Annotated in this window: 41 protein-coding genes (1 of these 41 running past the window's edge); 28 read left to right on the top strand and 13 right to left on the bottom strand. The window is 70.7% G+C overall.

Annotation, left to right across the window (positions count from 1 at the left end; all coding sequences use genetic code 11):
* On the bottom strand, positions 1 to 944 hold the 5' portion of the coding sequence (locus tag HMPREF1529_RS03665) for a TetR/AcrR family transcriptional regulator (RefSeq protein WP_016463735.1). 346 nt of this gene lie to the left of the window's left edge; only the first 944 of its 1,290 coding nucleotides appear in the window; its start codon is at positions 942 to 944; its stop codon lies beyond the left edge, outside the window.
* A 129-nt stretch (positions 945 to 1,073) separates the two neighbouring features.
* Between HMPREF1529_RS03665 and HMPREF1529_RS03660 the strand changes: the two genes are divergently transcribed.
* A complete protein-coding gene (locus HMPREF1529_RS03660; protein ID WP_016463734.1) occupies positions 1,074 to 2,879 on the top strand; it encodes a glycoside hydrolase family 3 protein in 1,806 nt (601 codons plus the stop codon).
* A gap of 301 nt (positions 2,880 to 3,180) precedes the next feature.
* Complete coding sequence (locus HMPREF1529_RS03655) at positions 3,181 to 5,286, top strand: acyl-CoA dehydrogenase family protein (protein WP_016463733.1); 2,106 nt, start codon at positions 3,181 to 3,183, stop codon at positions 5,284 to 5,286.
* A gap of 42 nt (positions 5,287 to 5,328) precedes the next feature.
* Here the strand turns inward: HMPREF1529_RS03655 and HMPREF1529_RS16040 are convergent, their stop codons facing one another.
* On the bottom strand, positions 5,329 to 5,727 hold the full coding sequence (locus HMPREF1529_RS16040; protein WP_036282688.1) for a hypothetical protein: 399 nt from the start codon (positions 5,725 to 5,727) through the stop codon (positions 5,329 to 5,331).
* A 41-nt stretch (positions 5,728 to 5,768) separates the two neighbouring features.
* Here HMPREF1529_RS16040 and HMPREF1529_RS03645 point away from each other — a divergent pair, with 41 nt between their 5' ends.
* From HMPREF1529_RS03645 to HMPREF1529_RS03565, 17 genes are all read left to right on the top strand, one after another.
* A complete protein-coding gene (locus tag HMPREF1529_RS03645; RefSeq protein ID WP_016463732.1) occupies positions 5,769 to 6,809 on the top strand; it encodes an epimerase in 1,041 nt (346 codons plus the stop codon).
* Between the two features lie 9 nt (positions 6,810 to 6,818).
* Positions 6,819 to 7,397 (top strand): DNA-3-methyladenine glycosylase I, encoded by a 579-nt coding sequence (locus tag HMPREF1529_RS03640; protein WP_016463731.1) that lies wholly within the window; start codon positions 6,819 to 6,821, stop codon positions 7,395 to 7,397.
* Positions 7,398 to 7,615: 218 nt separating this feature from the next.
* Positions 7,616 to 13,717 carry an Ig-like domain-containing protein gene (locus HMPREF1529_RS03635; protein WP_016463730.1) on the top strand — a complete coding sequence of 2,034 codons (6,102 nt, stop codon included), beginning with the start codon at positions 7,616 to 7,618 and terminating at the stop codon, positions 13,715 to 13,717.
* Positions 13,718 to 13,754: 37 nt separating this feature from the next.
* Positions 13,755 to 14,726, top strand: a complete 972-nt coding sequence (locus HMPREF1529_RS03630) for an AAA family ATPase (protein ID WP_016463729.1) — start codon at positions 13,755 to 13,757, stop codon at positions 14,724 to 14,726.
* Positions 14,726 to 16,120 carry a DUF58 domain-containing protein gene (locus HMPREF1529_RS03625; protein ID WP_016463728.1) on the top strand — a complete coding sequence of 465 codons (1,395 nt, stop codon included), beginning with the start codon at positions 14,726 to 14,728 and terminating at the stop codon, positions 16,118 to 16,120. Before HMPREF1529_RS03630 ends, HMPREF1529_RS03625 begins: the two co-directional genes overlap by 1 nt.
* The gene (locus HMPREF1529_RS03620) at positions 16,117 to 18,543 is read left to right on the top strand and encodes a transglutaminase family protein (protein ID WP_016463727.1); all 2,427 of its coding nucleotides are present in this window, start codon (positions 16,117 to 16,119) and stop codon (positions 18,541 to 18,543) included. Before HMPREF1529_RS03625 ends, HMPREF1529_RS03620 begins: the two co-directional genes overlap by 4 nt.
* A complete protein-coding gene (locus tag HMPREF1529_RS03615; protein WP_016463726.1) occupies positions 18,536 to 19,711 on the top strand; it encodes an RDD family protein in 1,176 nt (391 codons plus the stop codon). Before HMPREF1529_RS03620 ends, HMPREF1529_RS03615 begins: the two co-directional genes overlap by 8 nt.
* Positions 19,708 to 20,550 carry a PP2C family protein-serine/threonine phosphatase gene (locus HMPREF1529_RS03610; RefSeq protein ID WP_005054481.1) on the top strand — a complete coding sequence of 281 codons (843 nt, stop codon included), beginning with the start codon at positions 19,708 to 19,710 and terminating at the stop codon, positions 20,548 to 20,550. The genes HMPREF1529_RS03615 and HMPREF1529_RS03610 overlap by 4 nt, the downstream gene beginning before the upstream one ends.
* An 11-nt stretch (positions 20,551 to 20,561) precedes the next feature.
* Complete coding sequence (locus HMPREF1529_RS03605; protein WP_232212045.1) at positions 20,562 to 21,983, top strand: FHA domain-containing protein; 1,422 nt, start codon at positions 20,562 to 20,564, stop codon at positions 21,981 to 21,983.
* Positions 21,980 to 23,638 carry a serine/threonine-protein kinase gene (locus HMPREF1529_RS03600; RefSeq protein WP_016463724.1) on the top strand — a complete coding sequence of 553 codons (1,659 nt, stop codon included), beginning with the start codon at positions 21,980 to 21,982 and terminating at the stop codon, positions 23,636 to 23,638. The genes HMPREF1529_RS03605 and HMPREF1529_RS03600 overlap by 4 nt, the downstream gene beginning before the upstream one ends.
* Positions 23,635 to 24,432, top strand: coding sequence for a hypothetical protein (locus HMPREF1529_RS03595; RefSeq protein WP_016463723.1), 798 nt, complete (start codon positions 23,635 to 23,637; stop codon positions 24,430 to 24,432). The genes HMPREF1529_RS03600 and HMPREF1529_RS03595 overlap by 4 nt, the downstream gene beginning before the upstream one ends.
* On the top strand, positions 24,429 to 28,937 hold the full coding sequence (locus HMPREF1529_RS03590) for an FtsK/SpoIIIE domain-containing protein (RefSeq protein ID WP_016463722.1): 4,509 nt from the start codon (positions 24,429 to 24,431) through the stop codon (positions 28,935 to 28,937). The genes HMPREF1529_RS03595 and HMPREF1529_RS03590 overlap by 4 nt, the downstream gene beginning before the upstream one ends.
* Before the next feature lie 127 nt (positions 28,938 to 29,064).
* The gene (locus tag HMPREF1529_RS03585; protein WP_005054492.1) at positions 29,065 to 29,361 is read left to right on the top strand and encodes a WXG100 family type VII secretion target; all 297 of its coding nucleotides are present in this window, start codon (positions 29,065 to 29,067) and stop codon (positions 29,359 to 29,361) included.
* Between the two features lie 110 nt (positions 29,362 to 29,471).
* Positions 29,472 to 29,792: a hypothetical protein gene (locus HMPREF1529_RS03580; protein WP_036282976.1), complete on the top strand. Its 321-nt coding sequence runs from the start codon at positions 29,472 to 29,474 to the stop codon at positions 29,790 to 29,792.
* A complete protein-coding gene (locus HMPREF1529_RS03575) occupies positions 29,792 to 31,417 on the top strand; it encodes a hypothetical protein (protein ID WP_016463720.1) in 1,626 nt (541 codons plus the stop codon). Before HMPREF1529_RS03580 ends, HMPREF1529_RS03575 begins: the two co-directional genes overlap by 1 nt.
* Positions 31,410 to 31,871 carry a hypothetical protein gene (locus HMPREF1529_RS03570; RefSeq protein WP_232212044.1) on the top strand — a complete coding sequence of 154 codons (462 nt, stop codon included), beginning with the start codon at positions 31,410 to 31,412 and terminating at the stop codon, positions 31,869 to 31,871. Before HMPREF1529_RS03575 ends, HMPREF1529_RS03570 begins: the two co-directional genes overlap by 8 nt.
* Positions 31,868 to 32,494, top strand: a complete 627-nt coding sequence (locus HMPREF1529_RS03565; protein WP_016463719.1) for a hypothetical protein — start codon at positions 31,868 to 31,870, stop codon at positions 32,492 to 32,494. The genes HMPREF1529_RS03570 and HMPREF1529_RS03565 overlap by 4 nt, the downstream gene beginning before the upstream one ends.
* 3 nt (positions 32,495 to 32,497) lie before the next feature.
* Here HMPREF1529_RS03565 and HMPREF1529_RS03560 read toward each other — a convergent pair whose 3' ends face one another.
* From HMPREF1529_RS03560 to HMPREF1529_RS03550, 3 genes are read right to left on the bottom strand one after another with little or no spacing between them, the layout of a single operon-like run.
* On the bottom strand, positions 32,498 to 32,935 hold the full coding sequence (locus HMPREF1529_RS03560) for a hypothetical protein (RefSeq protein ID WP_005054504.1): 438 nt from the start codon (positions 32,933 to 32,935) through the stop codon (positions 32,498 to 32,500).
* A gap of 36 nt (positions 32,936 to 32,971) precedes the next feature.
* Complete coding sequence (locus tag HMPREF1529_RS03555; RefSeq protein WP_016463718.1) at positions 32,972 to 34,798, bottom strand: cation:proton antiporter; 1,827 nt, start codon at positions 34,796 to 34,798, stop codon at positions 32,972 to 32,974.
* A gap of 7 nt (positions 34,799 to 34,805) precedes the next feature.
* Entirely contained in the window at positions 34,806 to 35,810 is a 1,005-nt protein-coding gene (locus HMPREF1529_RS03550) for a malate dehydrogenase (protein ID WP_016463717.1), read from the bottom strand.
* Positions 35,811 to 35,854: 44 nt separating this feature from the next.
* Here HMPREF1529_RS03550 and ypfJ point away from each other — a divergent pair, with 44 nt between their 5' ends.
* From ypfJ to HMPREF1529_RS03535, 3 genes are all read left to right on the top strand, one after another.
* Positions 35,855 to 36,724 (top strand): KPN_02809 family neutral zinc metallopeptidase, encoded by an 870-nt coding sequence (gene ypfJ, locus HMPREF1529_RS03545; RefSeq protein WP_005054508.1) that lies wholly within the window; start codon positions 35,855 to 35,857, stop codon positions 36,722 to 36,724.
* Entirely contained in the window at positions 36,721 to 37,698 is a 978-nt protein-coding gene (gene pip, locus HMPREF1529_RS03540) for a prolyl aminopeptidase (protein WP_016463716.1), read from the top strand. Before ypfJ ends, pip begins: the two co-directional genes overlap by 4 nt.
* 214 nt (positions 37,699 to 37,912) lie before the next feature.
* A complete protein-coding gene (locus HMPREF1529_RS03535; protein ID WP_005054512.1) occupies positions 37,913 to 39,505 on the top strand; it encodes a DEAD/DEAH box helicase in 1,593 nt (530 codons plus the stop codon).
* Here HMPREF1529_RS03535 and HMPREF1529_RS03530 read toward each other — a convergent pair whose 3' ends face one another.
* The 8 genes from HMPREF1529_RS03530 to HMPREF1529_RS15325 all read right to left on the bottom strand — a co-directional run bounded on the left by HMPREF1529_RS03530 (position 39,506) and on the right by HMPREF1529_RS15325 (position 48,989).
* Positions 39,506 to 41,203 (bottom strand): GMC family oxidoreductase, encoded by a 1,698-nt coding sequence (locus HMPREF1529_RS03530; RefSeq protein WP_016463715.1) that lies wholly within the window; start codon positions 41,201 to 41,203, stop codon positions 39,506 to 39,508. It lies immediately after the preceding gene.
* Positions 41,200 to 42,981 (bottom strand): aldehyde dehydrogenase family protein, encoded by a 1,782-nt coding sequence (locus tag HMPREF1529_RS03525; RefSeq protein WP_005054515.1) that lies wholly within the window; start codon positions 42,979 to 42,981, stop codon positions 41,200 to 41,202. The genes HMPREF1529_RS03530 and HMPREF1529_RS03525 overlap by 4 nt, the downstream gene beginning before the upstream one ends.
* Positions 42,982 to 43,097: 116 nt before the next feature.
* Positions 43,098 to 43,358, bottom strand: coding sequence for a glutaredoxin family protein (locus HMPREF1529_RS03520; RefSeq protein ID WP_005054517.1), 261 nt, complete (start codon positions 43,356 to 43,358; stop codon positions 43,098 to 43,100).
* Positions 43,355 to 44,488, bottom strand: coding sequence for a glycosyltransferase (locus HMPREF1529_RS03515; RefSeq protein ID WP_005054519.1), 1,134 nt, complete (start codon positions 44,486 to 44,488; stop codon positions 43,355 to 43,357). Before HMPREF1529_RS03515 ends, HMPREF1529_RS03520 begins: the two co-directional genes overlap by 4 nt.
* Before the next feature lie 133 nt (positions 44,489 to 44,621).
* On the bottom strand, positions 44,622 to 45,761 hold the full coding sequence (locus HMPREF1529_RS03510; RefSeq protein WP_005054521.1) for a polysaccharide deacetylase family protein: 1,140 nt from the start codon (positions 45,759 to 45,761) through the stop codon (positions 44,622 to 44,624).
* Positions 45,762 to 45,918: 157 nt separating this feature from the next.
* Positions 45,919 to 46,269 (bottom strand): hypothetical protein, encoded by a 351-nt coding sequence (locus HMPREF1529_RS03505; protein ID WP_005054523.1) that lies wholly within the window; start codon positions 46,267 to 46,269, stop codon positions 45,919 to 45,921.
* Positions 46,270 to 46,291: 22 nt separating this feature from the next.
* A complete protein-coding gene (locus tag HMPREF1529_RS03500) occupies positions 46,292 to 46,753 on the bottom strand; it encodes an adenylyltransferase/cytidyltransferase family protein (RefSeq protein ID WP_005054525.1) in 462 nt (153 codons plus the stop codon).
* Between the two features lie 97 nt (positions 46,754 to 46,850).
* On the bottom strand, positions 46,851 to 48,989 hold the full coding sequence (locus HMPREF1529_RS15325; RefSeq protein ID WP_016463714.1) for a glycosyltransferase: 2,139 nt from the start codon (positions 48,987 to 48,989) through the stop codon (positions 46,851 to 46,853).
* Positions 48,990 to 49,251: 262 nt separating this feature from the next.
* On the opposite strand from HMPREF1529_RS15325, the gene HMPREF1529_RS03485 reads away from it, so the two are divergent.
* The 6 genes from HMPREF1529_RS03485 to HMPREF1529_RS16035 all read left to right on the top strand — a co-directional run.
* Positions 49,252 to 50,241: a glycosyltransferase family 2 protein gene (locus HMPREF1529_RS03485; RefSeq protein ID WP_005054532.1), complete on the top strand. Its 990-nt coding sequence runs from the start codon at positions 49,252 to 49,254 to the stop codon at positions 50,239 to 50,241.
* Positions 50,238 to 50,969 carry a CDP-alcohol phosphatidyltransferase family protein gene (locus tag HMPREF1529_RS03480; RefSeq protein ID WP_005054533.1) on the top strand — a complete coding sequence of 244 codons (732 nt, stop codon included), beginning with the start codon at positions 50,238 to 50,240 and terminating at the stop codon, positions 50,967 to 50,969. The genes HMPREF1529_RS03485 and HMPREF1529_RS03480 overlap by 4 nt, the downstream gene beginning before the upstream one ends.
* A gap of 1 nt (position 50,970) precedes the next feature.
* Positions 50,971 to 51,882, top strand: a complete 912-nt coding sequence (locus tag HMPREF1529_RS03475) for a glycosyltransferase family 2 protein (protein WP_016463713.1) — start codon at positions 50,971 to 50,973, stop codon at positions 51,880 to 51,882.
* Between the two features lie 66 nt (positions 51,883 to 51,948).
* On the top strand, positions 51,949 to 52,602 hold the full coding sequence (locus HMPREF1529_RS03470) for a DUF4352 domain-containing protein (protein ID WP_232212042.1): 654 nt from the start codon (positions 51,949 to 51,951) through the stop codon (positions 52,600 to 52,602).
* A gap of 252 nt (positions 52,603 to 52,854) precedes the next feature.
* Positions 52,855 to 57,372: a PKD domain-containing protein gene (locus tag HMPREF1529_RS03465; protein WP_016463711.1), complete on the top strand. Its 4,518-nt coding sequence runs from the start codon at positions 52,855 to 52,857 to the stop codon at positions 57,370 to 57,372.
* Positions 57,278 to 57,671: PKD domain-containing protein (locus tag HMPREF1529_RS16035; protein ID WP_036282684.1), on the top strand; the 394-nt coding region annotated here is incomplete at its 3' end. The genes HMPREF1529_RS03465 and HMPREF1529_RS16035, both read left to right, overlap by 95 nt.

The following is a 57,671-nucleotide window of genomic DNA, read 5'->3' as shown; positions in this document are numbered from 1 at the left end:
GCGGCGCGCTCGACGTGGGCCGGCGGCGACACCGAGACGGCACGGTCGCGCTCGGCCAGGACGGCGCGCAGCAGAGCATCCTTCGACGGGTAGTGGTGCAGCAGGGTCGACTTGGACACCCCCACGCGCTCGGCGATCCCTCGCAGGCTCGTCTCGGCGTATCCATCCCGGGCGAACAGCGCCGTCGCATCACGGACGATCCGCGAGCGGCGCTCGCGCCCGACACGGTAGCCCTCGGTCGTCTGGGTCGCCTCGGGCTCCTCGCCCACGAGATCGAGCGCCGGCCAGGGTGCGGGAGAGGCGGATGCCGCGACGCCCTCGCCCGCATCGGGTCCTGCCGGATCCGTCGAGCCCGGTGCCGCGACCAGCATCTCCTGCATCTCGGTGAGCAGCGCGACCAGATCCACGCGCCGGGGCAGGTAGAGCTGGAGCAGTTGCAGGCCGTCCCAGACGGCCGCGATACGGATGGCCTCACCGTGCACATCGCGGCGGGGATGCACGGCGCCGACGGTGCGGGCCTCGGACAGCTGCGCGACGAACACCTCGCGCAGCCGGCTGTAGCGCTCGCGCATGGCGGCGTGCGCGGGGTGTCCCCGGGTGGAGCCTTCGCCGACGAGCGCCGCGTACAGGGCGAGATAGCCCTCGATCGTCTCGTTCCTCGCCGCGACGGACGAGAAGAGCAGGGCGCCGGCATCCCTCGCGGCATCGCGGTCGGCGAGGACCGTCTCGGCCGACCGGTCGAAGCCGGCGATGACCGCGGTGAGCAGCATGTCCTTCGTCGCGAAGTGCTTGAGAAGGCCCGGATGGCTGATGTCCGCCGCTGCCGCGACATCGCGCAGCGACGCCGCGCGGTAGCCGCGCGAGATGAAGACCTCGCGTGCGGCCTCGACGATGCGGTCGCGCGTCGCCGCGACGTTGCGCGTCCGCGTCGGTGCCGTCGTCATCGTGCCTCCCCGCTCACCCTAACCCGGTCCTCAGGGCGCATCCGAGAGTAGTTACCAAGCGGTCGGGTTTCGTGTACCGTCGGCACAGAAACGCCTCGGCCTTGCGTGCCGCCGTGAAAGGACCCTTCCATGACAGAGCCGTCATCCGCCCCGGCCAACTCCGAAGCCGACTCCGACTCCGACGCCGACGTCCGCCCCTGGCTCGACGCGACGCGTGCCGTCGACGAGCGGGTCGAGCTGCTGCTGGGCGAGATGACGGTCGAGGAGAAAGCCGGGCTGTTCTTCCAGACGATGATCACGATCGGTCCCGACGGAGCGCTCTCCGCGGGCGACCCCGCGTTCGGGCTCCCCTCCACCGATGAGTACGTGCGAGAGCGTCATATGACGCATTTCAACCTGCTCGGCGCCGCGCCCTCGGCCGGCGACATCGCGCGCTGGCACAACCGGCTGCAGGAGCTCGCGGCCTCCACGCGCCTCGGCATCCCGGTGTCGCTGTCCACCGACCCCCGCCATTCGTTCACCGACAATCCGGGGGCGGCGATGCACGCCGGTCCGTTCACGCAGTGGCCCGACGCGCTGGGTCTCGCCGCGACCCGCGACGAGGATCTCGTGCGCCGCTTCGGCGACATCGCCCGGCAGGAGTACACCGCCGTCGGCATCCGTGTCGCCCTGCATCCGCAGGTCGACCTCGCGACCGAGCCCCGGTGGGCGCGCCAGCTGCAGACGTTCGGAGAGGATGCCGAGCTGTCGGCGCGCCTCGGCGCCGCCTACATCCGCGGGTTCCAGGGCGAGGCGTTCGGGCCCGGCTCGGTGTCGACCATGGTGAAGCACTTCCCCGGAGGCGGGCCGCAGAAGGACGGCGAAGACCCCCATTTCGCCTACGGCCGCGAACAGATCTACCCGGGCGGCGCGTTCGAGCTGCATCTGACGCCGTTCGCCGCGGCCTTCGACGCCGGCGTGCGCCAGGTCATGCCCTACTACGGCATGCCGATCGGCACCGCCCATGAGGAGGTCGGCTTCGGCTTCAACAAGAGCGTGCTCACGGGGCTGCTTCGGGAGCGCTTCGGGTTCGACGGCGTCGTCTGCACCGACTGGGGTCTCATCACCGACAGCGACATCATGGGGACCCCGTTCCCGGCGCGTGCGTGGGGTGTCGAGCACCTCACGCCCGCCGAACGCATGGCCAAGATCCTGGATGCCGGGGCCGACCAGTTCGGCGGCGAGCGGTGCACCGAGATCCTGTTGCAGCTCGTGGCCGACGGCATCGTCTCGGAGGATCGGATCGACGTCTCCGCCCGGCGTCTGCTGCGCGAGAAGTTCGTCCTGGGACTTTTCGACGACCCGTTCGTGGATGCCGAGGCGGCGGACGCGATCGTCGGATCCGCGGCCTTCCGCGCCGCGGGTGAGGCCGCGCAGCGCGCATCGATCGCGGTGCTGTCCGCGACGGCATCCGTGCCCTTCCCCGCCGGAGTCAAGCTCTACGTCGAGGGCGTGGACGAGAGCATCGCGGGCGCGTACGGCGAGGTGGTCGCTACGCCGGCGGAGGCGGACCTCGCGGTCGTGCGGCTGCAGGCACCCTATGAACAGCGCGGATCGGCGTTCGAGAACTTCTTCCACGCCGGCTCGCTCGACTTCCCGGCCGAGGTCGTCGCGCACATCGCCGAGGTCGCGGCGGCGGTGCCGACCGTCGTCGACGTCTTCCTCGATCGTCCCGCAATCCTCACGCCCGTCGCCGCGCTCGGCGTGAGCCTCACCGCGAACTGGGGCGCCGGCAGTGCGGCGCTGTTGGATGTGCTGTCGGGGCGGGCGCCGGCGCGCGGAAAGCTCCCGTTCGATCTGCCTCGGTCGATGGCAGCGGTGGAGGCCTCGCGTCCCGACGTCCCGTTCGACACCGCCGACCCGCTCTTCCGCTTCGGCCACGGTCTCGAGCTCTGACACCGGATGCGGGGCTGAGCAACAGAAGCGGATGCCGGCGCGCGCGGCATCCGCTTCTGCGTGCGCGCTCCGCATCCGGTGCGACGGCACCGGGCGCTCGTGCCCGTGCGGAGGCGCCGCGGCTTTCGCAATCAGCCATGGTGGAACTCAGTCTCACCAAACGTGGGTGTGGGTCTCATACAGGGGAGGATGCCGCGGAGGCGCGCCGCTTTGTGGGCAGCGCGCAAGCGTTTTGCGAGCCGCCGTGCGCGCTCCTACCGTCGAGCATGAGCTTTCCTGCCCGCTGTTGAAAGGTACGCCGATGACCGACGCCGCCGTCCGTCCGAAGAAGCCCGCCACGAGCACGCGAACGCCCGCCGGCGGAGCCCCGACGGCTGCGCACACCGCCGCGGAGGCCCACGAGTCGCGCATCCATGTCGACACCGTCACGGATCTGCTCCTGGGCACCTGGGCGCAGACCCGGCGCGAAGCCCGCGAGATGATCAAGGACCCGGCGCTCTGGAAGATCGAGGGCCTCTCGGTCGCCGACCACCGGGAGCGCGTATTCAGCCAGCTGCAGATCCTCGTCGACAACAACGGGTCGCGGCGCGCGTTCCCGAAGAAGTACGGCGGACTGGAGGACAACGGGGCCAACCTCGCCGGGTTCATGGAGCTCGTGCTCGCCGACCCGTCGCTGCAGATCAAGTCCGGCGTGCAGTGGGGTCTGTTCGGCTCCGCGATCTACCAGCTCGGCACCGAGAAGCACCACGAGGCGTGGCTGCGCGACGTGATCGAGCTGACGCTGCCGGGTGCGTTCGCGATGACCGAGATCGGACACGGCTCCGACGTCGCCGCGATCGGCACGACCGCCACCTACGACCCCGAGACCGAGGAGTTCGTCATCAACACGCCGTTCCGCGGCGCGTGGAAGGACTACCTCGGCAACGCCGCCGTCCACGGCCGGGCGGCGACCGTGTTCGCCCAGCTCATCACCGGCGGCGTCAACTACGGCGTGCACTGCTTCTTCGTCCCCATCCGTGACGACGACGGCACCATGCTTCCCGGCGTGCAGAGTGAGGACGATGGGGTCAAGGGCGGGCTCAACGGCATCGACAACGGTCGGCTCGCGTTCGATCACGTGCGCGTTCCCCGCTTCAACCTTCTCAACCGCTACGGCGACGTCGCCGCCGACGGCACCTACAGCTCCGACATCCCCAGCCCCGGTCGCCGCTTCTTCACCATGCTCGGCGCGCTCGTGCAGGGTCGCGTCTCGCTCGACGGCGCCGCGACCACCGCGACCGCGCTCGCGCTGCACATCGCGATCACCTACGCCGGTCAGCGTCGCCAGTTCGACTCGGGCTCGGGCAGCGACGAGGTCGTGCTGCTCGACTACGGCAAGCACCAGCGGCGCCTGCTGCCGCGTCTGGCGCAGGTGTATGCGCAGTTCTTCGCGAACGACGAGCTGCTGCGCACTTTCGACGGCGTCTTCAGCGGCCGCACCGACACGCCCGACGAGCGCGAGAATCTCGAGACCCTGGCCGCCGCGCTGAAGCCCCTGTCGACGTGGAACGCTCTCGACACCATCCAGGAATGCCGCGAGGCGTGCGGCGGGTCGGGCTTCATGGCCGACAACCGTCTCGTCGGATTGCACCACGATCTCGACGTCTATGCCACCTTCGAGGGAGACAACAACGTCCTGCTCCAGCTGGTCGGCAAGCGCTTGCTGAGCGACTTCGCGAAGCAGTTCAAAGGCGCGGATGCCGCGAAACTCGCCTCTTTCGCCGCGAAGCAGACCGCCGGCAAGGTCTTCCACGGTGCGGGGCTGCGTCAGCTCGGCCAGGCCGTGACCGACTTCGGTTCCACGGCCCGCTCGGTCGAGCTGGGACTGCGGGCCGAGCAGCAGCACGAGCTGCTGGCCGGTCGCGTGCGCCAGATGATCGAAGACATCGCGGGCCGGCTCCGCCCGGCATCCAAGGCGTCGCCCGCCGAGGCGGCGGCGATCTTCAACGCCAACCAGGCCGAACTGATCGAGGCGGCGCGCGCCCACGGCGAGCTGCTGCAGTGGGAGGCGTTCAGCGACGGCATCGCGGCAATCGCGGATGCCGGTACGGCGCAGGTGCTGGGGTGGCTGCGTGACCTGTTCGGTTTGCACCTCATCGAGAAGCACCTCGCCTGGTACCTGATCAACGGTCGGCTGTCGGCGCAGCGCGCGGCATCCGTCTCGAAGTACATCGACCGGCTGCTGCTGCGGCTGCGCCCCCACGCCCAGGACCTCGTCGACGCGTTCGCGTTCGAGCCGGAGCACGTGCGCGCGCCCATCGCTTCCGGTGCCGAGCAGGAGCGCCAGGCGGAGGCGCGGGCGTACTACGCCGATCTCGCCGCCTCCGGCGAGGCTCCCGTCTCGGAGAAGTCGCTCAAGAAGAAGTAGCCGCGCGGCGGAGGCTGCCTGCCCCGCCGACTCCGCAGAATGTCACGAACTCCGCACGATTGCGCCCGCATCGTGCGGAGTTCGCACGTTTCTGCGGAGTTCGTAGGTGAAGCTGCCGCGGCAGCGGAACACCGTCCCGATCCCGCGCAGGCGCACGACGGCATCCACCCGCTGCCGGTAAGGCGCACCTCCAGCCCTCCGCGCCGCCCGAGTCGGTCGACGATCGCCCCCTCGACCGCGTGCTTGCGGTCGAGCATGACGCGCCCGCGACTCCGGAACCGGCAGCGCGCGCGTCGCCCCGGCGACCTCGAAGGTGCCCTCGCCGGTGCCGACCGTCCCCGCGGGGATCGGGCCGAAGTATGCGCGAAGCCGGGGGTCGAGCTCGGTGAAGCGCGCGCCGAGCACCGCTTGATACACGGAGGGGCCACTGGACGAGCTCATGCCGTCGAGGGTATCCTCTTTTGAACACGTTCAGAAAGGGGATGCCGGTGCACGAGCAGACACCGCGGCGCGTTGTCGTCGCCGGCGCGTCCGGCTTCATCGGGAGGTCCGTCGTCGCGTCATTGCGCGCTCGCGGTGACGACGTCACGATCGTCGGCCGCTCCGCCGCGGTGACCTGGCGCGACGACGCCGCACTCGCGAGAGCCGTCGACGGGGCCGACGTCGTCGTGAACCTCGCGGGGAAGTCGGTGAACTGCCGCTACACCGACCGCAACCGCGACGAGATCCTGCGCTCCCGCGTCGAGACGACACGCGCTCTGCGCGAGGCGGTAGCCGCGGCGTCCATGCCGCCGGCCGTCTGGCTGAATGCGTCGACGGCGACGATCTATCGCCACCGCACCGACGCGCCGCACACCGAGGACGCCGGCGAGCTCGGCACAGGCTTCTCGGTGGATGTCGCGCGCGCGTGGGAGGAGGAGTTCTTCGCGGGAGAGTTGCCGCGCACGCGTCGGGTGGCGCTGCGGATGGCGATCGTGCTGGGCGATGGCCCCGCCACCCGCATGCTGGCGACGCTCGCCCGCGTCGGCCTGGGCGGATCGCAGCGCGACGGCTGGTGGCCGCAGCACCGCCGCTATCGCGGCATCGGGGCACATCCGAGCGGTGACGGTCGCGCGCCTCACCATCGCACGCGGGGACGCCAGCGTTTCAGCTGGGTGCACATCGACGACGTCGTCGCAGCGATCCACTTCCTCATCGCCCGCGACGACCTGGCCGGCATCGTCAACGTCGTCGCGCCGCAGGCCTCCGGCAACCGCACACTCATGCGCACCCTGCGGCGCATCGTCGGCGCGCCCTTCGGAGTGCCCGCCTTCCGCTGGATGCTGGAGCCGGCGATGTGGGTGCTGCGCACCGAGCCGGAGCTGGTGCTGAAGAGCCGCTGGGTGGTCCCCGAACGATTGAGCGCGGCGGGGTTCGTCTTCGCGCACCGTGACCTGGAGGAGGCGCTGCGCGCGAGCCTCGCATCCGCTGCCGGCCGGGGCGCCCGCACCGGTGTCACCGACCGTGTCGGCGCCCACGGCTAGCCTGACCGGGTGGATGATCTGCGCGAGGGCCCGGATGGCGTGCTGCGGTGTGGCTGGGTGGGCGACGACGCGGAGTACCGGCGCTACCACGACGAGGAGTGGGGTCGTCCGCTGCACGGCGACCGCGCTCTCTTCGAGAAGATGAGCCTCGAGGGCTTCCAGGCGGGGCTGTCGTGGATCACGATCCTGCGCAAGCGTCCCCGGTTCCGCGAGGTGTTCGCGAACTTCGAGCCCGCCGTGGTCGCGGAGTTCGACGAGGGCGACGTCGATCGGCTGATGGCGGATGCCGGGATCATCCGCAACCGCGCGAAGATCCTCGCGACCATCGGCAACGCGCGCCTGGTTCGGCAGATGGAGCCGGGCGCGCTCGACGAGCTCATGTGGTCTTTCGCGCCGCTTCCGCGGACGGCGGACGAGCGGCCGCTCGCCTTCGCCGAGGTGCCGGCCGTGACCGCGGCATCCGATGCGCTCTCCACGGCGCTGCGCAGCGCGGGCTTTCGTTTCGTGGGATCGACGACCATGTACGCACTCATGCAGTCGGTCGGCATGGTGGACGATCACCTCGCGGGGTGTCATCGCGCCGCGTGAGCGCGCGCCCGGATGCTCGCGGGAACACGGCCGCATCCGACCACCTACGTCGGAGCAGGACGATCCAATAGTGGGTAGTTCTCCCCATGCGCAAGGCCACGCAGCCGTTGATTTCGTGACGTAGGCTATCCGGGTCTGCACGACGTGTGCGCCTGCTTCAGCAACAGGTCCCGACGCCACGCAAATGAATACGAGCCCGGAGGGGAGCCGAGCCCACAATGAAGTCCTTTGCGTGGCTTCGCGCGCGCCCGCGTACGCTGATTTCTGCCGCCGCGGTCACCGCGGCCGCCCTCGTGGTCGGCTTCTTCGCGGTGTCGTACGAGGGTAAGCCGACGACCGAGGTCGACCTCAACGACGGCGGCGTGTGGGTCACGAAGCAGTCCAGCCTGCTGATCGGCCACTTCAACCACTCCTCGCGCGTGCTCGATGGCGGACTGCGCGCCGGCACCTCCGACTACGACATCCTGCAGAGCGGCACCCGTGTGCTCGTCGTCGACTCGACTGCATCGTCGATCGCGGCCGTCGATCCCGCTCGCGTGATCATGTCCGACTCGGCCGAACTCAAGCCCGGGTCCGCCGTCGCGATGGGCGCCGACACCGTCGCGGTCATCGAGCCCACCGGTTCACTCTGGACGAGCCCGTTCACGGCGATCAGCGGCATCGGGGCCCAGGGCGCCGAGCCCGTCGCCGACGAGGGCAAGAACGCGAAGATCGCCGTCGGCGTCGATGGCACGGTCTACGCCGCCTCCGCGTCGGAGGCGACCGTCCGTTCGTACGGCCAGGGCGACGACGGCACCACCGTGCAGAAGTCGTCGCGCGATCTTCCCGGAGTGACGGCCGACCACACCCTGTCGATCACCGTCGTCGGCACCACGCCGTACGTGCTCGACCACGACACCAACACGCTCTACGGCGGCGACGGGCTGCGCGTGCAGGTGCCGGGCGACGCCGTGCTGCAGCAGCCCTCGGGCACGGCCGACGCCGTGACCCTCGCGACGCCGACGTCGCTGGTGCGTATTCCCACGGGTGGCGGCGATCCCCAGACGATCGAGGCCGGCGGCGCGAAAGGCACCCCTGCCGAGCCGGTGTACGTCGCCGGCTGCGCCTACGGCGCCTGGTCGGGCAGCGGGCGCTTCGTGCGCGACTGCCCCGGCGACGCCGACGACGCCGCACGAGACGTTCCCGGCGTCGAGTCGACGAGCGTGCTGCACTTCCGGGTCAACCGCGACGTCGTCGTCCTCAACGATGTCTTCGGCGGTGCCGCGTGGATGGCCTCGGACTCGATGCAGCGCGTCGACAACTGGCAGGACATCACGCCGCCCGAGGGCGACGGCGACGACGAGGAGAAGACGACCGAGGAGACGGTGCAGACCACGCTCCCCGAGCGCACCGACCAGAACACGCCACCGATCGCGCAGGACGACCAGTACGGCGTGCGACCCGGCCGCACGACGGTGCTGCCGGTGCTCGATAACGACACGGATGCCGACGGCGACGTGCTCGTCGCCGCACCCGCCTCGACGCCCGCGTTCGGCAGCGTCGAGCCCATCAACAACGGGGCCGCTCTGCAGTTCACCGCTCCCGACGGGGCGACCGGCTCGACGAGCTTCCGCTACACCGTGGAAGACGGCCGTGGCGGCGAAGCCACCGCGACCGTCACGGTGACGGTGCACCCGTTCGATGTGAATGCGGCTCCCGTTCAGAAGCGCACCACGCCCATCACCGTGGAGTCCGGCGGCACGGCCTCGTACAACGTGCTGTCGGACTGGATCGACCCCGACGGCGATGACATCTTCCTCAAGGATGTCGCCGCGGACGGAGGCGACGAGGCGGACTTCACGCCCGATGGGCAGATCACGTACCGGGCGATCGGCGGCGTCCAGGGCCGCAAGGACGTACCGATCGTCGTGTCGGACGGCACGGCCGACGGCCCCGGCATCGCGCGCTACGACATCCGTCCGCTCGGCACGACGGTTCCGGTCACCAACTCCGACCACGTCGTCACGCAGGTCGGGCGCACCGTGACGGTCTCCCCGCTCACGAACGACACGAGTTCGGGCAGCGAACCGCTACGACTGACCCGCGTCGACGAGGTTCCGGGCGCGACGATCGTTCCGGACTTCGCGAACAAGACCTTCACGTTCACGGCGTCGAGCCCCGGAACGTACTACCCGCAGTACCTGGTGTCTGCCGGCCCCAACTCGGTGCCGGGTCTCGTCCGCATCGATGTGCTCCCGGCATCCAACGAGGACCTGCCGCCCGTCGCCGTGCGCGACGTCGCTCTGCTGCCTGTCGGTGGCGACGTGCTCGTCAACGTGCTCTCCAACGACACCGACCCCGCCGGCGGCATTCTCGTGGTGCAGTCGGTCAGCTCCGTCCCGGGCTCCGGTGTCGCAGCCGCGGTGCTGGGCCACGAGACCGTGCGCATCAGCGACGTCGGGTCGTTGAGCACGCAGGTGCGCGTCGGCTACACGATCTCCAACGGTGCGCGCACAGCCGAGGGCGAGATCGTCGTCATCCCGGTGCCGCCGCCCGCGAAGCTGCGTCCTCCGGTCGCCAACGACGACCAGGCCGTCGTGCGCGTCGGTGACACGGTCACCATTCCGGTGCTTGCGAACGACTATCACCCCAACGGCGACACGATGCACGTCGCCCCCGACCTCGTGCCTCCTCTGGTCGACCCCGCCGACGGCGAGGCGTTCGTCTCCGAGGACAAGGTCCGCTTCCGCGCCGGCAGCACCCCCAAGACCGTCTACGTCACGTACGAGGCTGTCGACTCGACCGGTCAGCGCGACGCAGGGTACGTCACCATCCAGATCCTGCCGCGCAACGACGAGGCCAACTCCGCGCCGAAGCCGCGCGACCTCACCGCGCGGACGCTGAGCGGTTCGACCGTCACGATCCCCGTGCCCCTGGACGGCATCGACCAGGACGGCGACTCCGTCGAGCTGGTCGGCATCGCCGACGCGCCCAAGAAGGGTCGCATCGTCGAGACCGGGGCGAACTCGTTCACCTATGAGGCTTTCGGCGACTCCAGCGGCGTCGATCGCTTCTCCTATCGCGTGCGCGACAGCCTCGGCAAGGACGCCACGGCCACCGTGCAGGTCGGCATCGCCCCGGCGGCATCGGTCAACCAGGCACCCTACGCGGTGCGCGACACCGTGACGATCCGTCCCGGGCGCGAGGTCGCGGTGCCGGTGCTGGCCAACGACTCCGACCCCGACGGCGACGAGTTCGGCTTCGCCGAGGACGACCCGATCACGATTCCCGACAACGTTCCCGGCCTGAAGGCGCGCATCAGCGGGAAGTACCTGCTGATCACCGCTCCGAACGAGCAGATGAACACGTCGCTCCAGTACGCCATCACCGATTCGCGGGGTGCGCGCGCCTCGACGAGCGTGCAGATCACGGTCGATCCGAACGTGCCGCTGGAGCGTCCCATCGCCCGCGATGACCGTGTGCGCGCCGAGGACGTCAAGGACGGCACCACGGCCGATGTGGCCGTGCTCGAGAACGACGACGATCCCGACGGCACCAAGAGCGACCTCACGGTGACCCTCGGCGCGGGCGGCGAGAATGCCCGCGTGGGCGCGGACGGCACGGTTCGCGTGCAGGTCACCGACCAGCGCCAGCTCATCACGTACACCGTCACCGACCCCGACGGCCTCACCGACTCCGCGTTCATCCGCGTGCCGGCGCTGTCGGAACTGCCGCCGAGCCTCATCTCGACCAAGCCGGTCGAGGTCAAGAGCGGCGAGACGATCTCCCTTCCGCTCTCGCAGTACGTGCGCGCGGCCGGAGGCAAGTCCGTCGTGATCACCGAGGCCGCCAGGGTATCGGCGATTCACGCCAACGGCGCGAACCTCATCAAGGACCAGCAGACGCTCGTCTACACCTCGGCCGACCGCTACTTCGGCTCCGACGCGCTGACCTTCGAGGTCACCGACGGCGACGGGCCCGACGATCCGACGGGTCGGAAGGCCACGCTCACGATCCCGATCACGGTGCTGCCGCCCGACAACCAATCGCCGACGATGCTGGGTGCCTCCATGAACGTCGCGCCCGGTGAGGACGCGGCCGTTCTCGACCTCGCGGCGCTGGCGACCGATCCCGATCCCGGCGACCAGGGCAAGCTGAAGTTCGCCGTCAAGGGCTCCACGCCCGACGGACTCACCGCCGCGGTCGACGGCACCCAGCTGAAGGTGTCGGCCGCGGCATCCACCAAGAAGGGCACGCGCGCCGACCTCACGGTCACCGCCGACGACGGCACGACGACGCCGGCGGAAGCGACGATCTCGATCACCGTCACCGCGTCGACGCGGCCGCTGGCCAGCGCCAACGACGACGTCATCGCCGAGTCGAGCCAGGGCTCGACCGAGTCGGTGCCCGTGCTCGCCAACGACGTCAACCCGTTCCCCGACACCCCCCTCAAGATCGAGAACGCGGTGCTGGAGACCGGGCAGGCCCAGGTGGCCGTCAAGGGCGACCGGGTGGAGGTCACCAGCGACAAGGCGTTCGTCGGCACCGTCATCGCGCGCTACCGCGTGATGGACGCCACCGGAGATCCCGACCGCGCGGTCGAGGGACGCATCCGCATCACGGTGCAGGGAAAGCCGGATGCCCCGGGTCGCCCGGTCGTCTCGAGCATCCAGAGCCGCACCGTCGTGCTGTCGTGGACACCGCCCACCGACAACGGGTCACCGATCACCGGGTACACCGTCACGTCGACGGCGAACAACTACATGAAGCAGTGCGCGTCGACCACGTGCACCCTGGACGGGCTCACCAACAACGTCGAGTACAACTTCGTGGTCACGGCCAGCAACAAGGTCGGCACGTCCGACCCGTCGCTGCCGTCGGAGACTGCACGCCCCGATGTGCGCCCCGACACCCCGGCGCCGCCGACGCTCGTCTTCGGCGACCGCAGCCTCACCGTGTCGTGGGTGCCGCCCCGCTCGGAGGGCTCGCCGGTCACGTCGTACACGCTGGAGATCTCGCCGGCACCGCCGTCGGGCATCGTGCAGAAGACGGGTGTCACCGGAACGTCGATCGTCTGGGACGGCCTCGAGAACGGGGCGTCGTACCAGGTGCGCGTGCGCGCCCACAACAAGGCGCCGGATCCGAGCGAGTTCAGCCCCTGGTCGGCATCGATGGTCCCGGCAGGAAAGCCGGACGCTCCCGCGGCGCCGACGACCACGCTCCTGTCGCCCGTGGGGTCCCAGGCGCAGATCCAGGTCGACTGGAAGGCGCCCGCCAACAACGGCGACGCGATCTCCGGCTACGAGCTGCGCGTCCTGCGCGGCGGCTCCGTGGTGAACACGATTCCCGTCTCGGGCAGCCAGACGAGCCAGGCCGTCAAGGTCGACACGTCGACGACGGACTACACGTTCGACGTCCGCGCCCAGAACAAGGCCGGCTGGGGTGAGCGCAGTGCGCAGTCCGCACCGCGTCGCGGCGTCACCGCTCCGGCCGCCCCGACAGGCGTCGCCGCCACCGAGGGCAACAACACGGTCGGTGTGACGTGGCAGGCGGGGTCCGGCAACGGCGCGAGCGCGAACGAGATCCAGTACCAGTACTCCGTGAACGGCGGCGGCTGGCGCGGCGACTGGATCGGCGGTGGTACCAACGGCGCCGGCACGATCGGCAACGGCCAGGTCAACAACAACGGCACGTACACCATCCGCGTGCGCGCGGTCTCGACCGTCGACGGCAGCACCTACGCCAGCGGTGCCTCCAACGACTCGAACGCGGTCGCGCCCTACGGCCAGATCGGCAACCCGTCGGCGCGCGCCGACGCCTCCGGGACGAACATCACGTACTCGTGGTCGTCCCCGAACCGCAACGGTCGGGACATCTCGACCGAGGTCCTCATCGACGGCAGCCTCGTCAGTCGCGATGCGAACGGCTCGCTCACCCGCGGTTACGGCTACAGCGAGACGCACAGCATCGAGGTGCGCACGAGCGCGGCGGGTCAGACCACCACGGCGTCCGACTCCACGCGCACCGTCGATGCGCCGCCGCCCCCGCAGCCGCGGGTGTGGGTCACCCGCGGCAACTTCGAAGCCGCCGGCTGTGTCAACGGCTGCTACCACTTCGTCGTCAACACGCGGAACTTCGATGCCGGCAACTACCGCATCGAGTGCTGGAACGACTCCGGTGGCGCGCACAAGTTCGGCACCACCTACGCGTTCGACCTTCCCCGCGACGGTGCGGTCGAGCTCTACTGCTACAGCGGCGCCGACGGCTACAACGTGTGGGTCGACATCCTCGGCTGGGGAGGCTCCGTCGACACGGAGAAGCAGTGGTGGCCCCGAAATTGACCTCGACAACGACAGTCCGACAGCAAGGAACGAACGAATGAGCATGACCCCCGAACAGGCGGCGTGGTTCCGCGATACCTTCGCGCGTCTCGTCGACAACGTCGATCAGGCGCTGCTGGGAAAGCGCGAGGTGGTGGGCCTCGTGCTCTCCGCGATGCTCGCCGAGGGACACGTGCTTCTCGAGGACGCCCCGGGCACCGGCAAGACGAGCCTCGCCAAGGCCATCGCCGCCTCCGTCCAGGGCACGAGCACCCGCATCCAGTTCACGCCCGACCTGCTGCCCTCCGACGTCACGGGTGTCACGATCTACGACCAGCAGAACCACCGGTTCGAGTTCCACCGGGGACCGGTGTTCTCCTCGATCGTGCTCGCCGACGAGATCAACCGCGCCTCGCCGAAGACGCAGTCGGCGCTGCTGGAGGTCATGGAGGAATCGCGCGTCACGGTGGACGGCGTCGCCCACGAGGTGGGCCGTCCGTTCCTCGTGATCGCGACGCAGAACCCCATCGAGCAATCGGGCACGTACAAGCTGCCCGAGGCGCAGCTCGACCGCTTCATGCTGAAGACCTCGATCGGCTACCCCACTCTCGCCGTCACCGAGCGGATCCTCGCGGGCGTGGTCGACCGCAACCCCTCGGCATCCCTCAGCGCCATCATCACCACGAGCGCGGTCGCCGACATGGCCGATCTTGCCGCCACCGTGCACGTCGACCCCGTGGTCGCGCGGTACGCAGCGCAGCTCGTCGAGCACACCCGCGCGTCCGACGCGACCCGGCTGGGTGTATCGGTGCGCGGAGCGATCTCGATGATGCGCGTCGCCAAGGTCTACGCGGCCTCGCAGGGTCGCCACTTCGTGGTGCCCGACGACGTGAAGACCCTCGCCGTGCCGGTATGGGCGCACCGCCTCGTGCTCGACCCCGAGGCGGAGTTCTCGGGCACGACCGCCGAGAGCATCGTCCAGCGGGCGGTCTCCGCCGTGGAGGCACCCCTCGCGCGGGCCGCCGGCTGATGTCGCCGGCACCGGACACTCTCACCCCGTCGCGCCGCGCGCGTCGACGGGGCGACGTCTCCGGCGCGCCCGCGGATGCCACCACGCCCGCCGCCCAGACCCCGCCGACGCCGGATGCCGGGGGTGATCCTGACGGCGGCGACGCGCCTCTCGTCGCCCCGCGTGAGGCGACCGCGGCCGAGCGTCGCCGGGAGCGCATCGAGGCGGTGCGCCGCCGCGTCGTCCGCGTGCTGCGGGCGATCGGCGACGTGGTGCAGCCGCTCGGGTGGGTGCTGATCGCGACCGCCGTGCTCGTGTGGTGGCTGGCCTTCGCCTACGGCTGGCGCGAGTTCCTCGTCATCGCCGCCGTGATCACGGTGACGCTGATCATCAGCCTCGGCTTCCTCTTCGGCCGCACGACGTACGAGATCGGGCTCGACCTCACGCGCACCCGCGTCGTCGTGGGCGAGCGCGCCGTCGGCGGGCTCATGCTCGCCAACCGCACGCCGCGGACGCTCCTTCCCTCGGAGGTCATCCTGCCCGTCGGCGCCGGTCGCGGGGTCTTCCAGGTGCCGCGCCTCGCTCCCGACGAGGAGCACGAAGAGGTCTTCGCGATTCCGACGACGACACGCGGCGTGCTCTCGGTCGGACCCGTCAGCGTCCGCCGCGGCGACCCGCTGGGCCTGTTCGAGCGCGCGCACGACCGCCGCCAGGCCGTCGACCTGTACGTCCACCCGCAGACCACGGTGCTGGACGGCCTGTCACTCGGGCACCTCCGCGACCTGGAAGGTCTGCCGGTGCAGCACCTCGCGCGCGACGACGTGTCCTTCCACGCGCTGCGGGAGTACCAGCCCGGCGACGACCTGCGCCACGTGCACTGGAAGTCGACGGCCCGGGTCGGTGAGGTGATGGTGCGCCAGTACGAGGAGACGCGCCGCTCGCACTTCGTGGTGGGCCTGTCCACGCTTCCCGACGAGTATCGCGAGGCGGCGGAGTTCGAGCTCGCCATCTCGGTCGCCGGCTCCATCGGTCTGCGCGCCCTGCGGGACTCGCGCGTTCTCGACGCCCGCACCCAGCAGGGGCCGCTGCGCTCGCTCAGCTCCCGTCGCTTCCTCGACGAGCTCTCGATGATCGGGCACGCGCGCGCCCGGCTCGGCGGTATCGTCGCGCTCGCCGGCGGCATCGCCGCCCATGCACCGGATGCCGCGGTCGTCGTGCTCGTCACCGGATCGCGCACCGACGCGGCCGAGCTCCGCCTCGCGTGCTCGCGATTGCCGCTCGGCGTGCGCGCGCTCGCGGTCGTCGCCGACACCCGGACGGATGCGCCGGCGCTTCAGCGCATCGGCGAGGCCGATGTCGTCACCGTCGGCGCGCTCGACCAGCTGCCCCGCGCCGTGCGGAAGGTGCTCTCGTGAGCGCGCGTCTGCGGCTGCCGCGTCGGCTCCCGCGCCCCGCCGCACGCGCGGAGACGACGCGCGAGCCGCGCGTTCTCGTTCTCGATCTGACCGCCGCCGCGCTGCTGCTCGCCGTGTCGATCATCGGGTTCGCCCCCACCTTCGACTCGCCGCAGTACCTCGTCGCCGCCATCGGCGGTCTCGCTCTCGGGCTGGCGCTCGCGTGGGCGGGGGCGCGGTGGCGCCTCGGCGTGCTGAGCCTGGCCGGCGCGACGATCGGCGCCTACGTCGTCTTCGGCGGTGCGCTCGCGCTGCCGCACACGACGCTGCTCGGCGTCATCCCGACGCTCGAGACCTTGCAGCAGCTCGCCCTCGGAACGATCACGTCGTGGAAGCAGCTGCTGACCACGGTGCCGCCGGTCGCGGCATCCGATGGTCATCTCGTGGTCCCCTTCATCCTGACCCTCGTCGGCGGAGTCCTCACCGGGTCGCTCGCGCTCCGGGCGCGCCACGGCGCCTGGGCTCTGCTGCCCGCGCTCGCGGTGCTGATCGCGACGATCCTGCTGGGTGTCGCGCAGCCTGCGGCCCCGCTCGTCCAGGGCATCGTCTTCGCCGTCGCCGGCACCGTCTGGCTCGCGCTGCGCCGCGCGTGGGACCATGACCGTGCCGCCGTGCGCGTCGAGTCGGCAGGTGCCTCGGATGCCGCGGCCGTGCACAGTTCGCGCACGCGCCGACTCGTGGCGGGGGGCATCGTGCTGGCGGTCGCCTCGGCGGCGGGAATCGCCACCGCCGCGGTCGCCACGCCGCCGCGGTACATCCTTCGCGACTTCATCGTTCCGCCGTTCGACATCACCGACTACCCGAGCCCGCTGCAGTCGTTCCGCGGCTACATGCGCGACGACGCCGACAAGACCCTGTTCACCGTGACGGGACTGCCCAAGGACGGCCGCGTGCGGCTGGCGACGATGGACACGTACGACGGCATCGTCTACAACGTGTCCGACGACGGAGCGGGCTCTTCCAGCGCGTTCACGCCGATCCGCTCGAACATGTCGCCCGGTGCGACCGGCACCGCGGCGACGCTGCGCATCGAGATCGGCGACCTGAGCGGAGTGTGGGTGCCCGATGTGGGCGCCGTCCGCGACTTCACGTTCGACGGCCCGAGGGCATCGGAGCTTGCCCGCACGACGCACTTCAACGACGCCACCGGCACCGCCGTCGCCCCCGCGGGGCTTGCGACGGGCGATGCGTACACGATCGACACCCTCATCCCCGATCTGCCGAGCGACACGGCGCTGGCCGACGTGCCGTTCGCGGTGCTGAAGATGCCGAAGCAGACGGGCATCCCGGAGAAGATCGCCGACATCGCCTCCAAGGCGACAGCCAGCGCGGACACCCCGATCGAGCGGGCGCGAGCCCTGGAGAGCTACCTGCACACGCAGGGGTTCTTCAGCCACGGCCTGGGCGACGGCATCGTCTCCCTGTCGGGCCACGGCGCCAACCGCATCACGTCGCTCTTCGGCGGCGACCAGATGGTCGGCGACGATGAGCAGTACGCCGTCGCGATGGCCCTCATGGCGACGCAGCTGGGCATGCCGGCGCGCGTCGTGATGGGGTGGCACGCCGACGAGAAGCACCCGCAGGACGGGCCGACGCTCACCGCCACCGGCGGCAATCTGCACGCGTGGGTGGAGATCGCCTTCCAGGGCTATGGCTGGGTTCCGTTCGATCCCACCCCCGATGAGGACAACAAGCCCAACGACCAGTCGACCAAGCCGAAGGCCAACCCGAAGCCGCAGGTGCTCCAGCCGCCGCCGCCCGCCCAGCAGCCGGCTGACCTGCCGCCCGCCATCGCGGAGAACCGCGACCAGGACGAGGAACAGGCCGCAGACCTCAGCTGGCTCGGACCGGTGCTCCTGTACGGCGGCCTCACGCTCGGCATCCTCCTGCTGCTGGCGGCGCCGTTCATCGTGATGGGCGTGATCAAGGGTGTGCGACGTGCGCGCCGGCGCAACGCGGAGCGCACCGCCGACCGCATCTCGGGCGGCTGGGACGAACTGGTCGATTCGGCCGTCGATCTGCGGGCCCCCGTGGCGATCGGGGCGACCCGTGCCGAGAGCGCCCTCGTCGTCGGCTCGACCTTCGACGAGCCGCGGGTCACGCAGCTCGCGACGCGCGCCGATGTGGATGTCTTCGGTCCGGGCGACCCCGCACCCGAGGATGTCGACGCCTTCTGGCGCGAGGTCGATGAGATCGTCGGCCAGATGCGTGGATCGACGACCGTGTGGCAGCGGCTGCGCGCGCGGCTGAGTGTGCGGTCACTGCGCCGCAGCGGCTGGTCGTGGCAAGCCGCCGGCCACGCGGTCGCGGGCACCGGCCGCGTCGTCGTCGCTCGTGTGCGCCGCGGCATCCGCCCTCGTGGAACGGAGTCCTCCGATGACTGATCTGGATCTCGTGCGGCGCCCGGCGCAGCTGGGCCGACGAGTCGGTGCCTATCTGATCGATGCGGCGATCGGGATGGTCGTCCTGCTGATCGCCGTGGGCGTCTTCGCCGGCATCTCCTTCGGCACCGGAGGGGCGCTGCCCCTGCCGCTGGCCGTGGGCCTGGCGTACCTGATCGGTCTCGGCTGGTTCGTCGTCTACACGCTGATGCAGGCCGGCGCGGGTTCGCTCGGCATGCGCGCGCTCGGTCTGCGGCTCGTGTGGGAGGGCGGGGCGGCCGATGCGTCCGCGCCGGCCGCGCGCCTCGGCTTCGGCCGCGCGCTCGGTCGCAACCTCGTGTGGGCGTTGGGCGGTGCGATCGTCGTCGGCTACTTCTCCCCTCTCTTCGACTCCTCGCCCTGGCACCGGGGATGGCACGACCGCGCCGCGGGGGCCGTCATGACCGACATCGCCGGCCGCTCGCCCGTGCCGTCGCCCGCCGCCGATTCGGGCGCGGATGCCGCGCCCACCTCGCCCGCGTCGGCTCTGGCGCCGACGGTGCTGCCGGCCGCCCCGATCCTGCCGGTGGGGCAGGCGCCCGAGATCGGCGGCTGGTCGCCGCCCGCGCCCGCGCCCGCCCGGACCACTCCGCTGGCCAGCGGCGTGATCTCCTTCGTTCCCGGAGTGAGCGACGCCGACCGACTGGATGAGCCCGCCCCCGCTCCCGCTCCGGGCGTGCCGACCGTGGAGGTGTCCGACGCGCCGCCGCCGGCATCCGTCGCACCGCACGCCGCCGCGGATCCCGTCCCGGGCCGCAGCGGGGTGATCGAGAGCGTCGATGAGACACGGATCTCCACCGGCGAACGTCCCTTCGCGCGCCTCGTGTGGGACGACGGAACGCGGCAGGCGCTCTACGGGCGCACGCTGTTCGGCCGCAATCCCGCCCCCGAGACGGGGGCGATGATCTCGCCCGTCCGCGACGAGACCCTGTCGCTGTCGAAGACGCACTTCGAACTGATCCCCGACGGTGATCGCGCCGTGTGGGTGGTCGACCGGCACTCCACCAACGGTGTCGCGGTGCGCCGCGGCGACGACCTGCTCCCGCTAGAGCCGGGGGAGCGCACCCGGGTCCGGGCGGGTGACGTGCTCGTGTTCGGCGACCGGCAGGTGAGCGTCGAGGTGACCTCGTGATCGACGCCACGCCGGCTGAGCCCCCGATCATCGTCCGCGTCGGCGCGGCGTCGCACACGGGTCTTCGCCGCCGCGTCAACGAAGACGCGTACCTCGCTCAAGCGCCCCTCTTCCTCGTCGCCGACGGGATGGGCGGGCATGACGCGGGAGACCGCGCCAGCGCTGCGGTCGTGGCCGAGTTCGCCCACCTGGTCGGCGGTCCGAGCCTCGCCATCGACCAGATGCGCGCGGCGCTTCGTCGTGCGCGCTCGCGCGTCGAGGCGATCGCCAGCGATGGACGTGCGGCGGGCACGACACTGGCAGGCGTCGTCGTCGCCGACGTCGGCGGGGTCGGATACTGGCTGACCGTCAACGTCGGCGATTCCCGCACGTACCGCTTCGCGCAGGGCGTGCTCGAGCAGATCAGCGTCGACCACTCGGTCGTGCAGGAGCTCCTCGATGCCGGCGTGCTGTCGGGGGCCGATGCCGCCACCGACAGTCGCCGCAACGAGATCACGCGGGCGATCGGGGCGGGAAGCGAAGGCCAGGCCGACTACTGGATGGTGCCGGCCGAGCCGGGCGATCGCATCCTGGTCTGCTCCGACGGCCTGTCCGGCGAGGTGCCGGCCGATCGGCTGCGCGACATCCTCGCCGAGGAGAGCGACCCCGACGCGGCGGCGACGCGACTGATCCATGAGGCGCTGCTGCACGGCGGGCGCGACAACGTCACCGCGGTGGTCGTGGATGCCGTCCACGTCGCCGGCTACGACGACGTGTACGACACGGCCCCCGCGGGGGCGCGCCAGGCGGAGGCGGACGGCGATACCCGACCGCGCGCGGGCACGAGAGGTGATGTGTGATGACGGATGCGATGACGAAGACGCGGATCGACTACCGGCCGGCGGCGACGGACGACGCGTGGTGGCTCGCGGTCGACGGCGATGCCGTCGTGCTGCTGTCTCCGGCGGTGTCGGCGGCCACGGCTGCCGGCGTGTGGCGCGGGCTGGGCACGGGGGGCATCGGCGCCGTCCTCGAGGCGCTCACGAGCGCGTTCGGCACGTCGCTCACAGCGATCCCGCCGTTCGCCCTCGCGATCGCCGAGGCCGGCGGCGTGCGTGTGGCCGTGCGCGGTGACGTCGAGGTCGTCGTCGAGGGCGAGCGCCCCGAGGCGGTGTCGGGCGCGGGCGTGGCGACGTGGACCGAACGCTTCGTGCCGGGGGCCGTGCGCGTGAGCGTCGCCCCTCACTCGTGCTCGCCGGCGCCGGCCGCGGACCTGCCGCTGCGGTCCGGGGTGGTGCGCACCGATCTCGTCGAGATCGACCTCGCCGCCGTGTCCGCGGCGTCCGCTTCTCCTGTTCCTCCTGCAGCTTCCGCCCCGGCCGTGGCCGTGGTCCCGGCCACAGGGCCGTCGGATACCGAGGATGCGTCGGATGCCGAGGAACAACCGGGCGTCGCCACCTCCTCGGCATCCGCCATCTCCTCGGCATCCGTCATCTCCTCGGCATCCGTCATAGATTCGGTGCCGCCGGGGCTGCTCGGCGGCGCTCCCGAACCGGAGCCCGTGCGGGAAGCCGGACCGGAGCCCGAGCCGGAAGGCGAACCGCAGCCCGCGCCGGCCGCGCCGGCTGCCGACACCTCGGCCGACACGCTGATCCCCGAGGCGACCGCCGCCGAGGAGGTCGCGACCCCCGTCGACGAGTACGACCTGCTCTGGGGCGAGACGGTCGCACGCCCGGTCTCGGCCGCTGCGATCGCCGCCGTCGACCCCGAGGCGGAGTCAGCGACCGAAGCGTCCCCCGCGGCGCCCGCCGCGAACAACGCGACCTCCGCCGCTGACCATGACGATCTCGGCGACCACGACGGGGCGACGATCGCCGTCGCCGAGATGCGGGCCCTTCGCGCCGAGCGACCCGCGTTCGACTCGACCGACAACGTGCCTGCGCGTCGGCCCGCTCGCGGACGCATCCGGTTGTCGACCGGCCGCGTCGTCGAGCTCGAGCGCCCCGTGATCATCGGTCGTCGTCCGAAGTCGATCCGCACCACGGGAGCGGACCTGCCGACGTTGGTCGCGGTCGACAGCCCCGATCAGGACATCTCCCGCAGTCACGTCGAGATCCGCGCCGAGGGGGAGCACGTGCTCGTCACCGACCTCGACACGACCAACGGCACCGTCCTGCTGCGCGGCGGGAACGAACCGGTGCGGCTGCACCCGAACGAGCCGACGATGGTCGTCACGGGTGACGTCCTCGATCTCGGCGACGGCGTGACCGTGACCTTCGAGGACCTCCCGTGAGCGCCGCCAAGCGTCCGCCGGCGCCGCCGCCCGCCCTGCCGGGGTTCACCTACGTCGACGTCCTCGGCTCGGGTGGGTTCGCCGACGTCTATCTGTACGAGCAGCAGCTTCCCCGCCGCCGCGTCGCGGTGAAGGTCATGCTGCCCGACCGCTTGGCGTCGGGGTCGGCCGAGCAGTTCACGGCCGAGGCGAACGTCATGGCGCTGCTGTCGACGCACCCGGCGATCGTGACGATCTATCAGGCCGGCGTCTCGGACGACGGTCGGCCCTACCTGGTCATGGAGTACTGCTCGCGGCCCAACCTGCAGGTGCGCTCCCGCACGGCGGCGTTCTCCGTCGCCGAGGCGCTGCGGGTCGGCGTGCAGGTCGCGGCCGCCGTCGAGACCGCGCATCGCGCCGGCATCCTGCATCGCGACATCAAACCGGCCAACATCCTCGTCACCGAGTACAACCGTCCCGCGCTCACCGATTTCGGCATCGCGACGACGGCGGAGTCGGAGGAGTCGTCGGGGGGCATGTCGATTCCGTGGTCACCGCCGGAGGCGTTCAGCGACGCCTCGGCATCCGGCGTCGCCACCGACGTCTACGCGCTCGGCGCGACGGTCTACACGCTGCTGGCGGGGCGCTCGCCGTTCGAGCAACCCGGCGGCCGCAACGGCGGCGCGGATCTGATCCAGCGCATCGAGTCGCAGCCGGTGCCTCCGCTCACGCGGGCCGATGCGCCGGCCTCGCTGCAACTGGTGCTCGAGCGCGCGATGGCCAAGCGTCCGGGCGACCGGTACGAATCCGCTCTCGCGTTCGCCCGTGCCCTGCAGCGCGTGCAGATCGAGCTCGCCCACTCGGTGACCCCGATCGACATCCTCGACGATGCCCCGCACGAGGATGCCGAGGACGACGCCGACGGCGAGCTCACGAGGGTGCGCGGCATCGTGAGCATCGAGCCGAACACGAACCCCGCCGCCGGCCCCACGCGCCGCCGTGACAGGGACAACCCGTGGGCGCCGGAGACGACGGGCACGCTGCCGGCGGCATCCACCTCCGCCCCTGCCGACACGGCCGAGCCGACGCTGCTGCGCGGACCCGTCTCGATCGCCCCGCAGGTCGACATCGACACCTCGTCGACCATCCGCCGCCCTGCCAAGGGTGCACCGCTGCCCGCGCACACGCTCGATCCCACGGACGCACGCACGGCGACCGCCCCGGAGACCGCTGCCGGTGCGGACGAGACGGCGACCCCCCGGTCCCGCCGCGGGCTGTGGATCGGTCTGGGCATCGCCGCGGCCGTCGTCGTCGTGGGAGCCGTCGCCGTCGGCGCGAGCCTGTTGACGACCGCCGTCGAGCCGCAGGCGTCTCCGACGCCGTCGACGACCGCGGTCGCGCAGGATCCGTTCGAGGGGGTCGTCCCGCCCGTGACGGCGCTGACCGGCCGGATCGAGGGCGGAGGCGCCGTCTTCACCTGGACGAACCCCGACCCGAAGGACGGCGACGCCTACCTCTGGTATCCGTACACGCTCTCCGGCAACGGCGACGTCCGCAAGGTGACCGAGACCACGGTGTCCCTCCCCGTGGATGCCGGTGGCACCACGTGCGTCGCGGTCACCCTCGTCCGCAAGGGCGGCTCGGCGAGCACCGAGACCCGGAAGTGCACCCCATGACCGATATCCACGACACGGTTCCGCCCCTCGACGATCCCTCGGCGGATGCCGCGAGCACCGACATCACGGTGGAGTTCGCGGGCGAGTACATCACGGTGCCGTCGGGCACGCGGTTCACGATCGGCCGCGAGGGCGACCTCGCGATCGACGACAACCGGTTCCTGCACCGCCATTTCCTCTCGATCGAGCAGTCGGCGGGGCTGTGGTGGCTCGTCAACATCGGCTCGCGCCTGGCGGCCACCGTCACCGACACCGAGGGGCGGGTGCAGGCCCAACTGGCCCCGGGCGCCCGCCTGCCGATCGTGTTCGGGGTGACCACGGTCGTCTTCAGTGCCGGCCCCACCACCTACGAGCTCTCCGTGCACACCGCGCAACCCGCCTTCCGCGAGACGGCGCCCGAGAGCGTCCTCGAGGGCGAGTCGACGATCGGCGCCGTTCCCCTGACGCCGAGCCAGAAGCTGTTGATCCTCGCTCTGGCCGAGCCGGTGCTGCGTCGCGAGGGCACCGGGATGAGCGAGCTGCCCAGCTCCGCCGCTGCCGCGCAACGTCTGGGCTGGAGCATCACGCGCTTCAACCGCAAGCTCGACAACGTCTGCGACAAGCTCGACCGCCAGGGCGTGCCGGGCCTGCGCGGCGGCGTGACCAGTTCGGCCACGAACCGTCGCGTGCGCCTCGTCGAGCACGCCGTCGCCTCGCGGCTGGTGGTGCGCGACGACCTCGCCATGCTCGACGACCCGGCCGCGTACGATCGCGACGCCGCCGATGATGCACCGCGCCGGAAGGAACTGGGATGAAGCTGCGCACCACGCTGGTCCGGCCCGGAGGCGAGCCCGAGGACCTCGTCATCAACGCCGACGCCGATGCGACCGTCGGCGACCTCGCCCGCACCATCGCCGAGCTCGATCCGCGCGGCGGCGGGGTGGCCGCGGCCGACGAGGTGACGCTCGAGGCGTTCGGCACGATCGCTCCCGGCCCGGGAGAGGTGCTGGATGCCGCGGCATCCGTCTCGCACATCCAGCTCGGTGCGGGCTCGGCCGTGCGCATCGTGCCGACCGGCTATCAGCCGCCGCAGAAGCTCGGCGAGGTCGAGATCGTGTCGGGTGCCGGCGCAGGCACGACGATCCCGCTGGAGCGGGGCGTCGTCATCATCGGCCGCGACGCGCAGTGCGACATCGTGCTGGATGACCCGCTCGTCTCCAAGCGGCACGCGCGCCTGGAGGTCGGGCAGGGTCGGGCGGAGCTCGTCGACCTGAACTCCGCCAACGGCATCCTCGTCGACGGGGCGCCGGTCACGTACCTAACGGCGGCCGACGGCGAGATCGACGCCGTCCTGGGCGACACGCGCCTGCGCATCACGGCGGCTCCCGCCGACACCACGGCGGCGCCCTCGACGTGGCGGCAGGTGCCGTTCGTGCGCTCGCCGCGGGTGGAGGCGCGCTACCTCGGGGAGGAGCTGCCCGGCACCGACCTGCCGGCGCCGCCGGCTCCGCAGATGTTCCCGTGGCTGGCGATGATCGCCCCGGTCATCATGGGGCTCGTTCTCTTCTTCGTCATGAAGCAGCCCTACGCGCTCGTGTTCGTCGCGGCATCTCCGCTTCTCATGCTCGGCACCTGGCTGACGACGCGGCTGCAGGGGCGCGCGCAGCTGCAGCGCGACAAAGACCGCTTCGAGCAGCAGCTCACCCGCCTGTCCACCCGGCTCGGGCAGGAGCGCGAGACCGAGCGCCGCGTCCGCCGCGGCGAGGTCCCCGAACTCGATCCCATCTGCGCCGATGCGCTCGCCGCCGGGCCTCTGGTGTGGACGCGCCGCCCCGAGCACTGGTCGTTCCTGCACGTGCGTCTCGGCGACGGCACCGCCCCGAGCCGCAACACCGTGGCCGAGTCGACGAAGCGCGACGCGGCGATCCCGTCGTACGTCGACCGCCTCGACGAGGTCGTGGACGCCTTCCGCGAGGTCGACGACGTGCCGATCCTCGAATCGCTCGCCGAGGCCGGCGCCATCGGCATCGCCGGCTCGACGGCGCGCGTCGGCGACACGGCGCGGGCGCTGCTGGCCCAGACGGCGGGGCTGCACGCGCCCTCGGACGTCCACATCGTCGCCTTCGTCGGCCCCGCCACCCGTGCGGCACTCGCCGACCTCAAGTGGCTGCCCCACACCTGGGCCGCCGAGGACGCCCTCGGCACGGCACCCATCGCCGACAACGCGGCGACCGCCTCGCGGCTGCTGGCCGAGCTGGAGGAGCTGGTCGACACTCGCACGAAGCAGTTGCGACGCCTGCGGGCCCTCAAGGCGACGGATGCCGCGACCGCCGCCGGCGCCGAGGTGGGCGAGTCGCGGGGTCGCGAGGAAGAGATGCCGCTTCCGGCATACGTCGTGATCATCACCCCGGACGCCCCCGTCGACCGGGGTCGGCTCATCCAGCTGAGCGAGCGTGCCGCCGGCAGCGGTGTCATCCCGGTGTGGGCCACGTCCCGCGTGTCCGATCTGCCCGCCGCGTGCCGCACGTGGGTCGAGCTCCCCGCCGACGGCGAGGCGAGCGCCAACTTCGTGCGCCTCGGCACCGTCATCTCACCGCTGCGCGTCGAAGCGCTGGATGCCGCGCGCTTCGGCGTCGTGGCGCGGGCGCTGGCCCGCATCACCGACATCGGCGACGTCGCGGAAGACGCCGGCGACGTGCCCCGCACCATCCCGCTGCTGCAGCTGCTGGGATCGGACATGGCCACCAGCGCCGACGCCGTCATCGACCGGTGGACGCAGAACGCGTCGATCCGGGCCACGCGCTCGGGCGCCGGCTACCAGCCCAAGCTGCGCGCCCTCGTCGGTCAGGGGGCCCAGGGCGCTCTGCACCTCGACCTGCGCCAGCAGGGTCCGCACGCCCTCGTCGGCGGCACGACCGGCTCGGGAAAGAGCGAGTTCCTGCAGGCGTGGGTGCTCGGCATGGCCGCCGAATACAGCCCCGAGCGCGTCACGTTCCTCTTCGTCGACTACAAGGGCGGCTCGGCCTTCGCCGACTGCGTCAGCCTGCCGCACTGCGTGGGTCTCGTGACCGACCTCAGCCCGCATCTCGTCCGCCGGGCGCTGACGAGCCTGCGGGCCGAGCTGCACCACCGCGAGCACCTCTTCAACCGCAAGAAGGCGAAGGACCTCCTCGAGCTCGAGAAAGCCGCCGATCCCGACGCGCCGCCGGCCCTGGTCCTCGTCATCGACGAGTTCGCCGCCCTCGCCAAGGAGGTGCCCGAGTTCGTCGACGGCGTCGTCGACATCGCCCAGCGCGGGCGCTCGCTCGGCATCCACCTCATCATGGCGACGCAGCGCCCCGCCGGTGTGATCAAGGACAACCTGCGCGCCAACACCAACCTCCGCGTCGCACTGCGGATGGCCGACGAGACCGACTCCGACGACGTCATCGGATCGAAGGAGGCCGCCCTGTTCGATCCCGGCATCCCCGGTCGCGGCATCGCCAAGACCGGTCCCGGTCGCATGAACCTCTTCCAGTCGGCCTACTCGGGAGGCTGGAGCCTGCGGGCCGAAGCCGAGCCCGCCGTCGAGGTGCGCCCGTTCCTGCTCGGCGACGCGCCGGCGTGGGAGAAGCCCGCCGTCGAGGCGCCCGCCGAGACCGAAGACCTCGGCCCCAACGATCAGCAGCTGCTCGTGGCGCGTTTCGGCGACGCCGCGCAGCTGGCCCGCATCGCGCCGCCCCGCCGGCCGTGGCTCGACGAGCTGGCCGCTACGTTCGACCAGACCAAGCTGCACCAGCGCACCGACGCGCGGCTGGTGCTCGGCGTCGTGGACGTGCCCGAGCGCCAGGACCAGGTGCCGTTCTTCTTCGAACCCGACACCGAGGGCCACCTCGCGATCTTCGGCACCGGCGGCTCGGGAAAGTCCGTGACCCTGCGCACGCTCGCCGTGTCGGCCGGGATCACCCCGCGCGGCGGTCCCGTCCACGTCTACGGGCTGGATGCCGCGACCGGGGGCCTGCGCATGCTCGAGTCGCTGCCGCACGTGGGCGCCGTCATCTCCGGCGACGACACGGAGCGCATCGATCGCCTCTTCGCGATGCTCCGCAGCGAGCTCGACCGTCGCGGCGACGCGTACGCGGCGGCGGGGGCGTCGACCCTCACCGAGTACCGCGCCCTCGCCGGCCGCCCTGACGAGCCGCGCATCCTGCTGCTCGTCGACGGCTTCCCCGCGTTCCGCGCGGCGTTCGAAGGCGTGCCCGGGCGTGCCGAGGCCTACCGCGCGTTCCAGCAGGTGCTCACCGACGGTCGCGGACTCGGCATCCACGTGGCCCTCACCGCCGACCGGGGCCAGAGCGTGCCCACCTCTTTGCAGGCGATGATCCAGCGCCGGATCGTGCTGCGGATGGCCGACGAAGACGGCTATGCCCTGCTCGGGATGCCGCGTGACATCCTCGGCGCGGATGCGGCGCCCGGTCGGGCCATCGTCGACGACCACGAGGCGCAGATCGCCGTGATCGGCGGCACGTCGAGCACGAAGGACCAGTCGCTCGCGATCGATCGGATGGCCGAGGCGATGATCCGGCGCGGCACCGTCCCCGCGCCCGCGATCCGGGCGCTGCCCACCGAGTACACGGTCGACGAGCTGCCGCCCACGACGCCGACCGGGGTGGCCATCGGTCTGTCCGACCTCGACCTCGGTCCGTTCGGGATCGAGCCGCGGGGCACGTTCATCGTCGCCGGCTCGCCCGGGGCGGGCCGTTCGACCGCCGCCGCCGCCATCGCTCGTCAGACGCTGCGTGCGCGACCGGACACCCCCGCGTTCTACATCGGCGACCGGCGATCGCCGGTGCAGGATGCCGTCGCGTGGACGGCCACGGCAGAGGCGCCGTCGGCGGCCATGGCGGTGCTCGGCGCCGTCGACGAGGCCGCCGACCGCGCCGCCGCGGGCGGACCGGTGCCACTCGTCGTGCTCGAGGGCGTCGGTGAGTTCGCCACCTCGATCGTGGAGATGAACCTCTCGACGCTCGTCAAGCGGGCCGGTCGCGGCGAGGTGTTCTTCGTGGTCGTCGGCGAGATGAGCGAGTGGACGACGAACTTCGGCCTGCTCGGCGAGATCAAAGCTGCGCGGCGCGGCGTCGTGCTCCAGCCGGAGACGATCGACGGCGAGGTCGTCCTCAAGACGCCGTTCCCACGCCTCGTGCGCGGCGAGCTGCCGGTGGGACGAGGGATCCTCGCCCATCGCGGCAAGACCGTGCGCATCCAGTTCCCGCTGCTGTCGGCGAACGGTGTCGCGGACACGGGCGCCGGAGCCCTCGCCGCGGACGGAGCACAGACGTGAGTGCGGCGCCGCCGGTGGCCGTGCTCCCATGGGGAGTTCTCCCCATGGTCACCGGCCGCGACGCCGCCTATCTTCGAAACAACAAGACCTCCCGGCACACCGGCCGGGCCAGATGAAAGGGGCCCTCATGGCCAATCTGAATGTCACCTACGACCAGATGAACTCGGCCGCCTCGCGCCTGCGTGACGGACAGAACGAGCTCGAGGCGAACCTGCAGCGCCTGCGTCAGCTCGTCGCTCAGCTCGTCCAGGACGGCTTCACCACGAGCCGCGCCTCGGGCGCTTTCGACGCCTCGTACACCGAGTTCACCACCGGTGCGACCAAGACGGTGCAGGGCATCGAGGGCATGGCCTCCTTCCTCGAGAAGGCCGCCCAGGCCCTGCAGTCCACCGACGAGCAGCTCGCCAGCCAGCTCGGCCAGTGATGTCGACCTGCGGGGCGCTCGCGCGCCCCGCAGGTTCACGAGGCCTTCCACCCGCTTCCGGCACCCGGACACCGCGGGTGGCGGGCCTCGCGAACCTCGGGGAGAAGAAGATGACTGACCTTCAGCTCGAATTCGACGCGTTGCGCACGGCGCGCACCCGCGTCGACGACGCGCTGTCGACCTTCGAGTCGGCCGGCACCGTCGGCGGAGACCTCGCCGGACTCACCGGTGAGGACCGGTTGGCCGGAAAGGTCCGCGACTTCGCGGACAACTGGGACTACAACCGCGGCAAGCTCGTCGAGAAGCTCCAGTTCCTGCGCGACGGACTCGATGCGATCGTCGACAGCATGACCGAGGTCGATGCCGAACTGGCACGTCAGGCCCAGGAGGCCGCGCCCGAGACGCAGAACGACGGAGAGGGGGAGGGCTGATGAGCGCCATCTCCGTCGAATTCGAGGACATCCTCCTCGGCAAGCCCGATCAGCTCGACCCGCGCGCCGCCGACCTCGTGACGGCCGCCGCCGCGATCGAGAAGGCTACCGCGTCCCTGCGCGGACTCATCGAGGGGCAGACCTCGCGATCCACCGAGGCCCTCGCCGAGACGGCATCCGAGGTCGCCCGCTCCCTCAGCCGGGCGCGCACCCGCTACCGCAACACGGGTCAGGCGTTGCAGACGTACGCGGCCGACCTGCGCCCCATCCAGCAGGATGCGAGAGCCGCGATCGCCACCGCGGAGTACTACGAGCAGAAGTCCGCGACGATCCCGAACGACATCTCCCGCCGCGAAGGCGACCTGCTGCGTGCCGAGGCCGTCGAGGCCCCGCAACCCCAGATCGACGAGATCGAAGCCGACGTGCGCCGGATGCGGCAGGCGCAGTCGAACGCGGCCTCGCAGGTACAGGACGCCCGGCAGCAGCTGTACCGGGCGCGCGAGCGCCTGCGCGCCATCGCCGACGCCGCCATCAGCCAGATCGAGACCGCCATCGAGGGCGACAGCGATTCGGCGTACGACAACTGGAACCAGTTCTGGGACGGCGCCGCCGGGTGGATCGGCGAGTGGGCGGCGAACGTGCTCAAGGGCATCCTCGAAGTCCTCGGGGAGTTGCTCGCGATCCTCGTCGCCATCGTCGTCATCATCATCGTCATCATCATCGTGATCGCGGTGCTCTCGGCGATCGCTGCCATCATCGGGTGGGTGGCCCTCGGCATCCTCGCCGCCCTCCTCGTCGGCGCCATGCTGCTCACCTTCCTCATCCGCGATGGCCTCGGCACGCCGATTCGCCGCAGCCCCCCGCCCGGCGAGAAGCTGAAGCCGAAGAAGAAGTACCCCTCCGATGCGGACGACGCCACCACGGCCGACCAGTACACGTCCCAGGACTACGGCGACCTCTTCGAGGAGGTCGGCCGTCAGGATGTCGTCGGTGGTGAGCAGCGCACGGTCATCCGCGTCGTCGCCATCACGGATGCCGCGGGCAACGTCATCGGCTACCGCGTGCAGCTGCCGAGTACCCAGAACTGGTCGCCGATGAACGGCGACGGCGCTCTCAACGACCTCTCCGCAGACGCCATGCTCGCCTTGTTCCCCGGCCTGGAGACGCAGTACAAGAAGGCCGTGTGGGACGCACTCGAGTCGTCGGGCGCGCTCGCCAGCGACGCGCCGATCATGCTCACCGGGTGGAGCCTGGGCGGCATGATGGCGGGCGACCTGGCCACCGATCCGCGCCTGTCCGGCCGGGTGCAGTCGGTCGTGACGGCCGGCTCTGCCATCGACAAGCACGCCGGCGAGATCGACCCGTCGGTGCGGGTGACGCAGGTCAACAACCGTTGGGACCCCGTGCATACGCTGGAGTTCGTCGGCTACGGACCCAACGACGTGCCGGGGCCGAACTGGCAGACCTACCACCCCGTCGACATCCGCATCCACGAGGCGAACATGTACGGTGAGCTGGCCGACGACCTGGTTCCAGCGGTGCGGCCGGGCGACGAGATCTTCTTCGCCGACGATCTCAAGAACACGCACGAAGAGGTTTATGAGATGGTCTACAGCCGTGGCTGAGCTGCGCCGCGCCGGAGTCGGGGCGACCATCGCCCTGGCCATGATCTTGACACTGACGGGATGTAGCGGGATGAACGAGAACGCGGTCTCCGAGCGGCTGACGCAGGCGTCGGGCCTCAACGGCGCGATGGTCGAGGTGCAGCATCCCGGTGCCCCCTGGGTCAACAAGATCGTCATCCGACTGTTCGTCCGCGACGCCTCGGCCGCTGCGGTCGCCGACGACGTGCGTGCCGTCGCCGCGTTCGCCGTCGATGATCGCGACCTGGGCGGTCAGCCCCTCACGCTCCTCGCAGTGCAGGGTTCGCCGGGCGACTTCTCCGATCCCCTGACGGCGACCATCACCGACAGCGCCTACGTCATGGGCAGCGTCTCCGAGATCCTCGGGGCGGGCAAAGGCGTCGAGAACATCCTCGACCTCAGCGCCGCGGACGTCAGCCGCATCGCGCAGCGGTGAGCGTCGACACGACGCCGCAGCTGCGCTTCCGGCTGCCCGGCGAGTGGATCGCGGTCGACCCGCGCGACGAGCAGGCGGCGCGCGAGCACAGTGCGGCGATCGCCCGCGAGCTGGTGGGAGCCGCCGACGACGCGGTGCTCACCCGCCGCCGCGTGCAGCGCGGTTTCGACGAGGCGGCCGCTGCGGCGCGGGAGGCCTCGGCCCACCTGTTGCTGATGTGCCGCGAGATCGCGCCGGGCATCCCCACGCCCGTGGCGATCACTGTGCACACGCCGATCACGATCACGCCGTCGGTGGGCACCGCGGCCGAGGCCGTGATGCGCGCGTTCGAGCTGAGCCTTCCGCACACCGGCGAGCCCGATCTGCAGACGGCGACTCGAGTGGATGCCGCAGGCTCCGCCGTGCTGCGTCTGCACGCCGTGAGCACCCAGCTCATCGAGGAAGACGGCGCCTCCGCCGAGCAGAAGCGCCTCGTCGCCCGCTACTGGTATACCGTGCCCGGCCACAAGCAGGTCGCGCTCGTGCAGATGTCGACGCCGCTGGGCGACATCCCGCACGCCATGCTGGGCTTCTTCGACGCGATCGTCGCCGGCTCGTCGTGGAGTGCGGCCGACGCGGCCTGACGCTCAACTGCGGGAGTGGCCCAACACCTTCACGATGATGCCGCGGCGGCGCAGCTCGGCGATGGCGTGCGTCTCCTCGTCGACCGTGCGTCCGAGCGCATGCTTGTCGGCGACGACGACGACGTCACCCGACACGAGGCGGCCGAACAGGCGGTTGAGGCGTTCGGCCCAGCTCTCTCCCGTCTCGGGGGCGGGGTGGCGGAACCCTTCGATCGGCACCCCGAAGCCCGCGAGGGCGTCGCGCTGCGCGATCACCGACGGCAGATCGTCGCGCGCGACGACGAGTCCCACGAGGCGTGAGCCGGCGGGACGAGCAGCCCACCAGTCCGTGCCGGACACCACGACCGGCACGGCCGACGTCACGGCGGGCAGGGCGACCGACTCGGCGTAGTCGGCGGGGGCGCGCTGGTCGTCCGGCTGATCGGTGCTCACGGCATCCATTGTGTCCTACCGCGCCGACACGCGAGCCGATCCGGTTCAGTCGTCGGGGTCGCGTCGCAGCTGGATGCTGAGCTGGTCGGCGTCGAGCTGCGCGAGAGCGTGTCGGAGCGTTGCGGAGGAGTATGACCCCTCGCTCGACACGTCGACGAGACGCTCGCGCATGGCCTCGATCAGAGAGATCCGCAGGTCGATGACACTCGCGGTGCTGATCTCGGGCGCCTCGATCGGAGGGCTGCTCATGCGCTCGGCGAGCTTGGAGAGCACCTCGGGCGGAAACGGCTGGCCCGAGGAATCGGCGAGCCCGGGTGTGCGCAGGTGCGCCAGCGCGGCCTCCCGCAGCTCGTCGGCGAGACGCTCGGCCTCCTCGCTGCTACTGCCGTCGCCGGCGGCCGACGGAATGCGCAGCACGCGGATCACCCACGGCAGACTGAGGCCCTGGACCATCAGACTCACGAGCGCGACGACGAAAGCGATGAGGATCAGGAGCTCGCGGGCGGGTGTCGTCTCCGGGTCGAGCGTCTGCGCGGCGGCGAGGGTGACGACGCCCCGCATCCCGGCCCAGACGATGACGACGCCCTCCTTCCAGCCGAGCGGGGATGCCTGGTAGTAGTCCATGTCGTTCAGGACGCGTCCCACGCGGGCGCGCACACCCTCGACCCGGCGCTGAGCGGACGCCGCATCCGGCGTGCGCTGCGCCCATCGCCGCGCGACGCTCCCCGCCGCACGACCGGTCGTGCGGCGGACGAGTCCGCCGCGGCGCGGCGCCGGGTTCGGGTTCTCGCCCGGTTGCGGGCGCAGGTCGCGGAGGTCGCCCTTCTCGACGTCGAAGGCGTCCAGCCGATCGCTGAAGGCCTGCAGTCTGTCGCGCTGCATCCGGCGAGCGCGACGACCGATCAGCGTCACCAGCCCCGACACATACAGCGCCCGCACCGCGAGCACGATCGCGAGGGCGGCGAGGGCGAGGCCGATCCCCACGCCCACACCGCTGTGCTTCTGGACGTTGGCGCTGACGATGTCACGCAACTCCAACCCCATGATGAGAAAGACCGCGCCCTCCAGCAGCAGCTCGAGTGTGTGCCAGTTCAGCTCGTCCGACACGCGCTGCTCGGGCGTCGACCATCGGGCGGCGCCCTGGCCGGCGGTGATGCCGGCGGCGACCGCCGCGACCAGTCCCGACCCGCCGAGGTGCTCCGTCGGCAGGTAGGCGACGAAGGGGACGATGAAGCCGACGGCGGTGTTCGCCACCGGCTCGCCGATCCACCGCCGCACCCGCAGGGTCAGCAGGCCCACCCCGACGCCGATCACGACCGCGACGAGCACGCCCCAGGCGAAGGCGCCGATCGTGCTCCCCAGCGAGAATCCTGCTGCGGATGCCGCGACGGCGCTGCGCAGCAGCACGAGCGCCGTCGCGTCGTTGAGCAGGCTCTCGCCCTCGAGCATCGTGATGACGCGCGGGGAGATGCCCAGTTTCTTCGCGATGGAGGTGGCCACGGCATCCGTGGGGCTGACGATCGCGCCGAGGGCCACCGCGAGGGCGAAGTTCAATCCCGGGATCGCGAAGAAGAACAGCGTTCCCAACGCGAGGGCGCTGATGACGACGAGGACGACCGCGAGTCCGGCGATCGGCACGGCGTCGCGGCGGAACTCGATCGCCGGCAGGCGCACCGCAGACGCGTACAGCAACGGGGGCAGGATGCCGACGAGGATCAGCTCCGGGGGCACCGAGAACTCGGGCAGCAGCAGTGAGGCGACGAGCCCGATCGCGACGAGGATGAGCGGGCCGGCGACACCCAGTCGGCGAGCGAGGACCGTCGAGACGCCGATGACCGCGATGCCGGCGATCAGCCACGTGAGGTCGGTCACGGTCGGCTCAGATCACGCCGAGGGCCCGCACCGCGTCGCGCTCGGCGACGAGCTCGGCGACGGAGACGTCCAGGCGGGCGCGGCCGCGAGCGTCGAGGTCGAGCCCTTCCACGACGCGGAAAGCCGTGCCATCGCTCGTGACGGGTGCCGAGGAGTACAGCCCCGCCGGCACCCCGTACTCGCCGTGCGACAGCACCGCCGCCGAGGTCCACTCGTTCGCCGTGCCGTGGACGAGATCGTGGACGTGGGAGATCGCGGCGTTGGCCGCGGAGGCCGCCGAGGACGAGCCGCGCACCGAGATGATCTCCGCCCCGCGCCCGGCGACGCGGGGCACGAAGACGTCGTCGAGCCAGGATGCCGCGGCATCCGCCCCGCCGAGCTTCTCCGCCAGCGCGTCGAGCACCGGACGGCCCTCCACGCTCGCGTGCGCCACGTCGGGGAACTGCGTCGCGGAATGGTTGCCCCAGATCGCGACGCCCCGCAGCGAGGCCACGGGCGCCTCCAGTGCCGCGGCGAGCTGGGCGAGGGCACGATCGTGATCCAGGCGGGTCAGCGCCGCGAAGCGCTCGCCGGGGATGTCGGGGGCGGCCGCAGCGGCGATCAGCGCATTCGTGTTGGCCGGGTTTCCCACCACGACGACGCGGATGTCGGCGGCGGCGACCTCGTTGAGAGCCGCGCCCTGCGGTCCGAAGATGCCCGCATTGGCCGCGAGGAGATCGGCACGCTCCATGCCGGCGCCGCGGGGGCGCGCCCCCACCAGCATCGCGATGTTCGCACCGTCGAAGGCGACGCGCGGGTCGTCGGTGATCTCGACATCGGTGAGCAGCGGGAACGCGCAGTCCTGCAGCTCGAGCGCCGCGCCCTCCGCGCTCTTCAGGCCCTGCGGGATCTCCAGCAGGCGCAGGCGCACCGGGTGATCGGGCCCCAGCATGGCGCCGGCGGCGATGGTGAACAGCAGCGCGTAGCCGATCTGTCCGCCGGCTCCGGTCACGGTGACGGTCGTGGCATCCATGCCTCGAGCCTACGGCGACGCGTCACGGGACGGTACGGTGAGGCATGACCTTCAACAGCAATGCAGAGCTGGGAGGCACGACCGCACGGCGACGAGGCCGCGGGGGAGGCACCGCAGCCGTCGCCGGCGGCGGTCTCGCCGGGCTCGGCGGCATCGCCGTGCTGCTGCTCATCCTCTTCACCGGCGGCGACGTCACGAGCCTGCTCGGAGGCGCCGGCGGCACCGCGCAGGACTCGGCGATCCAGGGTTGCGACACCGGAGCGGACGCCAACGCGAACGACGACTGCCGCCTGGTCTTCGGCCAGAAGGCGCTCGACGGGTACTGGTCCACGCACGTGCAGGGCTATCGCGCGCCGCAGCTGATCATCGTCGATGGCGCCGCCTCGACCCGCTGTGGCACCGCCTCGAACGCGACGGGTCCGTTCTACTGCCCGCCCGAGGAGACCATCTACGTCGACCCGACGTTCTTCGGCGTGCTGCGCAGCCAGTTCGGCGCGCAGGCCGGCAGCCTCGCCCAGCTGTACGTCCTCGCCCACGAGTACGGTCACCACATCCAGCAGCTGACCGGCATCATGGATCGCTACCCGAACGACGGGACCGGCCCGGCCAGCAACGGGGTGCGCACCGAACTGCAGGCCGACTGCTACGCCGGCGCGTGGATCGCCGACGCGACGGAGGCGAAGGACGCCAACGGTGTCGCCTACCTCCAGCGGCCCACCGACGCGGAGCTTCGCGATGCGCTGGATGCCGCGGCCACCGTCGGCGACGACAACATCCAGGCCCAGTCGGGCCGCGTGAACCCCGAGACCTGGACCCACGGCTCGAGCGCCCAGCGGCAGCGCTGGTTCACGGCGGGCTATCAGAACGGGCTCGGAGTCTGTGACACCTTCTCGGTGTCGGGAGGAGAACTGTGAACGGCCCCGCCCACCTGGACGACATCCTCTACCCCGACATCGAGCCGTACGAGAGCGGATACCTGCTGGCCGGCGACGGGCAGCGCGTCTACTGGGAGCAGTCCGGCAACCCCGACGGCAAGCCGGTCGTGTTCCTGCACGGGGGTCCCGGTTCGGGCACCTCCCCGTGGCACCGGCGGTTCTTCGACCCGGAGAAGTACCGGATCGTGCTGTTCGACCAGCGCGGCTGCGGGAAGTCCACGCCCCACATGAGCGCGCCCGACGCCGACCTGCGCTTCAACACCACCTGGCACCTGGTCGCCGACATCGAGCTGCTGCGACGCAACCTCGGCATCGAGACGTGGCAGGTCTTCGGCGGCTCGTGGGGCTCGGCGCTCGCGCTGGCCTACGCCCAATGCCACCCGGATGCCGTGAGCGAGATCGTCCTGCGCGGCGTCTTCACCCTGCGGCGGCACGAGCTGGAGTGGTTCTACGAGGGGGGCGCCGCGGCGATCTTCCCCGACCGGTGGGAGAGCTATCTGGCACCGATCCCCGTCCTGGAGCGCTCGCGGCTGATCGAGGCGTACCATCGCCGGCTCACCGACCCGGATCCCGCCGTCCACGAGCCGGCCGCGATCGCGTGGACCACGTGGGAGATGTCGACGCTCACGCTGCATCCCGACCCGGACCTCGTCGCCTCGATGACCGATGCGGCCACCGCCGTCGCGTTCGCGCGCATCGAGAACCACTACTTCATGCACGGCGGGTGGTTGCGCGAAGGACAGCTCATCGACGACGTCGGCGCGATCCGCGGCATCCCGGCGGTCATCGTGCAGGGCCGCTACGACATCTGCACGCCGATCATGACGGCGTGGGACCTGCACCGGGCCTGGCCGGAGGCGGAGTTCGTCGTCGTCGACGACGCCGGCCACGCGGCATCCGAGCCGGGCATCGCCCGCGCCCTGCGCGCCGCGACCGACCGCTTCGCGGGCTGAACGCTCCGCGAGTCGACCGCTCCGGGGGAGCGTCGGGGCGCGGACTGATAGGCTGGGGGTACTTGCTGCGCCGAACTGGCGCGCTCGCGTCGTAGAACGCTTCCCTCGCCGCCCGGTTCTGACCGGATGATCGGCTGACATTCTTCGTACGGCGACCCTGTGCGCATCCGCGCAGAGGCCACCGATCCGGGCCCCCGAGCCCAGAAACACCACCATGTCTGACATCACTTTCGGCGCGCTCGGCGTGCCCGCCCCCCTGACCGACGTCCTCGCGAAGGAGGGCAAGACCACCGCCTTCCCCATCCAGGTCGACACCCTGCCCGACACGCTCGCCGGTCGCGACGTGCTCGGCCGCGGCAAGACCGGCTCGGGCAAGACCCTCGCCTTCTCGATTCCGCTCGCGGCCCGCCTCGGCGGCCCGCTCGCCGGCGGCACCCGCCGCTCCGGCCGCGTTCTCGGGCTCGTGCTGGCGCCGACCCGAGAGCTCGCGACGCAGATCAACGCGACCCTCGAGCCCCTGGCGGCCGCGTACGGCATGACGACCACGACGATCTTCGGCGGCGTCAACCAGAACCGTCAGGTCGCCGCGCTCAAGGCCGGCGTCGACATCATCGTCGCCTGCCCCGGCCGTCTCGAAGACCTCATCTCGCAGGGCTTCGTCAAGCTGGATGCCGTGGAGATCACCGTCATCGACGAGGCCGACCACATGGCCGACCTCGGCTTCCTGCCCTCGGTCACGCGCATTCTCGACAAGACCCCGCGCGACGGCCAGCGTCTGCTGTTCAGCGCGACGCTGGACAACGGCGTCGACAAGCTCGTGAAGCGGTTCCTGCAGAACGAGGTGCTCCACTCGGTCGACGAGGCGAACTCGCCCGTCGCCGCGATGACCCACCACGTGTTCCACGTCGGCGGGGTTGAGGAGAAGAAGGAGCTCGTGCGTACGCTCGCCTCGGGCACCGGCCGTCGCATCCTCTTCATGCGCACGAAGCACCACGCCAAGAAGCTCGCGCAGCAGCTGACGTCGCAGGGCATCCCCTCGGTCGACCTGCACGGCAACCTCTCGCAGCCCGCCCGCGACCGAAACCTCGCCGCCTTCAGCTCCGGTGCCGCCAAGGTGCTCGTCGCGACCGACGTCGCGGCGCGCGGCGTGCACGTCGACGACGTCGAACTCGTCATCCATGTCGACCCGCCCATGGAGCACAAGGCGTACCTGCACCGCTCGGGCCGCACCGCCCGCGCCGGCGCCGAGGGCTCGGTCGTCACACTCGTGCTGCCCGGTCAGGAGAAGGACGTCAAGGACCTCCTCCGCAAGGCGGCGATCACCGCGACCCCCGTGCCCGTGACGCCGACCTCGCCCCAGGTCACCGCGCTCGTCGGCGAGGTCGCCCCCTATGTCGCTCCCGCGCCGAAGGCCGAGCAGCCCGGCCGTGGCCAGGGCGGCGGCGGTCGCAGCCAGGGTGCCAACGCGCAGCGCAAGCGCGCCGCGCGCGAGGGCGCCCAGAACGGTCAGGGCGCCAGCCGCGGCGGTCGTGGCGGACGCGGCGCCGGCCAGGGCGGTCAGGCGGGTCAGGGTCAGCCCCGCGGCGACCGCGCCGCGCGTGCCACCGCGGAGCGCGCGGCCGCGGGACGCGAGCAGCGTCCCGCCACCCGTGACCACCGCGCGGCGGCGCAGCCCGCGGCATCCGGCAACGCCCGCACCGCCGGCCGTCGTGCCTCACACACCGGGGGCGCCGGCGCCACCGGCGGCAAGCTCATGGTCGGCTCGGTCGTCCGTGCCAACGGCGGCCAGCGCCGCTCCGGTCGCTGATCACCCGACCGGCCACCGATCCGCTCCGCGGGGGACGGGACGCGCGTCGTCTCCGACCCCGCGGATGAGGTCCGCAGCGCGCTCGCCGATGATGATGGTGGGCGCGTTCGTGTGCCCGCGGATGACCGTCGGCATGATCGACGCGTCCGCGACCCGCAGGCCGTCGACGCCCCGCACCCGCAGGTCGGAGTCGACGACGGATGCCGCGTCGAGCCCCATCCGCGCCGTCCCGACCGGATGGTAGAGCGTGTGGGAGTAGCGCCGCAGTGACAGCTCGATCCGCTCCGCCGCGCTCATCCGCTCGCCACCGACCGGCTGCACCCAGCCGCCCGTCGTCACGGCGCGCAGTGCCGGGGCCTCGATGAGGCGCTCGCACTCCGCGAGGCCGGCGCGCAGGGTCTCGGCGTCGATGCCTTCCGGATCGGTCAGATACGCGGGATCGATGATCGCGGCATCCGTCGGGTCGCTGGAGGCGAGGCGGATGGTGCCGCGACTGCGCGGCTGCAGCAGGATCGCACCCACCGTGATGCCCTCCGCGGGCGGCGGCACCAAGCCTTCGCCGACGTACGGCGCCGTCGCGAAGATGATCTCGATGTCGGGCAGGTCGGCGGGGGCGTCGGTGCGATCGGCCACCGCCGTGCGCACGAAGCCGTACGCTTCGGCGACGTTGGAGCTCAGCATGCCGCGCCGGGCGCTCAGGTAGCGGGCGAGCTGAGCGGGCCGGCGCGCTCCGTAGAGCGTTCCCCCGCGCGCCGCGGGCGCGAGACCGGCGACCAGATGGTCCTGCAGATTCTCGCCCACCTGCGGCGCGTCGACGCGAACGCGGATGCCGTGGGAGGCGAGGTGGTCGGCGGGCCCGATGCCGCTCAGCATCAGAAGCTGCGGGGTGTTGATCGCGCCGCCGCAGAGGATGACTTCGCGACGGGCACGGGCGTGCCGGGTGATGCCGCCGAGGTCGACGTAGACGCCCGTCGCCCGCGGCGCCGCATCCGTGTCGTCGTCGGCGAAGGTGACCCGCCGCACCAGCGCATCGGTGAGCACACGCAGGTTCGGGCGCCTGCGCGCCGGGCGCAGGTAGGCGTCGGCGGTCGAGGCCCGGGCTCCGCGATGCTGCGTGACCATCGTCTGCGAGAAGCCCTGCCGTGTCGGGAGGTTCGCCGGAGTGACCGGATGCCGCAGCTCCCGCGCCGCCTGGAGGAACGCGGCCGTGTGCGGTCGGGGGTCGCGCTGGTGCTCGACGGGCTGCGGCCCGCCGGTGCCCTGGGTGGCATCGGCGGCGTCCTGGGTGGCCTCCGCCCGTACGAAGTACGCGGCGAGGGCGTCCCACGACCACGTGTCGCCGGCGGCCTCCGCCCACGCGTCGTAGTCGGCCGCGAACCCGCGGATCCACATCATGGCGTTCAGCGATGACGATCCGCCCAGGGTCTTGCCGCGCGGCCAGTAGATCGTGCGCCCCTCGAGCTCCCGCTGGGGGACCGTGTCGTAGTTCCAGTCGTAGCGACCGCGGAACAGCGTCGAGAATGCCGCCGGCACGTGCAGCTCGAGGGCGGCATCGGTGGGGCCGGCTTCGAGCAGCAGCACGCTGACGGCGGGGTCTTCCGTGAGTCGGGCCGCGAGCGCGGCGCCCGCCGAACCCGCTCCGACGATCACGTAGTCGGCGTCGGGGGCGCCGCCCGTCGCCGCCCGTCGCGGGCTCATGCGCCGAAGGCCTTGACGAGGGTGAGCGCCATCTTGGCCGGATTGCCGTCGATGCGGAAGCGGGTGAAGCCCTCGCAGACGGCAGCGCCTGTGCGCGACGTGACGAACCACGGCGGCTTCGGCAGCACCGACAGCCCGTAGCCCCGCATCGCCGAAGACGCCGAGCGGGGGAACGGTCGGAAGGGTCCCCGCACGACCGTGCGTTCGACGTGGTCGAGCAGCAGGGCGTTGTGCACGACACCCATGCCGCTGGGCGCGTCCTCGAGGGTGCCGCCGGGGAAGGCGCCCCAGGTGGCGGTCGGTGTGAGAAAGCCGAAGGCCGTCCATGCGTTGACCGCGACCGTGCCGTAGCGGAGGTCGGCGAGCGCCCTCTCGAACCCGTCGCCCAGAGCCTTCTGCGTCTCGGGATCGATCAGCACGTTGGCGCCGAGGGTTCCCACGAGGCGCTCGTTGGCATGCGCCACGGCGTTGTCGAGGAACTCCTGGCCCGTTCCGCGCAGGGCCACCACCCCGAGAACCGGCGAGAAGTACTCCGTCGTCTCGAGGGCCCCGGCGTCGGCCGGGCTCGTTTCGACGAGGGCGCGCGTGCCGCCGCCGCACCACGCGGCATCCGGGTAGGAGGTGCGGGCCGCGTCGAGCTTTCCCTGACTCTGCGGGTACCAGACCGGACGGGACGGCGCCCTGTCGTACGCGGCGCGCAGCTCATCGAGGAACGCGTCGCGCTGCTCCCAATCGTCCGAGAGCAGCACGACCTGCCCGGCGATGCAGTTGTGACCGCTGTTGTGCAGACGCATGGTGACGACATACTCGGCCTGGAAGCGCAGGTCGGCGTTCGACCACCTCCCCGGCACGATGATGATCGGCGAGACGCCGCCCAGTTCGGCCGTGATCGGCTTCTTCAGCAGCGGCCTGCCGTCGCGGCGGCGCCGTGTGGCGGCACCGGCGGCGGCGGGGGTGTGCGACGGGCCCCAGACGATGGAGCGGAACGTCGCCTCCGACCCCGTGATGTGGACGTGGTCGATCTCCGGATGCTGAGTGAGATAGGCGCCGACGTCGCCGCCACCGCGGACGATCCGCAGGAATCCGGGCTCGATGAGCGGTGCCAGCGCCCGCTCGAAGACGGACACGAGCGCGTCCTGCGTCGGATTGACCTTCAGCATTGCGACACGGTTGGACGCCAGCAGTTCGTACAGCACATCGAGGTAGGGGATGGAGGTGATGTTGCCGGCACCCAGCACGAGCCCGACGCCACCCGCGCTCGCCGGATCGAGCTGGCCGAGCCCCGCCTCCCGGCGGGCCGTCGCGGCATCCACCCCCGGCTGCAGCCAGACCTCGGTGGCGTAGCCCGACAGCAGCAGGGCGTCGGTCGCCGACAGCGGCGAGGTGTGCACGACGGTGCGGTCTCCGGGAGCCGCGCCGATGCGGACACCGTCCAGCGGCGAGCGTCCGACGGCGAGAGCCCGGAGCGTGTCGGCGTAGGCGTCGAGTGCGACGATGGCCGCGTACGGGCCCGACAGCCACTCCTCGCCGCGGAGCGGGTGTCCGGGGGCGAGGCCCTTCGACACGGATGCCGTATCCGCCCATTCCGCTGCGACCGCGGACGTCGCGACGCGCACGCGCTGCAGCAGCGTGCGCCGCTGGGCGAGAGTGAGTGCGCGCCACGTGCGCTGTCCTGTGCGCAGAGCCGTGATCGCGGCATCCAGATCGGCGCGCACGTCATCGGCGAGGGTGGGCGCGACTGTGGACCGTTTCGGTGCGCTCGGAGCGTTTGCGGTCACGGCGTTCTCCTTCGAAGCGGTGGTCGCGCTCGCGCGCGGGCCTCCAGCTTACGACCGGATGAGACGCGGTTCCCGAAAAGGTGCGACGCGATGTCGCGTCGTCTCGCCGACGCCCCTCAGATGAGGGAGAGCTCGCGCAGCTTCGCCTCGACGTCGGCGTTGGTCGGCTCGACGTGGTGGGAGGCGTCGGGGTAGACGACGACGGGGATGTTCGTGCGACCGGAGATCTCGCGGGCGACGTCCGCAGCGGCGGGGTCGGCGACCAGGTCGACGTAGGTGTACGGCACACCGAGCTCGTCGAGCTGCTTCTTGGTGCGGACGCAGTCGCGGCACCAATCGGCACCGAACATCGTGATCTGGGTGTTCTCGGAGGTCATGATTCCAGCGTACGCTCGGCCGCGCGGGTGACGCCCCGGGTCGCCACCCGGGAGGTGGACTTGTTCTTCGGGGCGTAGACCCAGAGCGCGTGGTAGACGAAGCGCACCACGAACGCCGCGGCGAGTGTGATCGCTGCCGCCAGGACGCTCGGGATGTGCGCGCCCTGCACGAGCAGCGGGATGATCGGGATGCGGACGACGGCTTCGACGTTGTTGAAGGCGAACGACTTGAGGAAACGCACCCACATCTGGCCGGACTCGGAGCGCATGTCGGCGAAGACGAGGTACTCGAGCAGCAGGAAGTTGCCGATGATCGTCACTTCGCTCGCGATGATCGCGGCCGTCAGGTAGTTCATGCCGAGGTGGATCAGGCCCCACATGATCACCAGGTTCGCGATCGCCCCGACACCGCCGACGAGGGCGAACGCCGACATGCGGCCGAAGCGCAGCATCGCCAGCTGCGTCAGGAAGCGCATGCCCTGGCTGAAGGTGGCCTTGGACTCACCGGCGAAGCGGGTCGCGAACGCGAACGGGATCTCGCCGATGCGCATCTGACGGCGCGCGAGGATCTCGAGCAGGATCTTGAATCCGCGCGGGCGGAGGTCGTCGAGATCGACGGTGTCGCGGTCGACGAGGAAGAAGCCGGTCATCGGGTCGGTGCAGCCGTGGAGCTTCCGCGGGAACATCGCCTTCGTCAGCAGCGTCGAGGTCCGCGAGACCGCGGTGCGCGTGGCGCCGGCGAGGCCGCCCGCCGTCCCGCCAGCGACGTAGCGAGAGGCGACGACGATGTCGACGTCGCCGAGGGCGGCGCGGTCGAGCATGCGCGGGATGTCCTCGGGCGGATGCTGCAGGTCACCGTCCATGACCAGGCACCAGCGGGCCTGCGCGTTGCGGAAGCCCTCGAGCACGGCGCCGCTGAGTCCACCTTCGGGTTCGTCGCGATGGATGAGGCGCACCGGGAAGTCCGTGGACGCGGCGACGGCCTGGATCGTCGCGGGCGTGTCGTCGGTGGAGTCATCGACGAAGACGACCTCGAAATCGACGTCGTCGAGGGCCGCACCGATGCGGCGGACCAGCTCGGCGACGTTCCCGCCTTCGTTGAAGGTGGGAACGATGACGGAAAGATCCATGGGGATGCGCTCGCGATCGGTCAGGGACAGAACCGTTTCAGCCTACCGAGGCGGAGTTGGGCAACTCCTGTGCGTGCTCTGTCAGTTCTTGCTGGCTCCCGCTCATCTTCTGGCTCCCGCTCACCGACGGTCCTCAGCCGATCTGCTTCTTGAGAGCGTTGACGCCCATGCCGTAGTTGATGCGGACGCACGGGAGGGTGAGCTTGTCGCTGCCCACCGACACGTAGCCCTGCTCGATCGTGCGGGCCATCTCGAAGCCCGCCTGGCGCAGGCCCTCGTGCGAGGTCTCGTTGTTGTGCCCGTACGGGTACGCCATCACTTCCTTGACTCCGCCGAGCGCGGTCGCCGAGGCGGTCATGTCCGCGGCGATCTCGGGAGCGGTCAGGTTCACCATCTGGCCCTTGCCGTTGGCTCCCGCGTGATGCATGTCGTGCGTGTGGGATCGCTGCAGGATGAACCGGTTCTGTGCCGGCACCCCCGAGCCCGTGATCACGAAGGAGGTCGCCATGAGCTGGAGCTGCTCGTTGATCGGCGAGGCCATCGTGAGCCAGCTCGGATCGGCGTCGTCATCGGTGATGATCACCGCATGGTCGGGCAGGTAGAGCGCTCCGTCGATGAACGCGCTCAGCTCGTCCCAGGTCGGCAGATAGAAGGACTGATCCTTGATGTACTGCATCTGGGCGCGGTAGTCCTCGATGTAGGAGTAGTTGCCGCGGAGCCACCCCTGCTCACCCTCGGGCTTGGCCGTGAACTGGTGGTACATGAGGATGGGCACGCGCGCCTTGGCGGCGGTCGCGGCATCCGACGTCGTCCAGGCTCCGTAGAGCTTCTGCTGGTGGGCGGTGCAGGCCACCGGTCGTGATCCGTTGACGCGCGTCGCGGGACTGCCGGCATGTCCGGCCGGGTCGGCGGATGCCGAGGCCGCTGTCGCCGCGTCGGCGTACCAGCCCGCGAAGACGCGGCCGGCCATCCGCGGGATCGGCAGGTGGTCGTACAGGCGGTCCTGCACCTGCAGCTGCGGGTCGAGCGCCACGCCCTCGATGTCGAAGCTGACCGCGCACGCTCCCGGAACATCGGCATGCGCCGCCAGGAGTGCTTCGGATGGGGTGAGCGGAGTCGGGGTCGGTGAGGGCGTGTGCGTGACCGGCCTCGGCGACGACGTCGCGGCATCCGTGTTCTCCGTGGCGCAGCCGGCGACGGCGAGTGTCGCGGTCAGCACCAATCCGATGGCGAATGTGCGAACGAGGCCGCGGTGGCGATGCACGAAACCCATGAAAACAACCCCCAAGGTGGACGGCGCGCCCCCGCGCCGCGCTCATCCTAGGGGGACAGGGTGTCACGCAGCAGAAATGACCGGGTGGGCGGGGGTTTTCTTCGACTTTCGTCGCAGATTCCCGCCGCTCGGGGGGTCTGCCGCGTCCTCCGTGACGTCAGGCCGCCGAATCTCCTTCGGCTACACCGCGGATGCGAAGGGCGCGCCCCGCCATCTCGGTGATCCGGAAGGCCGTTGCCTCCGAGGGTGTGGCCTGGTCGAGCGGTAGCACGCGAACCGGGATCTCGGTGCCGCTTACGGTCAGCACCCCCAGATCCCTTCCGTTGATGATCAGCGAATACACGCGGGGCCGGGGTGCCCTTGTCTGCTGTGCGACGGGCAGCCCGCCGACACGAGGAAAGAGCATTCTTGTGGCGCGCGCCCGCACCGGGTCTTCACCCTCGGCGCTGCGCGCAGGTAGCAGCGCGATCACCTGGCCGACGAAGAGGTCGAGAGCATCCCGCGTCATCGAAGGGCTCCCGCGCGAGCGATCATGCGGACCCGGAGCGCGCGGCGCGCCGTTCTTCGCCGGCGACGACAGCCGCGTCGAGGGCGCGGCGAAGCTTCGTGCTCGACGTGTGGGCGGTGTAGGGGAAGTACACGACCTCCACTCCCACGGCGGCGAACTCGTACTCGAGGCGCGCGCCCTTCTCGGTGCCGCGCCAGTCGTCGCCTTTGAAGAAGTGCGTGAACCTGACCTCGCGCCAGACGTCGAGCTTGTCGGGCACGACCTCGATATGGACGTCGTCGACGTAGCGGAGGTTGCGGACGATCTCAGCGCGTTCCGCGGTCGGGACGAACGGTTCGACGCCCTTCACCGCCCGCAGCATCTCGTCGCTGACCACGCCGGCAATGAGATAGTCGCATTGCTCCTTCGCGTGACGCAGCACGTTCAGATGTCCGATGTGAAAAAGGTCGAACGCCCCCGCGGCATAGCCGATGCGAACAGTCATGTGCCCCCCAGCAACTGACCTTCAAATCGGAGCCCCCGCTCCGATCCGAGCCCCCCGGCTCGATGCGGGTCCCCCGACCCACACACGCGACGATACTCTATCGGCGGCCTCTTGCGGCGCGCCGGAATGCGGCGAGGTGGGCGGAGGCCGCTTCGTCCCAGCCTCGAGCGGACAGGTCCGGCAGACCCGTGCGTGATCGCGAGGCCTCCCACGCCCGGTGAATGTCCTCGGTCGAGAGAGTGCCGGTGTAGACATGCACCCATCCGCGGCCGACCTCGTCCGCGAGAGCGCGATTGACCTCGTTCTCCGGCAGCAGCACGGCGCGGCCGAGGGACAGCACGGCGAGAGCGGTCCCGCTGTTGTGCATATGCCGGTAGGGGAGCACGACGAGCTCGGACGAGGTGATGGCGTTCACCATCTCGGCATCCGAGAGGAAACGCGCATCGATCGTCACGCGGGCATCGTCCCGCGCACGCTCGTACAGCGTCTGGATCAGCTCATCGGAGGATGCCTTGCCCGCCACGTGCAGCGACAGGTCGGCGCGGTCGCTGCCTACGAAGGCGTCGACGAGGTCTTCGACCCCTTTGTACCGGCGGATGAGTCCCACATAGAGGATGCGACCGGGCGTCGGCTCGGCGGTCGGGAAGCGCTCGTACCAGTTCAGGTAGTGGCCGTGCCGGATCGTCGTCGTCGCGATGCCGGGCCGTGCGGGCGTGTGGTCATTCAGGTGTATGTCGAGGCGCGTGAGGGCGTCGATGCGATCCAGGATGCGGTGGTCGACACGGCTGATCCCCTGAGGGCGTTCGAGGTTGTGCAACGTCCGCACGACGGGGGTGCAGCGCAGGCGCCATCGGGCGACGGTGAGCGCGGTGAGGCAGCGACGGGTCAGGCGACCGATGCCCTTGTGGCCCCCGACGAGCAGCTCCGGCCAGTGCACGTGCACGACGTCGTACCGGCCGAGCAGCGCCTTCCGGTAGTCGAATGCGGACACCTCGGCGTCCCGCGACCGGCGAAGTGCCCGGTAGAGCTGGGTGATATACGGATTGGTCGTGTCCTTGGGTTCGCGGAACGACTCCAGGATCGCCAGCGGGCGTGCGCGGTCGTCGCCGGAGGCGGAGGGGGTCGGAGCGTCCGCGGTCGCACTCGCCGTCGCGCGGTCGTACCAGCCCTGGACGATCGCCGGGAGGCGGGTCACCGACCAGCGGTCGGTGGGCGTCCCGCCCGTCGCTGCAGCGCGGAGCACCTGCTCGGCGATCGAGCGCGGCACATCGCCGGAAATGTCGGCGACGAAACCGTTCGGCTCGGCGAGTACCGGGGGGCCGCCGAGCGGCAGGCAGACGACGGGGCATCCGATCGAACTCGCCTCGGCGACCACCCAGCCCGCTTGGTCGTGCATCGACGGGAAGAGGAAGACCGTCGCCGTGCGCATTGCCTCCCACAGGCGGTCTCTGTCGACGTGACCGTGGAACCGCACGCGCCCGTTGACTCCGCGGGCGGCGGCCCGACGCTCAAGTCGGCGCCGGTCGTAGCCGTCTCCGTAGATCTCGAGCGTCCAGTCGGCGAGCTCCGGGCGGCCGACGGCGTCGATCGCGAGTGCGGCGCCCTTCCAACCGAGGAGCCGTCCGGCGAAGACGGCGGTCTTCTCATCGATGACGGCGGCTCGCGGCGGCAGGGCGGTGAGGCACGCATTCGGTTCGACGACCGTGTGCGCGCCGTGGCGGCGAAAGTAGTCGGCGACCTGCGGGTTCTGCGCGACGACGACGCTCGACCGGCGCGCCGACGGAAGGCCGCCCCATGCCCGTAGTGGCGTCGTGAACACGGCGCGGGCGAGCTCCGTGAGCGTCCCCCGGGGGCCGAGCCAGCGAGCGAGGCGCAGGATGGGAAGGCCGCTCGATCCGCCGACGGGACCCCACACCAGCGGAACGCCGCGGAGTCGGGTGAGCCCGGCCGGCATCCAGTCATTCGCGAACGTGACGTGGTGGGCGACGTCGAAACCGACCCGGGCGTGCCACGTGACGGCCAGGCGCGAGATGCCGCGCTGCCAGAGGAGATAGAACCAGTAGAGGTCCCAGGACCGCCGCTTGAGCCTGACGATCCACGGGGCAGGGTCGTGATAGATGACGTGCAGGTGCTCGCGAATCTGGGGCTGAGTGGCGAGGGCGTCCTCGATCATGGTCCGGAACCGCGGGCGCGTGAAGACCCACACGTCGCTCGTCTGTGCGGCGGCGACCGCCATCTCCCATCCGGCGCCCGCCTCAGGTCCGGAGTTCGGCCCGCACGCGTAGGCGCTCAGGAGGACTTTTCGGCGCGGGTGGTGCTGCTCCGATGCCCCCGATTCGCCCCGATCGCCGCCCGGTATGTCTGTACGATCCATGCCCGTCCCCCAACGTCGCCAGGAAGCCTACTCGACACGGAGTGTTCAGCGAGGCGGGTGAAGGCGCCATACTGTTCTCAGGGGATGGGGTCTCGGGGCTCCGTGAGTGCGTCGGGGGGCGTCGATGATCAGTGCGTATCCACGCGTCGTCATCGCCATCCCGACGTATCGACGGCCGCATGACCTCACGCGGCTTCTGACCGCGCTGCCTCCCGTGATCGAGCGAGCCAGCGGGTTGTGCGCGTCCGTCGACGTGCTCGTCATCGACAACGCCGGGGATGCCGCCGCGATCGCCGACGCGGGTGACGTGCCCGTCCGCTATGTCCGCGAAGTGCGCCGGGGTCTCGCCGCGGTGCGAAACCGCGCGCTCGACGAAGCGGCCGACGCGGACATCCTGGTGTTCATCGACGACGACGAGACACCCGCCGAAGAGTCCTGGCTCGAGCGCCTCCTGGCCGCGCAGCAGTCGTCCGGCGCGGGTGTCGTCGCGGGACCGGTGCGCACCGTCGTGCCGGGCGGACTCGACCGCTGGATCGTCGCGGGCGGCTTCTACGCCCGCGCACATCGGCAGGGCCTTCGTACCCTCGACCCGATCGGCTCGGCGGCATCCAACAACCTGCTCCTCCGGCTCGCCGACGTGCGCCGGGTCGGCGCGCGATTCGACGAACGGTTCGGCAGATCGGGCGGAGAGGACTCTCTGTTCACTTCGCAACTGCGTGCGGCGGGAGTGCTGATGGTCTGGTGCGCGGATGCCGTGGTGCTCGACCACCTGCCCGCCGAGCGGAGGACGCGGGAGTATGCGCTCGCGCGCTCGCGGGGGATGGCGGCCGCAGGCACACGGGTCACCGCGGTCCTGGCTGGCCCTTCCCGGGCGCGGCGTGGGTACGTCCGCGCGTCTGCCGCCGCCATCGGCTCCACGCGTCTCGTCGTCGGGGCGCTGCGTCGCATCGTCGGATGGCTGACGGGCTCTACCCGATCCGACGCACGCGGCGCACGCGACATCGCGCGCGGTCTCGGTGCGTGGGAAGGAGCCGTGGGAAGGAGCCGGCACCTCTACGGCGACGACATCGGCAGCACTGAGAGCATGAGCAGCGAGAGGCAGGGCGCAGCGTGACGGCGACGACGACGCAGGGGTTCCGAGAGACGATGAAGAGGCTGCGGTCCGCTCAGAAGGGTCACGCGCGAGGCGCTCCCGCCTACTCCGTCTACGTGAACCGCCGAATCGGGCGGGTGCTGGCTGCCCTTGCGCACGGCTGGGGGCTGACGCCGAATCAGGTCACCGCCGTCAGCGCACTGCACACCTTCGCCGCGATCGTGCTGTTGGCGACGGTGCCGGCGAGTGCGTGGCTCGGCATCCTCGTCGCCATCCTGCTGGTGCTGGGGTATGCGTGGGACTCCGCCGACGGCCAGGTCGCACGCCTTCGCGGGGGTGGCAGCATCGCCGGCGAGTGGCTGGACCACTTCGTGGATGCGGCGAAGATCAGCTCCCTGCACCTCGCCGTCGCGATCGGCTTGTTCCGGTTCGTCCCCGATCTTCCGCCTGTCATCCTCCTGGTGCCGCTGTGGTTCTCGGCGGTGGCGACGACGACGTTCTTCGGGATGCTGCTGAACGACCTGCTCAAGGGTGCACGAGGTATCGCCTCCACGCACGTCCGCGGCGGGGGCACTGCGCGGCGCTCGCTGCTTCTCCTGCCCACCGACTTCGGGGTGCTGTGCCTGAGCTTCGCCCTGTGGGGCACTCCCGCGTTCCTCTACGTGTACGGCGCGCTCGCGCTCGTGAGCACCGTGTTCCTCGCGGCGGCATCCGTCAAGTGGTTCCGCGATATGCGCCGAGCCGGTTGACGTGGACACATCGAGACCGCTGGGGCTGGTCGTCGTGAACTATGGATCGGCCCACCTGCTCACCGACAACCTCGTGGCGTCGGCGGTGCGGGCACGTGCGGATGTCGTGGTCGTGGTGGACAACCCGACCGGTCCTGACGAGCGCGCACGGGTGCGCGAGCTGGCACGACGTCACGAATGGCGGGTCGTCGAGCCGGATCGCAACCTCGGGTTCGGCGGGGGTGTCAATGCCGGCGTTGAAGCGGCCCTCCGTGCGGGGGTGCGCGATCTGGTCGTGCTGAACCCCGATGCCGTCCTGCTCCCGGGGTGCGTCGAGCAGCTGCGCGCTGCTGATCCCACGCACAACACAGTCTGCGCGCCACGTATCCTGACGAGCGCGGGAGCCACGTGGTTCGAGGGCGCCGACGTCTATCTCGACGACGGCATCACGCGCGGTAGGGCCAAGCGTGAGCGCTTCGCGGGGGCCCGGCGCTGGGAGTGGCTGACGGGCGCGTGCCTCTGGATCCCCGTCGAGGTCTGGCGGGCGACGGGGGGCTTCGACGAGGAGTATTTCCTCTACTGGGAGGACGTCGACTTCTCGCGGCGAGCAGTCGACGCGGGCGCCGGACTCGCGGTGGTCTCGGGGGCGCTCGCCGTGCACGACGAAGGCGGCACCCAGGGGCGCGCCGCGGGGGCAGCAGCGAAGTCGGAGAGCTACTACTACTTCAACATCCGCAACCGCATGCTGTTCGCCCGCAAGCACCTCGCCGTGAACGATGCTCGAGCGTGGGGACGAACGATATGGTCCTCGGCACGTGAAGTCCTCCTTCGCGGCGGGCGCAAGCAGTTCCTCACCTCGGCGGCACCGTGGCGAGGGGGAGTGCGCGGGGTGCGAGCTGCGCTTCGCCTTCGCGGCCGCCGGGGCGAAGGCTAGGATCTGCGGATGATGAAGGGGGCGGATGTGTCTGAGGGTGGCTCGGAAACAAGCGCGGGGAGCGGCATGGAGACGTCGAGTGAAGCGGTCGCGCGCGCACGACGGAACCGGACGCTGATCGGCGGGGCGGTCGCCATCGCGGTCGTCGCCGTCGCGGTCGCCATCGGTGTCATCGCCGCGCAGAACGGTGCATCCAATGCGGGATCGCCCCCGCCGGCGAACACGACCGGATCGGCGATGTCCGCGGGGACATCGCCGACCGCCTCAACCTCGGCGGCGTCCCATCCGGAGACGACGGCACCCTCTGATGCATCCGAACGATCGACGCTGCCGCCGGTTCCGCTCGATGGCATTGCCGAGGTGCCTGCTGGCGCCGGCGTACGGGTCACCTCCATCGATGCTGTCGAGGGTGAAGCGGTTGTCCCGGGTGAGATCGCCGGTCCTGCGTTGCGCGTGACTGTCGAGATCGACAACTCCTCCGCGGACGCCATCGACCTACGCACCGCGACCGTGACGCTGGCTTATGGCGACCCCCTTCAGCCGGGCAACCCGATCTCGAAGCCCGCGGGGGCATCGTTCCCCGACACCGTCGAGCCCGGGCAGAGTGCCTCGGGGACGTTCGTCTTCGAAGTGCCGAAGGACCAGCGTGATCGGGTGCAGATCGCGGTCGACCTCTCGATCGACGACCCGATCATCGCATTCGAGGGTTCCGTCGGCTGAGTCGCCGAGCGACGCGCCTTCACCCGCGATTGCTCGGCGCGCCGTCTTGCCCTAGGATGGGCCCGACCCTATGGGGTGGGTCAATTCGCACGTCGTATGGGGACAATGGTCGCCGTGCGTCTTTCCGGGGGGAAATTCGTGTCCGTTGTGACGTGGCGCCGTCGCGCCTTTGCCGCAGTACTCATCTGTTCCGCGGTCGTTGCCGCCTCATTGACGGCACCTGTCGCTGCCGTCGCGGCGGACGACCCAGCGGTGGCCACCACCGCTGATTCGCCGGCGCCGCTTCCTGACACGGTCTCGGCAGATGCGCTGCCCACGCTCCAGCTGGACAACGGCGTCGTGTGGGCACAGACGATCGTCGGCACGACGGTCTATGCCGCGGGTCAGTTCTCCAACGTCCGCCCCGCGGGGGCTGCGGCGGGCCAAAGCCTCACGTCGCGCGGCAACATCGTCGCCTACGACGTCACGACCGGTGCGCTGGTGAGCTCCTTCAGTCCGTCGTTCAACGGTCGGATCAACGACGTCGCGGCCTCGCCGGACGGCAAGAAGCTCTACGTGACCGGTTCCTTCAGCCAGGTCGACGGCCAGAACCGCTCGCGCTTCGCCGTCATCGACCTCGCCAGCGGGGCCGTGCTGCCGGGGACGTTGAGCCTGAACAACATCGGCAAGACGGTGTACGCAACCGCCGATGCCGTTTACGTCGGCGGCTACTTCACCGCCGTGGGCTCGACCCAGCGCATGCGCGTCGCCAAGCTCTCCCCGACTGGCACCTCGGTGCTGCCGTTCGCAATCCCGGTGGACAACGGGCAGGTGCAGAGCATCGTCGCGGACCCGAGCGGCACACAGGTGGTCATCTCGGGCAACTTCACGACCGTCGGCGGCAGCGACAACCCGGGATACGGCCTCTACCGCGCGGACGCTCAGTCCGGCGCCGGACTCCCGCTCGGCGTGAACTCGGAGATCCGCGACGCCGGCGAATCGTCAGGCATCATGTCGCTTGCGACCGACGGCACGAAGTTCTACGGGACGGGCTGGCACTATGGCGGAGGCGGAAACCTCGAGGGGACCTTCGCCGGTAGCTGGGCTGACGGCAGCCGTGTGTGGATCGAGGACTGCCACGGCGACACCTACGACATCGCCGTCGCTAACGGCGTCGCCTATTCGGCGAGCCACAAGCACTATTGCGGCAACAGCGGAGGCTTCCCTCAGACGGATCCGTGGAGCTTCAACCACGCGACGGCGTGGACGACGGATGTTCGCGGCGTCAACACGGCCGACATCTACGGCTACCCCGACCACCCGGGCACGCCGCGCCCGGAGCTGCTGAACTGGTTCCCGCAGACCACGCCCGGAAGCTACACCGGACAGGGCCAGGCGGTCTGGTCGGTGGCGGCCACCAGCGACTACGTCGTGTACGGCGGGGAGTTCCCCAGCGTCAACGGCACCAAGCAGTACGGCCTCGTGCGTTTCGCGAAGCGGTCGATCGCGCCGAACAAGCAGGGACCGCGGCTGTCGAGCACGGCATGGGACCCCTCGGTCATCTCCTTCTCGTCGGGCCGTGTGCGGCTGTCGTTCGGGACCAACTGGGACCGCGATGACTACACGCTGACCTACCGGGTGTACCGCGACTCCGAGTCGTCGACGCCGATTCTGGAGAAGCAGATCGGCGCACCGTTTTGGGCGCCGCAGACCACGACGATCGACGACACCGGCCTGGAGCCGGGCAGCTCGCACCGCTACCGCGTGACCGCCACGGACCCGTACGGAAACGTCGCGAAGTCGTCGTGGATCACGGTGGCGGTCTCCTCCGACAACCTCTCCGCGTACGCGCAGTCGGTCATCGACGACGGTGCTCAGAACTTCTGGCGCCTCAGCGAGACCTCGGGAGCCGGCGTCATCGACTGGGCCGGCACCTCCCCGCTCACCCTCGACGGCACCTACACGCGCGGCGCGAGCGGAGCCGTCTCCGGCGATACGAACACGGCGACCACGTTCGCCGCCGCATCCGCGGGCACCACCGCACGCAGCGCCGCGCCGAACACCTTCACTGTCGAGGCGTGGGTCAAGACGACCTCGACCTCCGGCGGCAAGATCATCGGTTACGGCGACGCTGCGACCGGAAACTCCAGCAGCTACGACCGTCACGTGTACATGACCGACGATGGGCGCATCGTGTTCGGCGTGTATCCGGGTGGAGTGCGCACGGTGACCAGCGCATCGGCCTACAACGACGGTACGTGGCACCACATCGTCGCGAGCCTCGGTGCCAACGGGATGAACCTCTACGTCGACGGGTCACGCGTTGCACAGCGGGCGGACGTCACCTCCGGGCAGTCCTTCACCGGCTTCTGGCGCGTCGGCGGCGACAACATCAACGGGTGGGACTCTCAGCCATCGTCGTCGAGCTTCGCGGGCGACATCGACGATGTCGCGGTGTACCCGACGGTCCTGCCCGCGGCGACGGTGCGTGCGCACTACGTCGCCGCCGGTGGAACGTCGACCCCTGTGATCGCCCCGGCCGACGCCTACGGCGCCCTCGTGTTCAACTCGTCGCCGGAACTCTACTGGCGCTATGACGACACAACCGGAGCAACGACCGCGGATTCGTCGGGCAACGACGTCGCGGGTGTGCTCGACGGCGACTATGTGCGCGGCGACGCGGGCGCGCTCGCGGGCGGCGTCGGCACCGGCATCCAGTTCCGCCAGACGACCTGCCAGTGGTGGCAGATCGGGTGCACGTCCACCAACGGTGGAACAGCGGCCTCGGCGATCGCCTACGCCAACCCCACCGTCTACTCGGTGGAGACCTGGTTCAAGACGACTTCGACCCGCGGCGGTCGGCTGATCGGGTTCAGCGGCAACCAGAAGGGCGGATCGGGCGCCTACGACCGCCACGTCTACATGCAGGACGACGGACGGCTCGTGTTCGGCACCTGGACCGGCCAGACCAACACCATCACCACTGCGACGGCGTACAACGACGGCACTTGGCACCACGTGGTGGCCACGCAGGCCTCCGACGGAATGCGCCTCTTCGTCGACGGCGTCGAACGCGGCACCAACCCGCAGACGGCGGCGCAGGACTACACGGGCTACTGGCGCGTCGGTGGCGACACCACGTGGGGATCCTCCTCCGCGAACCTGATCGGGACCCTCGATGAGACCGCCGTGTACAGCCGCGAGCTCAGCACCTCGGAGATCGCCGCGCACTACGCGCTCGGTAAGGGTGAGTCGATTCCGAACCAACCGCCGGTGCCGATGATCTCGGCGACCACGTCTGATCTGACGGTCTCGGTGGATGGATCGGGTTCGGTGGACCCGGATGGGGCGATCGCCTCGTACGTCTGGGACTTCGGCGACGGACAGAGCGGGGCGGGCGTCACGGCTTCGCACGCCTACCCGGGCGCCGGCACGTACACGCTCTCGCTGACGGTGACGGACGATGACGGCGCCTCGGCTCAGACGACTCAGCAGGTCGTCGTGGTCGCACCGAACGTGCCACCGACGGCAGCGTTCACCGCATCCGTCGACGGTCTGACGGTCTCGGTCGACGGCTCCACGTCGACGGACAGTGACGGATCGATCGTGTCGTACGCATGGGACTTCGGCGACGGCGCGACGGCAACGGGTTCCACTGCGTCTCACACCTACACGGCCGGCGGAACGCGCGCCGTCACCCTCACGGTGACGGATGACCGCGGTGCGACGAACGTGAAGACGAGCTTCGTCGATCCGGTGACGCCGAATCAGGTTCCGGTGGCGGGGTTTGTGTCGTCGGTGTCGGGGTTGTCGGTGTCGGTGGATGGTTCGGGATCGTCGGATGCTGATGGTTCTGTGGTGTCGTATGCGTGGGACTTCGGTGACCAGTCGACGGGTTCGGGTGTGACGGCGTCGCATGCGTATGCGGCGGTGGGGACGTATTCGGTGACGTTGACGGTGACAGATGATCGTGGGGCGACGGCGACGAGTGTTGCTTCGGTGACGGTGACGTCTGGTCCGGTGGTGGCGGGGCCGTTGTTCTCGGACACGTTCGCGCGTCAGTTGGCGTCGGGGTGGGGTTCTGCGGATGCCGGTGGTGCGTGGACGTTGCGCACGGGGGCGATGCGCTTCTCGGTGGCCGATGGTGTCGGGAAGGTGTTGTTGCCGAAGGCGACGGCGGTGGCGGCGGATACGGCGGTGCTGGATTCGACGGCGACGCGGTTCTCGACGTCGTTCTCGGTGGACAAGCCGAACGAGGCGATGTACATCGGTGCGGTGACGCGTCGTGTGGCTGATGATCAGTACATGGTGCGCATTCGTGTGGGTGCGGACGGGACGGCGCGGTTGAACGTGCTGCGGGGGACGTCGACGACGATCGGTGCGGCGGTGGAGACCGGTGTGGTGATTGAGCCGGGTGCGTCGTATCGGTTCGTGGTGGATACGTCCACGTCGGCGGGTGTGACGTCGATTTCGGCGAAGGTCTGGAAGGACGGTACGCCGGAGCCGGGTTGGCAGGTCGAGCGGACGAACAACGTCGCGGCGTTGCAGGTGGCCGGTTCGGCGGGTGTGTACGCGTACATGCCCAACACTGCAGGTGGCCGGTTCGGCGGGTGTGTACGCGTACATGCCCAACACCGCGGTCAACGTTCCCGCGACCCTCACCTTCGACAACCTCACCGTCACCGACCTCAACTCGGTGCCGACCTCCAACCAGGCCCCCACGGCGGCGTTCACGGCCACTCCCTCAGGACTGACCACCGCCTTCGACGGCTCCACGTCGACGGACGGTGACGGATCGATCGTGTCGTACGCATGGGACTTCGGCGACCAGAGCACGGGCACGGGCGCGACTGCGTCGCACGCCTATGCGGCGGCGGGCACATACCAGGTGGTTCTCACCGTGACGGACGATCGTGGGGCCACCGGCACCAAGGCGTTGGCGGTCACCGCGACGGCACCGGTCGATCCTCAGCCGAATCAGGTTCCGGTGGCGGCGTTTGTGTCGTCGGTGTCGGGGTTGTCGGTGTCGGTGGATGGTTCGGGATCGTCGGATGCTGATGGTTCTGTGGTGTCGTATGCGTGGGACTTCG

Origin of the sequence: Microbacterium sp. oral taxon 186 str. F0373 (assembly GCF_000411455.1) — a bacterium.
GTDB lineage: Bacteria > Actinomycetota > Actinomycetes > Actinomycetales > Microbacteriaceae > Microbacterium.
Note: the sequence above shows the minus strand (reverse complement) of the source record. Positions and strands in the feature narration are given on the sequence as shown.

Coding starts and splice junctions, on each gene's coding strand:
- HMPREF1529_RS15325 (WP_016463714.1), bottom strand. CDS start 48,989: ATGGCGGTCGCCGCCGCACAGACGAGCGACGTGTGGGTCTTCACGCGC.
- HMPREF1529_RS03530 (WP_016463715.1), bottom strand. CDS start 41,203: ATGAGCCCGCGACGGGCGGCGACGGGCGGCGCCCCCGACGCCGACTAC.
- HMPREF1529_RS03560 (WP_005054504.1), bottom strand. CDS start 32,935: ATGGATGCCGTGAGCACCGATCAGCCGGACGACCAGCGCGCCCCCGCC.
- HMPREF1529_RS03590 (WP_016463722.1), top strand. CDS start 24,429: ATGAAGCTGCGCACCACGCTGGTCCGGCCCGGAGGCGAGCCCGAGGAC.
- HMPREF1529_RS03550 (WP_016463717.1), bottom strand. CDS start 35,810: ATGGATGCCACGACCGTCACCGTGACCGGAGCCGGCGGACAGATCGGC.
- HMPREF1529_RS03660 (WP_016463734.1), top strand. CDS start 1,074: ATGACAGAGCCGTCATCCGCCCCGGCCAACTCCGAAGCCGACTCCGAC.
- ypfJ (WP_005054508.1), top strand. CDS start 35,855: ATGACCTTCAACAGCAATGCAGAGCTGGGAGGCACGACCGCACGGCGA.
- HMPREF1529_RS03520 (WP_005054517.1), bottom strand. CDS start 43,358: ATGACCTCCGAGAACACCCAGATCACGATGTTCGGTGCCGATTGGTGC.
- HMPREF1529_RS03630 (WP_016463729.1), top strand. CDS start 13,755: ATGAGCATGACCCCCGAACAGGCGGCGTGGTTCCGCGATACCTTCGCG.
- HMPREF1529_RS03645 (WP_016463732.1), top strand. CDS start 5,769: ATGCCGGTGCACGAGCAGACACCGCGGCGCGTTGTCGTCGCCGGCGCG.
- HMPREF1529_RS03510 (WP_005054521.1), bottom strand. CDS start 45,761: ATGGGTTTCGTGCATCGCCACCGCGGCCTCGTTCGCACATTCGCCATC.
- HMPREF1529_RS03470 (WP_232212042.1), top strand. CDS start 51,949: ATGGAGACGTCGAGTGAAGCGGTCGCGCGCGCACGACGGAACCGGACG.
- HMPREF1529_RS03500 (WP_005054525.1), bottom strand. CDS start 46,753: ATGACTGTTCGCATCGGCTATGCCGCGGGGGCGTTCGACCTTTTTCAC.
- HMPREF1529_RS03485 (WP_005054532.1), top strand. CDS start 49,252: ATGATCAGTGCGTATCCACGCGTCGTCATCGCCATCCCGACGTATCGA.
- HMPREF1529_RS03595 (WP_016463723.1), top strand. CDS start 23,635: ATGACCGATATCCACGACACGGTTCCGCCCCTCGACGATCCCTCGGCG.
- HMPREF1529_RS03575 (WP_016463720.1), top strand. CDS start 29,792: ATGAGCGCCATCTCCGTCGAATTCGAGGACATCCTCCTCGGCAAGCCC.
- HMPREF1529_RS03605 (WP_232212045.1), top strand. CDS start 20,562: ATGACGAAGACGCGGATCGACTACCGGCCGGCGGCGACGGACGACGCG.
- HMPREF1529_RS03615 (WP_016463726.1), top strand. CDS start 18,536: ATGACTGATCTGGATCTCGTGCGGCGCCCGGCGCAGCTGGGCCGACGA.
- HMPREF1529_RS16040 (WP_036282688.1), bottom strand. CDS start 5,727: ATGAGCTCGTCCAGTGGCCCCTCCGTGTATCAAGCGGTGCTCGGCGCG.
- HMPREF1529_RS03585 (WP_005054492.1), top strand. CDS start 29,065: ATGGCCAATCTGAATGTCACCTACGACCAGATGAACTCGGCCGCCTCG.
- HMPREF1529_RS03505 (WP_005054523.1), bottom strand. CDS start 46,269: ATGACGCGGGATGCTCTCGACCTCTTCGTCGGCCAGGTGATCGCGCTG.
- HMPREF1529_RS03635 (WP_016463730.1), top strand. CDS start 7,616: ATGAAGTCCTTTGCGTGGCTTCGCGCGCGCCCGCGTACGCTGATTTCT.
- HMPREF1529_RS03580 (WP_036282976.1), top strand. CDS start 29,472: ATGACTGACCTTCAGCTCGAATTCGACGCGTTGCGCACGGCGCGCACC.
- HMPREF1529_RS03625 (WP_016463728.1), top strand. CDS start 14,726: ATGTCGCCGGCACCGGACACTCTCACCCCGTCGCGCCGCGCGCGTCGA.
- HMPREF1529_RS03515 (WP_005054519.1), bottom strand. CDS start 44,488: ATGGATCTTTCCGTCATCGTTCCCACCTTCAACGAAGGCGGGAACGTC.
- HMPREF1529_RS03535 (WP_005054512.1), top strand. CDS start 37,913: ATGTCTGACATCACTTTCGGCGCGCTCGGCGTGCCCGCCCCCCTGACC.
- HMPREF1529_RS03655 (WP_016463733.1), top strand. CDS start 3,181: ATGACCGACGCCGCCGTCCGTCCGAAGAAGCCCGCCACGAGCACGCGA.